Here is a 54,892-nt window from a genome sequence, read left to right on the forward strand (position 1 = left end):
AACAGCGCTGAATGCCGTTCATTTGTCGATCAACCGCACAGTTTGCCGCTGTGCTTCGGGGCTTTCCGATTGCATAGCGCACGAAATCACGGAAGAATGGCATCTTATTTGCTGGGAGCGCCGCAAGCGCCCGCCGGTATTCCGATTTTGGGTGAGAATAGAGTCCGTTATGAAGGTATTGGTCACCGGTGCCACCAGTGGGTTAGGCCGTAACGCCGTTGAATATCTGCGCCGCCAGGGCATCAAAGTGCGCGCCACCGGCCGCAACCAGGCGATGGGCGGCCTGCTGGAAAAAATGGGCGCGGAGTTCATTCATGCCGATCTCACCAACCTGATCTCTTCGCAGGCCAAGGCGATGCTGGCGGACGTCGATGTGCTGTGGCACTGCTCCAGCTTTACCTCGCCCTGGGGCACCGAAGAAGCCTTCGAACTGGCCAACGTCCGCGCTACCCGCCGCCTCGGCGAATGGGCGGCGGCCTATGGCGTGGCGCAGTTCATTCACATCTCTTCCCCGGCGATCTATTTCGACTACCACCATCACCGCAACGTGACCGAAGACTTTCGCCCGCAGCGCTACGCCAACGAGTTCGCGCGCAGCAAGGCCGCCGGCGAGCAGGTGATCCAGCAATTGGCACTGTCCAATCCGCAGACCCATTTCACCATTTTGCGCCCGCAGGGCCTGTTCGGGCCGCACGACAAGGTGATGTTGCCGCGGTTGCTGCAGATGATCAAACGCTACGGCAACCTGCTGCTGCCGCGCGGCGGCGCGGCGATGGTGGACATGACCTATCTGGAGAATGCGGTGCACGCCATGTGGCTGGCGACGCTAAAAGAAGACACGCCGTCCGGCCGCGCCTACAACATCACCAACCAGCAGCCGCGCCCGCTGCGCACCGTGGTGCAGCAGCTGATCGACGATTTGGGCATGAAGTGCCGCATCCGTTCCGTCCCCTATCCGATGCTCGACATGATGGCGCGCGGCATGGAGCGCCTGGGCAGCAAAAGCGAAAAGGAGCCGGTGCTGACCCATTACGGCGTCGCCAAACTCAACTTCGATCTCACGCTCGATACCACCCGCGCGCAGCAAGAGCTGGGCTATCAGCCGATCGTCTCGCTGGAAGAAGGCATCGCGCGCACCGCCCGCTGGCTGAAAGATCACGGCAAACTGCATGGCCTGTAATCAACGCCACGCGCCGTACTTCACCAGCAGCGCATCGATAATCGCTTCACTCTCTGCATCCGGCTCGCCGCGAACATCGTCGGGCCGGAAATGCATCTGAAACGCCGCCAGCACATTGCGCTGCTGCCGCGCATCCCACGACGGGTCGATCGCGTAGCCGTAACGCGCCAGCTTTTCGAGCAGCGGCGCCAGCGGCACCGGCGCCTGTCTGTCGCGCCCCGCCAGCAGTCGCTGCACGTCTGCCTCGTCCGGCCAGGCGCCGATGCCGGCCTGCGCCAGTTGCCGCCAGGGGAACAGCGGGCCGGGATCCTGTTTGCGCTGCGGCGCGATGTCGCTGTGCCCCACCACGTCCTGCGGCTGGATGCCATAGCGTTGGATGATGTCGCGGCTCAGCGGGATCAGCACGGCGATCTGTTCCGTCGTATAAGGCTGCCAATGGGTGAACAGCATGCTGCGGGTGAACCCCTTGTTGACGATTTCGATGCCGATCGAGGTGTCGTTGAGGTTGCTGCGGCCGCGCCAGGCGCTGGCGCCGGCATGCCAGGCGCGCATCGCCTCCGGCACCAACCGGTACACCGTCGGTTTGCCGTGTTCGCGCTGCGGGTGCGCCGGCAACAGGTAGTGCGCGCTGACGTGTTCGTCGGTCAGCGTTTTCAGCGATGAATGGAAATCTTCCGCCGTATAGTGCATCACCAGAAAGCGAATGCGCTGATCGGCGCCCTGCGCCTGATGCAAGGTTTCGAGCTGGTAAGCGCCGCGATCGACGAGCGTGTCCTGCTGCGGATTTTGGCATCCCGCCAACAGCGCGGCGGCGATGATCCCTGGCCAAATTTTCACTTATCCTCCCTGTGGTTTGATGATTTGGTCTAGCGTTAACGTTAAGCAATAGTCGCCACGGAAGCCACCCGCCGACAAAGTAAAAACGCCCCGGCGTGAGCCAGGGCGTTAAGGCATGGGATTAGCGGCCGACTTTCACCGCGGTGCCGCTGACGGTCACCATCAGCATGCTGCCGTCTTTACCAACGGTTTCATAATCGATATCAATGCCGACCACCGCGTTGGCGCCCAGCTCTTTCGCCTGATCTTCCAGCTCTTCGAACGCGATCAGGCGCGCCTTGCGCAGCTCTTTCTCGTAAGCGCCCGAACGGCCGCCGACGATATCGCGCACGCCGGCGAAGAAATCACGAAAAATGTTGGCGCCGAGAATCGCTTCGCCGGTGACGACGCCGCAGTATTCGGTGATGGTAAACCCTTCCAGGGTCGGGGTAGTTGAAAGCTGCATCAGAACTCCTTGTTTGATTAATTCAACGTATCTATGACCAGAAGATTGACATTATGTTCGCTTAATCAATGGCACGCAGTACGAATGCAAGGCCAAAAAACGCATTTATACTGTAAGCTATCGGTCTTCATGGTAGAGACTTTCACATAAGGTAATAAGATGAAAACAAAAACGATTGCGGCTGTTTTACCCTTAGCGCTGTTGCTGAGTGCCTGTACCACGGTGGAACCGGCATACAAGGATATCGGCACCCGCAGCGGCAGCTGTGTGGAAGGCGGCCCGGATACGGTCGCGCAAAAGTTCTATGACCTGCGCATCCAGCAGGGCGCCGGCCTGCCGGACAGCAACCGTCTGGCGCAGCTGCAGCCTTATCTGAGCAAAGTGCTGTATCAGGATCTGGTCAGCACCGCTCAAAACCCGGGCAAGCATCAGATTACCGGCGATCTGTTCTCCGGCAATGCGCAGGGGCCAAGCAGCGCATCCGTCGCCAGCGCCTCGACCATTCCTAACACCGATGCGAAGAACATCCCGCTGCGCGTTGACCTGAGCTACCAGAAAGACGCCAACAGCACCGTGAACTGGCAGGACGAAGTGTTGATGGTGCGCGAAGGCACCTGCTGGGTGGTTGATGATATTCGCTACCTGAATGTTCCAGCGCACGCCACCAACGGCAGCGTACGCCAGGTGCTGGAAAACCAGTAACCCGCTTCCCCCGGCCGACGCGGGCTTGCCGCGTCGGTCATCCCGCCGCCCGTCTACCGCTCGAATTTCGTCCAATAGAAAAAATTTCGCTACCGATCTCACAGCCTGCGCCACAAATCCCCTCCCTCGGCTTGAGTCGCGGTATCTTGTGCTAATCTTTTACTGTCCCGCCGCACACTCATAAATTTTAACGCACAAAGATTGCATAAGTATTCTGTGGAAGTTAACATTTGCGGCATCAATGTCTATTCAATTCTGGCGCATGAGTATTCAACTTAACGGTATCAATTGCTATTACGGCGCTCACCAGGCGCTGTTTGACATCACGCTGGAATGTCCAGCCGGGGAAACCCTGGTGCTGCTTGGCCCAAGCGGCGCCGGGAAAAGTTCATTGCTGCGGGTGCTGAACCTGCTGGAAATGCCGCGTTCGGGCCAACTGCAGATCGCCGGCAACCAATTCGACTTCAGGCAGGCGCCGGGCGAGAAAGCCATTCGCGAACTGCGCCAAAACGTCGGCATGGTGTTCCAGCAATACAACCTGTGGCCTCACCTCACCGTGGTTCAGAACCTGATCGAGGCACCTTGCCGCGTGCTGGGTCTGACCAAGGCTCAGGCGATGGAGCGCGCCGACAAGCTGCTCAAGCGTCTGCGCCTGACCGACTTCGCCGATCGCTTCCCGCTGCACCTTTCCGGTGGCCAGCAGCAGCGCGTGGCGATCGCCCGCGCCCTGATGATGGAGCCGCAGGTGTTGCTGTTCGATGAACCGACCGCAGCGCTGGATCCGGAAATCACCGCCCAGATCGTCAGCATCATTCGCGAACTGGCCGGCACCGGCATCACGCAGGTGATCGTCACCCACGAAGTGGAAGTGGCGCGCAAAACCGCCAGCCGCGTGGTGTACATGGAAAACGGCCACGTAGTGGAGCAAGGCGACAGCAGCCACTTCACGCAGCCGCGGACCACCGAGTTTGCTAATTACTTATCACACTAACAATTAACTTGCTGTAATTTGGGGAGTTTGCGATGAAAAAACTAATAATCGCCGCCATTCTGGCCGGCATCAGCGTTTCCGCCTCCGCAGCCGAAACCATCCGTTTCGCTACCGAAGCCTCCTATCCTCCGTTTGAATTTATTGACGCCGGCAACAAGATTCAGGGTTTTGATGTCGATCTGGCCAACGCGCTGTGCAAAGAAATGCAGGCCGAGTGTACCTTCACCAACCAGGCGTTCGACAGCCTGATCCCGAGCCTGAAGTTCAAGCGCTTCGATGCGGTGATGGCCGGTATGGACATTACGCCGGAGCGTGAGAAGCAGGTGCTGTTCACCAAGCCTTACTACGATAACTCGGCGCTGTTCATCGCGCAGAAAGGCAAAATCGCCGACGTGGCGGCGCTGAAAGGCAAGAAAGTCGGCGTGCAAAACGGCACCACCCACCAGAAATACCTGACCGACAAGCACCCGGAAATCACCACCGTGCCTTACGACAGCTACCAGAACGCCATTTTGGATCTGAAGAACGGCCGCGTTGATGCGGTGTTCGGCGATACCGCGGTGGTCAACGAGTGGCTGAAGCAGAATGACGCGCTGGCGGCAGTGGGCGCCAAAGTGACCGACAAAGACTACTTCGGCACCGGCCTTGGCATCGCGGTGCGCCAGAAGAACACCGATCTGCAGGGCAAGTTCAACGCCGCTCTGGACAAGATCAAGCAGGATGGGACCTATGAAACCATCTACAAAAAATGGTTCCAGCAGTAATACGCCCAAATGAATGAATTACAACCTTTAGCAAGCGCCGCCGGCATGACCGTCGGCCTTGCCGTTTGCGCCCTGATCCTCGGGCTGATTCTGGCGATGCTGTCCGCCGTATGGGAATCGTCCCGCTGGAAAGCGGTCAGCTGGCTCGGCACCGCCTGGGTGACCGTGTTGCGCGGCCTGCCGGAAATCCTGGTGGTGCTGTTTATCTATTTCGGCTCGTCGCAGCTGCTGCTGATGCTCTCCGACGGCTTTACCCTCAACCTCGGTCTGTTCCAGCTGCCGATTCAGTTGGCGATCGACAATTTCGAAGTCAGCCCGTTCCTGTGCGGGGTGATCGCTCTGGCCCTGCTCTATTCCGCCTACGCCTCGCAGACGCTGCGCGGCGCGCTCAAAGCGGTGCCGCAGGGGCAGTGGGAATCCGGTCAGGCGCTTGGACTGAGTAAGGCGGCGATCTTCTTTCGCCTGATCATGCCGCAGATGTGGCGCCACGCCCTGCCCGGCCTCGGCAATCAGTGGCTGGTGCTGTTGAAAGACACCGCGCTGGTGTCGCTGATCAGCGTGAACGATCTGATGCTGCAAACCAAGAGCATCGCCACCCGCACCCAGGAACCCTTTACCTGGTACGTGATCGCGGCGGCCATCTACCTGCTGGTGACGCTGTTCAGCCAATACGTCATCAAACGCATTGAGCTGCGCGCTACGCGCTTTGAGCGGGGGCCGGCCTGATGATTGAATATTTACCGGAAATCCTCAAAGGGCTGCACACCAGCCTGACGCTGACCATCGCCGCGCTGCTGGTCGCACTGGTGCTGTCGCTGCTGCTGACGGTGATCCTGACGCTGAAAACGCCGGTGCTGACGCCGCTGGTCAAGGCCTATGTGACGCTGTTCACCGGCACGCCGCTGCTGGTGCAGATCTTCCTGATCTACTACGGCCCCGGCCAGTTCCCGGCGATCCGCGACTACCCGTGGCTGTGGAACCTGCTGTCGCAGCCCTGGCTGTGCGCGATGATTGCCCTGGCGCTGAACAGCGCGGCCTATACCACGCAGCTGTTCTACGGCGCGGTGCGCGCCATCCCCGCCGGACAATGGCAGTCGTGCGAAGCGCTTGGCATGTCGCGCCGGCAGACGCTGCGCATTCTGCTGCCATTCGCCTTCAAGCGCGCGCTGTCGTCTTACTCCAACGAAGTGGTGCTGGTGTTCAAAAGCACGTCGCTGGCCTACACCATCACGCTGATGGAAGTGATGGGCTACAGCCAGCTGATGTACGGCCGCACCTACGACGTGATGGTGTTCGGCGCCGCAGGTCTGGTGTACCTGTGCGTCAACGGCCTGCTGACGCTGCTGATGCGGTTGGTGGAGCGCCACGCGCTGGCGTTTGAGCGCCGCAACTGAAGCCATCCCCCTCTCCAGCCCCGCCATTGCGCGGGGCTTTTTTTATCCCTATTGCAATATTTAATCATTTATATTGCATTTTAATTCACTCAATGGCAGGGTTATCAGCAGGTGTCCTCGCAAAAACCTCTGGCGATTACCAGTAAAAACAAACGATAGCGAATAATCACTTTCAGGATCCAGACAGGAGCTCTACGCATGAAAAAACTGCTGCTTGCCGCGACGATGTTGGCCGGAATGACCTTTAACGCCACCGCGGCCGAAACCATCCGCTTCGCCGCCTCCGCCACCTACCCGCCGTTCGAATCGCTCGACGCCAACAACCAGATCGTCGGCTTCGATATCGATCTGGCCAACGCGCTGTGCAAGCAGATGCAGGCGCAATGCACCTTCACCAACCAGGCGTTCGACAGCCTGATCGCCGCGCTGAAATTCAAGAAATACGATGCGGTGATTTCCGGTATGGACATCACGCCGGAGCGCAGCAAACAGGTCGCTTTCACCCAGCCTTACTACGCCAACTCGGCGATCGTGATCGCGCAAAAAGGCAAGTTCAGCTCGCTGGCGGATCTGAAAGGCAAAAAGCTCGGCATGGAAAACGGCACCACCCACCAGAAATACATGCAGGACAAGCACCCGGAGATTAACACCGTTTCTTACGACAGCTACCAGAACGCCATTCTGGAGCTGAAAAACGGCCGTATCGACGGCGTGTTCGGCGACACCGCCGTGGTGAACGAATGGCTGAAAACCAACCCGCAGCTGGCACCGGTGGGCGAGCACATCACCGATGCGCAATACTTCGGCACCGGCCTCGGCATCGCGGTGCGCCCCGACAACCAGGCGCTGCTGGCCAAGCTGAACGCCGCGCTGGACGCCATCAAGGCCGACGGCACCTACAAGGCCATCAACGACAAGTGGTTCCCGCAGTAAGTCCGCGTGTGGAGTCGCCCTCCTTCGGCGGCTCCATCCGATTGCCACCCCATCCGGTTAGTGCTAAATTTGATACTGAATTTAGCATCAAGGATAACATCATGACGGTTCAACCCATTCTTGCCGACTCGGCAGTCAGCATCAGCGATTTTAAGAAATCGCCCAACGCCGCCCTTAAAGAGGCACAAGGGCAACCGGTCGCCGTCCTGACCAACGGTAAGATTTCGGGATATTACGTCTCTCCGGAAACCTGGGAGGCGATCGCGGAGTACCTGGAAGATATCGAACTCGCTGAAATCGTTCGTTCACGGATGAACGGCAAGCGCATTAAGGTCAATTTGGATGACTTATAAGCTTGAATTCGAAGAACATGCGCTGAAGGAATTTAAAAAACTGTCCCCGGTGATCCGGGAACAGTTCAAAAAAAAGCTGGCATCGGTGCTGGTTAATCCCCACATCCCCGCCAACAAACTCGCCGGTTTGCCTGATTGCTACAAAATCAAACTCAGAGCCTCAGGCTTTCGTTTGGTATATCGCGTCATGGAAACGGAGATCGTGGTTCTGGTCCTGTCTGTGGGCAAACGCGAACGTTCAGCGGCTTACACGGCTGCCAAAAAGCGCCTTTAACGCCGCACCAGCAGCGTCAGCACTTCGTAGTGCGAGGTATGCGGGAACATGTCGAACAGCTGCACCCGTTCGATGCGATACCCCGGCAACATCTCGATATCTTTCGCCATGCTCTCGGCGTTGCAGCTCGAATACAGAATATAGTCCGGCGCCATCCTGCTCAAATAGTCGCACAGCGCCTGGCCGATGCCGCGCCGCGGCGGATTGACCAGCACCAGCTGCGGCACCTGGCCTTCGGCGGTGGCGAAGCGGGTGGAGTCGAGCGCCTGAAAATCTACCTGCAACAACCCTAACCGCTGCGCCGACTGGCGCGCGCAGGCGATCGCTTCCGCGCTGATTTCGATGCCGGTCAACCGCGTTTGCGGCTGCGCGCAGTGCAGGCCGAAACCGCCGACGCCGCAGAACAGATCCCACATGCTGTCGATACCCAGCGCGCGCACCCAGTCGCGGGCGGTGGCATACAATTCGGCGGCCACCTGCGGGTTGGTCTGGAAGAAGCTTTGCGGGCGGATGAACAGCGGCACCTGATTGAACTGTTCCTCCAGCGCCTGCTGTTCGGTCAGCGCGATCTCGCGCTCCCCTTCCATGATCGCCATATGCACCGGCTGAATATTGGCGGAGATCACCTTGAGCTGCGGCAGCTGCTGCTGCAGCCACGGCAGCGCGGCGCGCAGCTGCGCCAGCTTGGTTTCCGAGCGCAGCACGAAGCGCAGCATCACGCCGCCGTCGAGCGTGCTTTCGGTCAGCAGCAGGTATTTCAGCTCGCCGCGTTTGCGCGCCACGTTATACGGCGTCAGGCCGGCGCGGGCGATGAAGCTTTTCAGCACCGCAAACATCGGCGCAAAGCCGGCGGGATACAGCGGGCAATCGCTCAGGTCGACCGGCGTGCCGTCGCGGTGCAGCATGCCGAGCAGCGGACGCTCCACGCTGCCGCTGACCACCATCTTGGCTTTATTGCGAAATGCGCTCAGTTCCCCCGCCGCCGGCTGCAGCCACTGTGCGACGTCGCGCCCGGCCAGCAGCGAGTGCAGGTGATGCTGTTTGTCGGCCAGTTGCTGCGGATAGGGCTTTTCCAGCCACTGACAGGAACGGCAGGTGCCCGCCGTATACAAAGCGCAATGCATGAAGATTACCGTGAAGTTCAGGATGAAGAATTAAGGGCGCAGAGTTTACCACTCCGCGCGCCTAAAATCTCACTTGCGCGCGGTGAAGAAGCGGCGGCTGGCGGCAGGAACGAACAGCAACGCCAGGATCACCGCGTCGGGGATCTTTTGCAGGATCAGAACGTGCAGGATTTGGCCGCTGGTTTCCCCCTCCACGGTGAACACCTCGGGGAAGACGCTGCCGATGGTGGCCAACAGCAGGTAAAGCACCACGATGCACTGGCAGGCCACATAGCCCCAGCGCCCCCAATTGCGGCCGCGCATCACCGCAAAGCCGCAGCTGATTTGCAGGCACAGCAGCATCAGGCCGGCCAGAAAGATAAAGGTGGAATCCCACGCCTGCGCGCTGGTGTTGACGAACTCCTGCGCGCCGTCGACGCCCAGCTCGCCCAGCAGCAGCACCACGCTGATACACTTGATCGCCACCATGGCGGTGCCCGCCACCATCACCGGCACCGGCGCATCCGAAGTCGATCCCATTCCCTGCCCGCTTTTCAGCATGTCTGACATATCCGTGTTCCGCTACGACGCGCCACCTATACAGGTGGCGCATGTAAAGTCAGGTAGTTAGTTGCAATACTTATTGATTGCAAAAATAGCAGGTTTGTTACGATTCAGCTACGGGCCGCCCGCTGCAATTCACGCGATCGTTGTTTTTCCGAGCGCGCCATAAACCACCAGGCGATCAGGCCGAGGATGCCTACCACCAGCAGGATCAGACTGGCCAGCGCATTGATTTCCGGATTCACCCCCATGCGCACGCTGGAGAACACCAGCATCGGCAACGTGGTGGCGCCCGGGCCGGAGACGAAACTGGCGATCACCAGATCGTCCAGCGACAGGGTAAACGCCAGCATCCAGCCGGAGATCAGCGCCGGCGCAATCATCGGCAAGGTGATGACGAAGAACACCTTCAGCGGCGGCGCCCCCAGATCCATTGCCGCCTCTTCAATCGAGCGATCCACCTCGCGCAGACGCGAGCTGATGACCACCGCCACATAAGCGGTACAGAAGGTGACATGCGCCAGCCAGATGGTAAACATGCCGCGCTCTGACGGCCAGCCGAAGGCATGCCCCATCGCCACGAACAGCAGCAGCAGCGACAGGCCGGTGATCACGTCCGGCATCACCAGCGGCGCGGTCAGCATAAACGCGAAGCCGGTCGAACCGCGAAAGCGGCCGAATCGCACCATCACCACGGCGGCGATGGCCCCCAGTACCACCGCGGCGGTGGCGGAGGCGGCAGCGATGGTCAGGCTGAGCCCCACCGCGCTGATCATCGCCGAATCGTGGAACAATTCGGTATACCAGCGCGTGGACCAGCCGGCCCACACCGTCACCAGCTTGGAGCTGTTGAAGGAGTAGATCACCAGCATCAGCATCGGCGCATACAGGAAGGTAAAACCGATCGTCAGGATGGCGATGCGCCACGGTGAACGCACTACCGGCAAGTTGTTCATTCCTGCCCCCCTATTTCCTTGTTCTGGTGTTTGTGGAACCACAAAATTGGCACGATCAGCAACAGCAGCATGATGGTGGCGACCGCCGAGGCCACCGGCCAGTCGCGGTTATTGAAGAACTCCTGCCACAGCACGCGGCCGATCATGATGCTGTCCGGCCCACCGAGCAGTTCCGGGATCACGAACTCCCCCACCGCCGGAATGAATACCAGCATCGAACCGGCGATGATGCCGCCCCGCGTCAGCGGCACGATCACGCTGAAGAAGGTTTTCAGCGGCCGCGCCCCCAGATCCAGCGACGCCTCCACCAGCGAGTAATCCAGCCGGATCAGCGCCGTGTAAATCGGCAGCACCATAAACGGCAGATAGGAATAAACGATGCCGATATACACCGCCAGGTTGGTGTGCAGGATCACCAACGGTTGATCGATCACCCCTAGCCACATCAGAAAGTTATTCAGCGTGCCGTTGTTTTTCAGGATCCCCATCCAGGCGTAGACGCGGATCAGGAACGAAGTCCAGGAAGGCAGGATCACCAGCAACAGCAGAATGTTGCGGGTCGACGCCTTGCTGTGCGCCACCGCCCAGGCCAACGGATAGCCGATGATCAGGCAACACAGCGTCGAGACCGCCGCCACGCGCAGCGACTGCAGGTAGGCATCGATATACAACGGATCGTCGGTCAGCTGCAGATAGTTGGCGAAGTTGAGTGCAATGTTCAGCTTGCCGTCCACCCAGCTCATCAGCTCGGTGTAGGGCGGCACCGCCAACGCCAGCTCCGCCAGGCTGATCTTGAACACGATCAGGAACGGCAGCATAAACAGCAGCGTCAGCCATAAATACGGCAATGCGATCACCAGCTTGCGGCCGTGAGCCATCAGCAGGCGATGGAACAGGGCCTTGAGGGTGGAGGGCGTTTTGGCCGGCGGTTCCGGCGTACGTTCAGAAAGCAGGATCATACGGGTTACTCCTCACCGGCTCCACTACACTGTCAACACGACGCAGCTGTCGGTTTCCCAGCACAGACGCACTTCATCGCCCCAGGTGGGCATCCCCTTGCGGAAACGATGGCCGTTTTGCAGCTGGGCGCTGATGATCTGCCCGCTGTGCAGCTTCACGTGGTAGATGGACAGATCGCCCAGGTAGGAAATGTGCGCCACTTCCCCCACCGCAAAGTTGCAGCCGTCTTCCGGCACTTGTTCGCACAGCAGGATCTTTTCCGGCCGCAGCGCCACCTGGATCGGCACGCCATCCACCACCGAGGCATCCGGATCCACCTTGATCGCATGGCGCAACCCGGGGCTTTGCAGGATCAGCGCATCGTCGTGGCGCTCTTGCAGCACGCAGTCGAAGACGTTGACCGAACCGATAAACTCTGCGCTGAAGCGGCTGTTCGGATGCTCGTAGATCTCTTCCGGCTCGCCGATCTGCACGAACTTGCCGCGGTTCATGATGGCGATACGCCCCGCCATGGTCATCGCCTCCTCCTGATCGTGCGTCACCATCACGCAGGTCACGCCGACGCGCTCGAGAATGTCGGTCACTTCCAGCTGCATGCGATCGCGCAGCTTCTTGTCCAGCGCACCCATCGGTTCATCCAGCAGCAGCAACTTCGGCCGCTTGGCCAAGCTGCGTGCCAATGCCACCCGCTGCCGCTGGCCGCCGGAAAGCTGGTGCGGTTTGCGTTTGGCGTACTCCTGCATGTGCACCAGCGCCAGCATTTCCGCCACCCGTTCGGCGATCTCCGCCCGCGGCATTTTGTCCTGCTTCAGGCCGAACGCGATGTTTTGCTCCACGGTCATGTGCGGGAACAGCGCGTACGACTGAAACATCATGTTGATCGGCCGCTGGTACGGCGGCACGTGCGACATATCCTGCCCGTCGAGCACGATCTGCCCTTCCGTCGGCTGTTCAAAGCCGGCCAGCATGCGCAGCAAGGTGGACTTGCCGCAGCCGGACGGGCCAAGCAGCGCAAAGATCTCGCCCTTGTAGATGGTGAGGCTGACGTCTTCGACCGCATTCTGCCCGTCGAAGGTTTTGGTGAGGTTACGGATTTCCAGCAGAGGGGTGAAGACCTTCTGCGACTTGGCTTGAGGACGAGGGATGGCGTCGTTCAATCGGGGTGCTCTCCGGCGTAAAGCGGCACAAAACCACGGCGAGCGCCGTGGCCCAAAACGGCAATGCAGGCGGGGAGCGCCCGCCTGCCGGTTTACCGACGATGGGGGGATCCCCCCATCATCACTTCCCGCTTTTAACTTTAGTCCATGCGCGGGTAATGACACGGTCCAGCTTCGGCGACTGCACGTTGAGCGTAAACAGCTTGGCGCGCAGATCGGCCGGCGGATAGACGTTCGGGTTCTCGCGCACTTCGGCGTTCACCAGCGGCGTGGAGTCTTTCACCGCATTGGCGTAATAGACATAGTTGCTGATGCCCGCCATCACGTCAGGTTTCATCAGGAAGTTCAGGAACTGGTACGCGGCGTCTTTGTTCTTGGCGTCCGCCGGCATGGCGAACATGTCAAAGTAGGTCAGCGCTCCCTCTTTCGGGATCGCGTAGGCTACGTTCACGCCGTTCTTCGCCTCTTTGGCGCGGTTGGCCGCCTGCATCACGTCGCCGGACCAGCCGATCGCCACGCAGATATCACCGTTAGCCAGGTCGTTGATGTACTGAGAAGAGTGGAAGTAACGAATGTTCGGCCGCAGTTTCAGCAGCAGATCGTTGGCCGCGCCGGTGTAGTCCGCCGCATTGGTGCTGTTGGGATCCTTGCCCAGGTAGTGCAGCACGGTGGCATAAACCTCGCTCGGCGCATCGAGGAAGGAGACGCCGCAGCTTTTCAGCTTCTCGAGGTTTTCCGGCTTGAGGATCAGATCCCAACTGTCGACAGGCGCGTCTTTGCCCAATGCCGCCTTCACCTTGTCGACGTTATAGCCGATGCCGGTGGTCACCATCAGGTATGGGATGCCGTATTTGTTGTCTTTATCGTTGTGTGCAACCAGCTTCAGCATCTCGGGATCGAGATTCTTGTAGTTGGGCATTTTGCTCTTGTCGAGCGGTTCGAAGATGCCGGCCTGCGACTGGCGTTCGAGGAAGTTGGATGAAGGAACCACCAGATCATAACCGGTGCTGCCCGCCATCAGTTTGCCTTCCAACACTTCGTTGGAGTCAAAGACGTCGTACACCACTTTGATGCCGGTTTCTTTCTGGAAATTAGCCAAAGTGTCCGGCGCGATATAATCGGACCAGTTATACACGTGCAGCGTTTTCTCTTCGGCTGACGCATTGACGGACGCGGCCATCAACAGGCCGGCAACCACACCCGATAACCACTTTTTACGTTGGGTGACCATCCGTAACTTCCTCCAAAACAGGGTGAATCATAGAATTGAACTTGTATCTGCAGCGATACAAAACCTTTCCTGATTGAGCGCAATCGTTGCAACCGCGAACTGAATGGCTATGCATATGATTGCATGCGCATTTTTCACTGCCCTGCTCGCGTGGTCACAAGGGAAATCGCAAGCCCTTTGCAGAATCAGCAGCATAGCCGCTGCCATCGCAACCCGCCAGCCCCCAGGGTAAAAAACGCCTTTTATCGATTTTTTATGCAGTTTTCTCTATGTGATACGCCATTAACGGCACAAAAGGCGAGAAAGATCGGGCGACAAAGGCCAAAGTGCAGAATATTTTATTGCGGAGGGGAGTCACGGCAGCATGCCGCCGGAGCGACGGCATGCTTAAGGTACAGCGAGGATCAGTGCAGCATCGGCTGACGCACGGCGCCAGCGGGGATCTCTTCTTCGTCACCCATAAACAGCAGATCGTTCGCCCGCGCCTCGAGGATCACCATCGAGACCTGCTCTTCGCCCTGCTGCATGAAGTGGGTGAACTGCTCGTAGGTGATGCCGACCGCCACGCTCAGCGACTGGCAGACGATCAGCTTCGGCAGGTTGTCGTCCTGAATGTCGACAAAGGCCTTGATGGTCAGCGAGCTGGCGTTGATCTGGCTCAGGTCCGCCACCAGCGGGATCAGCGCGGTCGGCTTCACTTCGGCCAGCGCGGAGAACAGAATGACGTTGTCCACCAGATCTATCTTGGCGTCGAACACGCCGTCGAAGTTCTGCATGTGCGGCAGGTGCAGCGCCTGGCAGGAATCGCACTCAAAGAAAGAAATGCCCGACTGATCCAGCCAGCGCCGCAACAGCGCCAAATCGGGGACAATGAGTGAATCCATAATAACCAGCCTCACAATATTCAATACGCGAAAAGGCGCATAGCTTACGGAATATTCACCCGATACGCCACGATCAATGCGGCTTAATTCACTAATTCAGATATTGCACGGCGGGAAAAGCGCACCGCCCGCCCCGTCAACCGCCGGATTTCAGGCGGAAGCCCGGCCGGCCGCGCTGCTCAATGTATTCAATCATCATGCCGGCGATGTCCAGCCCGGTGGTGGTTTCCACCCCTTCCAGCCCCGGCGACGCGTTGACCTCCATCACCAGCGGGCCGCGCTGGGCGCGCAGGATATCCACCCCGGCGACGTCCAGCCCCAGCGTGCTCGCCGCTTTCACCGCGATCGCCCGCTCCCTGGCGGTGATGGTCACCTTGCGGGCGGTGCCGCCGCGATGCAGGTTGGAGCGAAACTCGCCGGGCTTGGCCTGCCGTTCGATGGCGGCCACCACCCGGCCACCCACCACCAGACAGCGCACGTCGCACCCCTGCGCCTCGCGCACGTACTCCTGCACCAGGATGTGGGCATTCAGCCCGCGAAAGGCGTCGATCACGCTTTCCGCCGCCTGCCGGGTTTCCGCCAGCACCACGCCGATGCCCTGCGTGCCTTCCACCAGTTTGACCACCAGCGGCGCGCCGCCGACCAGCTCGATCAGATCGCCAGTGTCGTCCGGCGAATGGGCAAAACCGGTGATCGGCAGATCGATGCCCTGCCGCGCCAGCAGCTGCAGCGAACGCAGCTTGTCGCGGGCGCGGGTAATGGCCACGGATTCGTTTAGCGGGTAGCTGCCGAGCAGCTCGAACTGGCGCAGCACCGCCGTGCCGTAAAAGGTGATGGCAGAGCCGATGCGCGGGATCACCGCATCGTAACGTTCCAGCTGACGGCCGCGATAGTGAATGGTCGGCGCCGCCGGATTGATGTTCATATAGCAGGAGAGCGGATCGATGATATCGATACTGTGCCCGCGATCTTCCGCCGCTTCACGCAGCCGCTTACATGAATAGAGCGATCCGTCGCGAGAAAGAATGGCAATTTTCACTCGTCACCCCAAAAGCCAACGCCTGCCTGGCAGGCGAGTTAGCGGCCGCGGCGCTCAGGCGCGCGGATCGCGATCCTGATTATCTTTCGATGCGTCTGCATCTTGCGGTTTGCGGCGATCGTTTTCCGGCGGCAAGCCGCCGCGCATCAGCGGCCCGAAGCCCTGCACCACGCGCCATACCAGAAACGCCGCCGCCGGCACCATCAGCGCCACGCCGAGGAAAATCATGCCGACCGCCGCCTGCTGCGACGCCAGCCAGCCCGGCAGCTGCAGGTGGCCGTGAATACTGAGGTAGGCCAATACCAGCATCACGATACCCAGCCCTTCCAACACCAGCACCGGGCGCGGTAAGTCACCGAATGAACGCATATTTTTCTTCTCCAGAAGGTCTGCCCCCAGTGTAGTGAATTCCCGCCGACGGCGACAGCCCCGGCAGACTAATTGGTTACATGAATCAGATTAACAGGTAATTCCTGCTTTTTTTTCACCGCCTCAACGGGCATAGTAGGCGCCATCTGACGCAGGTAATGACTTTTTCGGTGACGGGATGTCGTTGCAATCGCGAATAATTTATCGAAAATCCAATTAAGGAGCGTTGCATGTTTGCAGTAATCTTCGGGCGTCCTGGCTGTCCTTATTGTGTCCGCGCTAAAGAACTGGCGGAAAAACTGACTGAAGAACGCGACGATTTCAACTTCCGTTATGTTGACATCCACGCGGAAGGCATCACCAAGGCCGATCTGGAAAAAACCGTCGGCAAACCGGTTGAAACCGTGCCGCAGATCTTCCTGGATGAGAAGCACATCGGCGGCTGCACCGATTTCGAAGCTTACGCTAAAGAACACCTGAACCTGTTCCAGTAAGTTTTTGAACGGCAAAAAGGCGCTTAATGCGCCTTTTTTTATTGCCGCTGCCGCCGGTGCAACTGCTGAAGCGTGTGCAACAAACCGAGGGCGAACAGCATCAGCATCGCGCCGAACACGCACCAGAACACCGCGCTGGTGGCGTAAGCCAGTTCCTGCCAAAACGACGAGGACGGCGTCAGCCAGAAGTGGCGGATCAGCAGGCACAGCGGCAATGCATACAGCGCGCCAAGCAACGGGCAAAGCAGCCGCTTGCGGCTCGACAAATAGCTGGCGATCGCGCCGGGGATCACAAACAGCAGCAGGCCGGTTTCACCGTGGTGCTCATGATCCGTGCTGCCGAACAGGCCGGTTTGCTGGCCGAGAAACACCAGGCTGAACAACAGAAAACAGCTGAGAATGCCCAGCCAATATCTATAACTCGTCATGCGAATTCTCCCCCGCCCAATTACCGCATCAATAGAAATCGGCCCGGTCACCCGTGCGGTGACGCTGAACCGAATTTTTTCCTTGGTCAAAAGAGAGTTAAATGCGCACGGCGGCGCAGGAAATCAGCTTTCTGTGCTGGCTGTCATCGGTCATAGCGTCTAGAATGAACGCCGCCGAACGATGGTTCGCTTCGCCTTACGCTGGTGGTGATTTATGATGTCGTTTTAAGGCTGAATTTATCTCTTATAGTTATCTATATCAAGCACTTACTGGTAAACAATAAGTTATCCTCCGTGAACATAAACGTCGCTAGTTTGTTAAACGGTAACTACATTCTGTTACTGTTCGTGGTACTCGCACTGGGGCTGTGCCTCGGTAAACTCCGTCTGGGCTCCGTCCAACTCGGTAATTCCATTGGCGTTTTAGTGGTTTCTCTGCTGCTCGGCCAGCAACACTTCGCCATTAACACCGAGGCGCTGAATCTCGGCTTCATGCTGTTTATTTTCTGCGTCGGGGTGGAAGCCGGGCCTAACTTTTTCTCGATTTTCTTCCGCGACGGCAAGAATTACCTGATGCTGGCGCTGGTGATGGTCGGTTCGGCCATGGTGATCGCCATCGGCCTCGGCAAGCTGTTCCACTGGGACATCGGCCTGACCGCCGGCATGCTGGCCGGTTCGATGACCTCGACGCCGGTGCTGGTTGGGGCCGGCGATACGCTGCGCAACACCATCGTCAACGGCCCGGCGCTGCTGGCGGCGCAGGATCATCTGAGCCTCGGTTACGCCCTCACCTACCTGATCGGTCTGGTCAGCCTGATTTTCGGCGCGCGCTACCTGCCAAAACTGCAGCACCAGGATCTGTCCACCTCCGCCCAGCAAATCGCTCGCGAACGCGGCCTGGACACCGACAGCCAGCGCAAGGTCTACCTGCCGGTGATCCGCGCCTACCGCGTCGGCCCCGAGCTGGTGGCCTGGGCCGACGGCAAGAACCTGCGCGAACTGGGCATCTACCGCCAGACCGGCTGCTACATCGAACGCATCCGCCGCAACGGCATTCTGGCCAACCCGGACGGTGACGCGGTGCTGCAGGTGGGCGACGAGATCTCGCTGGTCGGTTATCCGGACGCCCACGCGCGGCTGGATCCGAGCTTCCGCAACGGTAAGGAAGTGTTCGACCGCGATCTGCTCGACATGCGCATCGTGACCGAAGAGATCGTAGTGAAGAACAGCAACGCGGTGAACAAACGCCTGAGCCAACTGAAGCTGACCGACCACGGTTGCTTCCTCAACCGCGTGATCCGCAGCCAGATCGAAATGCCGATCGACGACAGCATCGTGCTCAACAAGGGCGACGTACTGCAGGTAAGCGGCGACGCGCGCCGGGTGAAGAGCGTGGCGGAGAAGATTGGCTTTATCTCGATCCACAGCCAGGTGACCGATCTGCTGGCGTTCTGCGCCTTCTTCATCATCGGCCTGCTGATCGGCCAGATCACCATTCAGTTCAGCAACTTCTCGTTCGGCATCGGTAACGCCGCCGGTCTGCTGATGTCCGGCATCATGCTCGGCTTCCTGCGCGCCAACCACCCGACCTTCGGCTACATTCCGCAGGGCGCGCTGAACATGGTGAAAGAGTTCGGCCTGATGGTGTTTATGGCGGGCGTGGGCCTGAGCGCCGGCGCCGGCATCGGCCACAGCCTGGGCGCAGTCGGCGGCCAGATGTTGATCGCCGGGCTGATCGTCAGCCTGGTGCCGGTGATTATCTGCTTCCTGTTCGGCGCCTACGTGCTGCGCATGAACCGCGCCCTGCTGTTTGGCGCCATCATGGGCGCCCGCACCTGCGCGCCGGCGATGGAGATCATCAGCGACACCGCGCGCAGCAACATCCCGGCGCTGGGCTACGCCGGCACCTACGCCATCGCTAACGTGCTGTTAACGCTGGCGGGTTCGCTCATCGTGGTGCTATGGCCGGGCATACTCGGTTGATCGATTAGCGGCAGAGATGGATCGGCGATAAAAATATTTTGATTTTTTTGTCGCCGGCCAGAACTTTCGTTGGGGGCCGCAGTCTGAATTAGTGCCACTGCTTTTCTTTGATGTCCCCATTTTGTGGAGCCCGATAATCCCGCCTTTTAGGTTCAAGATTATCGGGTTTTTTGTTGCCCGCACTCCACCGCCCGCGGGACCACCATCAGATGGCAGCAACACCTCAACTGACGACGTACAGCGCCGCGTCCGCTCCTTCCTGAAACATCGTTTCTCTTAACGTTTAGTGTCGGGCGGTCGGCTATCAAACAATGCATTTCCCAAGGTTTGATTTCAGAAGGAGTGAGAGCGGAGTAACTGTATTAATTAGCAAGTGGGGCTGAACTCAACAACGGCCTTATCAATATCTTAATATCAAAAAAAGCAAGACACCTACGGTGCCTTGCTTTTCTTTTTACATTAACAAGCGCCAAAAAGAACGACAGAGAACAGAACGGAACCGTTCAGATAAATAGTGGCCTTCAATCCCGTAGGAATAAAGGAACCACAGGTCTCTGCGCACACTTTAAGCTGCCCACCAATGGGAATTGGAATCGGCGAAGAAACGCAAAAGTCACCGTAGATAGGAATGGTAAAACAAATTTGGTTGTTTGCAGGGTTATAACTGGCCCCAACGCAAACCGAAAGTTTAAGCGCCAACACGCCCTGCTGCTTAAGGTCTACAGGTACCGGCGCCGGTGTTTTTTGCGAAAATCCAACCGCAGTAAAATCAGCAACATGTTCATTTTGAGCATGCGGATCTTGTTCATTGCATTTACAATCAGCCATTGGAATATCCTCGTAAGTTTTTTTAGATATTAATTAGCGAACGATGTAATTGCCGTGGAGCTAATTACATTGATGAATCTAGCAGCACAATAATTAATTTCCATTCCTTTGCCATTAAATAAAATCAATAAAACAACAATAAAATGATTAATAAGAATATTTTTATTTATGTAACCGAAACGGTTTGTTATCACCGAAATAATTGCAATTCAAAATAATATAATCAGAGATGAAGGGAGATAAAAAATGAGGATATTGCGAGTGAGAATTAAAAAAATGCCCTTAAACCAAGGATGTTAACCTTGTTAGCTTGAGTCACTTTCCATTTTCCCTCTGTAGGTTGAAAAAATTTGGCTAAGCACCTGGCTTTCCTGCCTGAAAATAAAAAACCGCCTGAAGAGCCGCATATCATCGCAAAATGCTCTTCAAACGGTTTTGTACAAGATCATGTATTCACAGCGCTAATCGCGGATTACTTTGATTCAGCCTGGCTTACGGTATCTTCGGCTTTCCAGATGCGGTATTTCACTTCCGCGTCTTTCGGCGCATACACCACGATCGGCAGGCGGCTGTTGTAACGCTGCATCGCGGCGTCGCCCAGGTTGGCGGCGATGAATTTCTTGGTCTTGGTGTTATCCGGGCAGGCCATCATGGTCGAGGCCGGTTCGGACAGCTTCTCCAGCACCAGGTAGTCGTAGCCCCAGCCAGACAACGTTTTGGTCTCCAGGATGCCGCCAATCATATGACGGTTGCAGTCCACTTCCAGCGTCTTGCCGATCAGCAGCTCTACCTTGTAGTTCTCTTCGTGCTCTTGCTTCGGCAGGTAGATCACCTGGCGGTTCATGCCCTTCTCGGCTTTCGGGTAAGGTGCGACCTTTTCCAGCGGCTGTTTGCTGATATCCGCGTCATCGCCAGAGGTAGCCGCCATGGCGCTGGCGGAAACGGCCATCAGCAGGCCGGAAAATACAACGGATGCCTTGTTCATGTTTATCCCTACACTTTTTTTCAAATAATCCGTCTATAAACTAATACACTACCGCCAAGCTCGCCACAGGTTTAATCTTCTTTACAATAGGCGATAAATAGTGACAATCGCCTGGTATCGTCGATTATCTGGAGCAATGGCTCAGTGTGTCTTCAGTTGGGCGATATAGGCCTTCACCACCTGATAGACGTAATCCTGGCACGCCAGCCCGGTTTGCGGATCGTATTTGCCCTGATTGGTGATGTTGTTGGACAACACGCGAATGCCGACGAACGGCACCTTGAACTCGGCGGCAATCTGCGCAGCGGAGGCGGTCTCCATCTCTTCGACCGACGTCCGGTAGCTGTCGTGGAAATAGCGAATGCGATCCAGCTCGCTGTTCCACACGTCGGCCGAACCGATCACCCCTTCCACTACTTTGCCCTGTCGGTAATCGCTCTTAACGCTTTGCGCAATCGCCAGCAGTTTGGGGTCGGCGGGAAACTGACGCAGGCTGTGCGCCTTTTGGTCCTCACCAGCGCTGCCCTTGGAAGCCAACAGATCCATCGGCTGCCACTGCCGCGAGTCGCTGCCTTCCCCCAACGCCTTGACCGGCGTTTTGAACGCCCCAAGATTGACCGAATATTTGCCCAGCACGATGTCATACACCTTAAGGGCCGGATCGTGACCGCCGGCAGTGCCCTGGTTGATGATCGCCACCGGATGGAACTGCGTGGCGGAGATCGCCGTGGCCGCCGCCGCATTGGACATGCCCTTCAGAGTCTCCGACACCACCACCGGGTAGCCGTCTACGGTACCGTGCCAAAAGCGCCAGCCGCCGATCTGCTCCTCACGCGGGTTCTCCAGCCGCTGGGCGAAACGTTCCGCTTCCACCGGCATTGCGCCCTGCACCACGATCGGCCCAGTGGCCGCAGGTTGGCCAAAGCTCAGCGGAGAAAAGACCGCACCGGCGGCCGCCAACAGTAAGACACGCGCTTTATTCTTCATCACCACACTCTCACCCCGAAAAAAGCAAACGATCACCTTAGCCGAAGGCGGTAGCGTCGGATAGAGTTTTCTTGCCGGCGGACTAAGGTTTTCTTAAGACAGAATTATTACAGTGGCGCTATTCAATACTGTCACCGAGCCTGCGCGTGAATCCACAATCGTCATTAAATCAATCCTCAACGGCACAGCAAATTAAGACAACTGCCCTTTACTCCCTGCCGACATCCTTTTACCGTTGGCAAGTTTTTGGCCTGCTGATCAGCGGTTTGGTGTTCCTGTGGCTCTCCCGCAACGAACAGCTGGACTGGGCGATCAGCAACTATTGGTACGATGCCGCCAGCGGGCATTTCCCGTGGCAAAACAATTACTGGCTGGATCTGATCAATCACCGTCTGTTGAAGCAGATAGTGATCGTGGGAGCGGTGCTTACGCTGTTTTGGGGCATCTATCGCCGCAGCGCGCGCCTGATTGTCAGCATGCTGCTTCTCGGCATCGGCCCGCTGGTGGTGGGCATTCTCAAGGCCACCAGCGCGCACTCCTGTCCGTGGGATCTGATCGAGTACGGCGGCAAGGCGATGTCCTTCCCGTTGTTCGGCGCGGTACCGGCGCTGCCGGGCCCCGGTCGCTGTTTCCCCGGCGGGCACGCCTCGAGCGGTTTCGCGGTCATGGCGTTGTTTTTCCTGTTTTATCCGCAGCGCCCGCGCCTGGCCTGGTGCTGCTGGTGCGGCGGTATTGCGCTCGGCATGTTGATGGGCTTTGGTCAGATCATGCGCGGCGCACATTTTCTTACCCATAACCTGTGGGCAGGTTGGTGGGTTTGGTTAAGCCAGTTGGCGATTTATTGGATAGTTAGCGGCTATTGGCGCCGCAAGATGAGGTAACGGTTATGGAGCAGTTAAACCATGTTCTTTTCGCCTGGATCAATGCGACCCCGGCATCTCCCGAATGGATGATCGATTTCGCCACCTTTCTGGCGCGCGATCTTATCATTATCGTGCCGCTGCTGATCGTCGGCCTGTGGCTGTGGGGGCCGCGCAGCCAGCTGGTTTCGCAGCGCGAAGTGGTGGCGAAAACCACGATCGCGCTGCTGTTCGCCATGCTTGCCGCCTCCGCTATCGGCGCGCTGCTGCCGCATGAGCGCCCGTTCGTCGCCGGCGTGGGTTATACCTTCCTGGCGCACGTGCCGGACAGTTCGTTCCCCAGCGATCACGGCACCGCCATCTTTACCTTTGCGCTGGCGTTCCTGTTCTGGCACCGGGTCTGGTCCGGCGCGCTGCTGATGATTGTCGCCGTCGGCATCGCCTGGTCACGCGTTTACCTCGGCGTGCACTGGCCGCTGGATATGGTCGGCGGTTTCCTGCTCGGCCTGGTCGGCTGCCTGTTCGCTCAGCTGGTATGGAATCTGTTCGGCGATGTCCTCGCCGACAGGCTGTCGCGCCTGTATCGCTTTCTGTTTGCCTTCGCCATTCGCCGCGGCTGGGTGAAAGAATAACCGCATAACATGACAGGGGCGTTACCGCCCCTGCTTTCACACCACGCCGGTGGTCACGCAAAATGCCCGCGTTTTTCCCGCTCCCAGCATCACTCCCGCCTCCCCTTCCGGCGCGTTCGGCCGGCAGTTTGCCGGCTGGATAAAAGCAAGCAGCCGCCTGTTGCCCTGGACAACGATGCGCCGCAGGCCATAGTTGAATTGCCCGGTGGCAAAACGCGTCACATAGCGGCGGCCTTGCGGCGCCAGCATAAAGAACTCGGCCTGATCCACGTAGCGCGTCAGATCGTCGGAGCACAGCAGTTCCTGCCCGAGCGCCTCTCCCAACAGCGCCGGCGTCGGCAAGTTTTGGCGGAACACCGCGTCGGGAATGCAATCGTAGTTGAGGCGGCACACATAGCGCAGCGGCTGCGGCCGATCGGCCAGGTTGGTAACCTTCATCTCTATGGCGAACTGCGCGCTCTGGGCCGCCAGACGCAGCGCCGGGCCGATGCGCCAACGCCCGCCCAACCGCTCGCCTTCACCGTGCAACGTCAGCTCATCGCCCGCCAGCTGCAGCCACACGCGTTGCATCTGGAGCGGCGCGCCGTCGTGACTCGGCCAGGCGGGACAGAACGCGGCGTCGTCAGCGCGCTTTCTTCCGGCGCCCCGCACGCTGCGGCGGCCCGATTTCAGCGAATGACCGTCAAATTCGGCGTCCCAGATCGCGAGGCCCTGATACGGCAAAACCGTCAGCGCGCCACGGCAGTTCGCCAGCGTCAGCATCGGCCCGCGTTCTGCGCAGCGATGCGCGCTCACCGCGAAACCCGCGTTACGGAACAGTTCCTGCCGATACGTCCCGAAAGCTTCAGGAGCCAGGTCGATGTTGATCTTCATCTTTTTCCCCTCGACGTTTCGCCCGCGCAGGCCGCGAGCGGCCGCTGAAAATGTTATTTAAATAACAAACAACCCTCCTCTAAGTTATACATATAACAGTGAAGTAACTATGATCTCGTCGACATTTTTCAAATCCCGCTAGGTTTATCGACATTGAAATGTTATTATTTTCACATTAGCTATCCATGCTCTTTTCTCAACTTCACTAAGGAACCGCGATGACCACCGAAAACATCGATTACGCCAGCTATGTTGACCACACCCTGCTGGCCATGGACGCCACCGAAATGCAGATCGCCAAACTGTGCGAAGAAGCGCAGCAGCACAACTTCTATGCGGTATGCGTCAACTCCGGCTACGTGCCGCTGGCGGCCCAGCTGCTGCAGGAAAGCACGGTGAAAGTCTGCTCGGTAATCGGTTTCCCGCTGGGCGCCGGCCTGACCGTCGCCAAAGCCTTTGAAGCCAAAGCGGCGATCGCCGCCGGCGCGCAAGAGATCGACATGGTGATCAACGTCGGCTGGCTGAAGAGCGGCCTGCTGGACGAAGTGAAAGCCGACATCGCCGCCGTGCGCGAGGTTTGCGCGGCGATCCCGTTGAAGGTAATATTGGAAACCTGCCTGCTCAGCGATGCGCAGATCGTCCAGGTTTGTGAAATGTGTCGCGAACTCGATGTCGCCTTCGTGAAAACCTCCACCGGCTTCAGCACCGGCGGCGCTCGGGAAGAGCACGTCAAACTGATGCGCGAGACCGTGGGCAGCGAAATGGGCGTGAAAGCTTCCGGCGCCGTGCGCGATCGCGCCACCGCCGAGAAGATGATCAAAGCCGGCGCCACGCGTATCGGCACCAGCTCCGGCGTCGCCATCGTCTCCGGCGCTCAGGCGGCAGCGGGCAGCTACTGATCGTCGGTATGCCCTGAGGGGCATAGCCAATACACTCCGATGCGGGACAATACGGGCGGTTGATGCGGCCCGATATTGCCCCGCATCGTTCTGTTTAGCGCCGGAAATGCCGGCTCGCCTTTTATCTCTACTACCTGTGGGAAGACGGATCTATGGAAACGCGGCGCGAAGAACGTATCAACCGGTTAGTTCAGGCGTTAAAACGCGCTGACAAGATCCACCTGAAAGAAGCCGCCGTGCTGCTGGGGGTCTCGGAGATGACCATTCGCCGCGATCTGAGCGCCGAACCGGCGGCCGTGGTGTTACTCGGCGGCTACGTGGTGACCGATCCGCGCAGCAACGGCGTGACCAACTACTTCGTTTCCGATCAAAAAGCCAAACAGGTCACGGAGAAACGGCGCATCGGCCTGCTGGCGGCGCCGCTGATCAATGAAAACGACACGGTGTTTTTCGACTGCGGCACCACCACGCCGGCGATCATCGACGCCATCGCCGACGAGCTGGCTTTCACCGCCGTGTGTCATTCGCTGAACACCTTCCTGGCGCTGCAGGACAAACCGAACTGCAAGGTGGTGCTGTGCGGCGGCGAGTTCAAGCCGAACAACTACATCTTTTCCAGCGTCGGCGGCCGCAACGAGCTCGATCACATCTGCCCGAACATCGCCTTTATCTCCGCCGCCGGCCTCAGCCTGCAGCACGGCGCCACCTGCTTCAACTTCGACGAGCTGGAGATGAAGCATCGCGCCATGGCGATGGCGCAGCAAAAGATCCTGGTGGCAGACCACAGCAAGTTCGGCAAAACCAAACCGGCCTGCATCGGCCCGCTGACGCAGTTCGATCGGGTGATCACCGATCGCCAGCCGGACGCCGGCTTCATGGCGTTCTTCAACGATAACGCCATCGCTATCCGCTATTAGTCCGCCTTCAGCGCCGTCATAACCGACGGCGCACCGCTTCGATATCCCTCTTTCCCCGCCGAAAAATGAACAAATAATGCGCAATCAATTCGCGTTTTTCGCTTATCCGCACGCAACATCAGGTTAATAAAATGCAACAGCTCACCCGCGTGATTATTTTTTCGCAGGCTAACCACGCGGTCGGTTGGGTGAATTAACGGCTATTTATGGCTTTTATATGATAAATCGAGCCAAAGGCCAGGAAGTTTAAATAAATGGCGGTTTACGCGATTGCAGCAAATCTCGCCAATACCTGTTAGGTATCTGTTATTTATATGATGAATGGTTACGCATTTTTATCCGCTAACCACGTAAGTAATTTCCCTTCGTTACTAGCGGTGCTTTTCAACAAAAACAAAATAAAAACAAAGATATAAAATTTATTTACCTTAAAAACATAATGTGATCTACATCACTAAAACTGCTTAATCCGGGTTTTTCGCTAGATCCAAAACCACGCATAAAATATATTGCTCGGCTTGCTGCTGAGCACAGCGCTTTATCCGGCTAATTATTGTACAAGCCGCATAATCGCAGAAACTTTCATGAGAGCGTTCTCAGCACAAAATCTTACACAAATGTGCAACAAATGCGCGAAAAATCGATAAAAAAGCTGATAACTACACATATTGCGCATTTGAGAGCAGGATCACGGTTGTTTCTACTGTAAATCGTTATCTTGCCGCCAACAAAAATCGACAGGCAAAGACCTGTCGGCAGCGGTAACGACTTTTATCGCCCGCAACGGTGAAAAGTCTTTAGCGAATTACCCGGTGCTGTGCCTTGGTAATGAACGCAATAAACAACCAGGGGGACGCCAAAACATCCCCGCAAGCAACACCTGATTCTTACCGCAAGCGTTGCCTGAATAGGACGTTTGACGGTTTAACCTTAAGTTTTGCCTTTTAATTTTAAATTCGTGTTCACTTCGGAGATATTTATGGACACTACACAGACCGGCACAATTGCCTCTGCGGCCTCGGGCTCCAGCAGTACCTGGCGTAAAACGGATACCATGTGGATGTTGGGCCTGTACGGCACCGCCATCGGCGCAGGCGTCCTGTTCTTGCCCATCAACGCCGGCATCGGCGGTTTGATTCCTCTGATCATCATGGCCATCATCGCTTTCCCGATGACCTTCTTTGCCCACCGCGGTCTGTGCCGTTTCGTTCTGTCCGGCAAAAATCCCGGTGAAGACATCACCGCCGTGGTGGAAGAGCACTTCGGCATCACCGCCGGTAAACTGATTACCCTGCTGTACTTCTTCGCCATCTACCCGATTCTGTTGGTTTACAGCGTGGCGATCACCAACACCGTCGACAGCTTCATCACCCACCAGTTGGGCATGACATCGCCACCGCGCGCCATTCTGTCGCTGATCCTGATCGTCGGCCTGATGACCATCGTGCGCTTCGGTGAGCAGGCCATCGTGAAAACCATGAGCATCCTGGTGTTCCCGTTCGTCGCAGTGCTGATGCTGCTGGCGGTGTATCTGATCCCTAACTGGACCGGCGCCATCTTCGAAAACGTGTCGCTGTCCGGCAGCGGTACCGGCATGGGTCACGGCCTGATCATGACCCTGTGGCTGGCGATCCCGGTGATGGTGTTCTCCTTCAACCACTCGCCGATCATCTCCGCCTTCGCCGTCGCCAAACGCGAAGAGTACGGCGCAGACGCCGAGAAGAAATGCTCCCGCATTCTGGCTTACGCACACATCATGATGGTGCTGACCGTGATGTTCTTCGTGTTCAGCTGCGTGCTGAGCCTGACGCCGGAAAACCTGGCGGAAGCCAAGGCGCAGAACATCTCGATTCTGTCTTACCTGGCTAACCACTTTAACAACCCGATGATCGAGTACATCGCGCCGGTTATCGCCTTCGTCGCCATCACCAAATCGTTCCTGGGCCACTACCTGGGCGCCCGTGAAGGCTTCAACGGCCTGGTCGCCAAGTCGATGAAGAGCCGCGGCAAAACCGTCAGCACCGCCAAGCTGAACCGCATGACCGCTATCTTCATGCTGGTGACCACCTGGATCGTCGCCACCCTGAACCCGAGCATCCTGGGCATGATCGAAACCCTGGGTGGCCCAATCATCGCCATGCTGCTGTTCCTGATGCCGATGTACGCCATCCGTAAAGTGCCTGCCATGCGCAAGTACAGCGGCCACATCAGCAACGTGTTTGTGGTTGTGATGGGTCTGATCGCCATCTCTGCTATCGTGTTCAGCCTGCTCGGCTAATCACGTCCGGCCGGCGCCGCTGCGCGCCGGCCCTCCCGCACTCCCCCATTTCCCGTATTCACCGCCTGAAACCTGAAGAAGGAGGCGAGACCATGGTCAGCGTTTTCGATATTTTCAAAATTGGCATCGGCCCATCCAGTTCCCACACCGTTGGCCCGATGAAAGCCGGCAAACAGTTCGTCGACGATCTGATCGCCCACCAGCAGCTGCAAGACACTACCCGCGTGGTGGTCGACGTGTACGGTTCGCTGTCGTTGACCGGTAAAGGCCACCACACCGACATCGCCATCATCATGGGCCTGGCCGGCAACCTGCCGCACGACGTGGACATCGACAGCATTCCGGGCTTTATCCGCGACGTCGAACAGCGCGGCCGCCTACCGCTGGCCAACGGCCATCACGAGGTGGATTTCCCGCTGCACGGCGGCATGAACTTCCACAGCGACAACCTGCCGCTGCACGAAAACGGCATGCGCATCCGCGCCTTCGCCGGTGAGCGCCTGCTGCACAGCAAAACCTATTACTCGATCGGCGGCGGTTTCATCGTCGACGAAGAGCACTTCGGCCAGCCCGCCGAGGGCGCCACGCCGGTGCCCTACCCGTTCAAATCGGCGCACGATCTGCAGCAGCATTGCAAAGAGACCGGGCTGTCGTTGTCCGGCCTGGTGATGCAGAACGAACTGGCGCTGCGCAGCAAAGCGGATATCGACGCGCACTTCGCCGACGTCTGGCAGGTGATGAGCGCCGGTATTGAGCGCGGCATCAACACCGAAGGCTTGCTGCCCGGCCCGATGAAAGTGCCGCGCCGCGCCGCCGCGCTGCGCCGCATTCTGGTGACCGGAGACAAGAACAATATCGACCCGATGAACGTGGTCGATTGGATCAACATGTTCGCGCTGGCGGTCAACGAAGAGAACGCCGCTGGTGGCCGCGTGGTTACCGCCCCGACCAACGGCGCCTGCGGCATCATCCCTGCGGTGCTGGCCTACTACGACAAGTTCATCCGCCCGGTAAACGCCAATTCCTACACCCGCTACTTCCTGGCGTCCGGCGTGATTGGAGCGCTGTACAAGATGAACGCCTCGATCTCCGGCGCCGAAGTGGGCTGTCAGGGGGAAGTGGGCGTCGCCTGTTCGATGGCGGCGGCCGGGTTGACCGAGCTGCTGGGCGGCAGCCCGGCGCAGGTGTGCATCGCGGCAGAGATCGCCATGGAGCACCATTTGGGGCTGACCTGCGATCCGCTCGCCGGCCAGGTACAGGTGCCTTGCATCGAACGCAACGCCATTTCCGCCGTCAAGGCAGTCAATGCCGCGCGCATGGCGATGCGCCGCACCAGCGAGCCGCGGGTTTGTCTGGATAAGGTGATCGAAACCATGTACGAAACCGGCAAAGACATGAACGCCAAATACCGCGAAACCTCACAGGGCGGGCTGGCGATCAAGGTCGTGGCCTGTAACTGATCGCCACGGCGAGGCACTAAAGGCGCCGGCCGGTCTGACTTGGCCGGCGCCGTTTCAATAGCGATTCTTTCCTGCCGCAACGCCCACCTGAATGCCCGCGCGAGGCCCCACAGCCCCAGGACGAGCGCTGTGCCGCAGCCAACCGTAAAGTTCGGCATTACGCCGGAATCCCATTTTGCGCATCACGCTCATCTTGTGGTTGCTGACGGTTTTCACGCTGATGTCCAGCATCCGGGCGATTTGCGTCACCCCCATCTCGCGCGTCATACAGCGCATGATCTCCTGTTCGCGCAGCGTCAGGCCGCGGTGCTGGCATATGCAGTTCCTGCCACAACCCGGCCAGTTCGGCCATTTGCTGCGCCGCTCCAGCTCGGCGCTCACCTGATACAGCGCCGAGACCAACGGCATATCGTGGTAGATGACGCCGGCCTCCAGCGCGCAGCGGTTTCCGACGGTGCGTTTATGCCGCCCCTCCGGCATTCGCAACGAGAAATACAGCGTTTTACGCCCCACGGGCTGCGTCTCAAAGAAGTGACAAAAACAGCTTTGCACGCCGGGGGGAAAATAGCAGAACACCAGATCGGCTTCGTGAACCTGCTGCGCATCCAGTAACAGCGTACGCTTGCCGTAAGTGCTGAAATGCAGCGCCAGGGCCTCCTGCCAACCGGCGCTGAAGTAACGGTTTTCATCAAATAGCGCGATTTTTATCATCGTGTTCATCCCTGCCTCCCCGCCGTTCCGGCTTCCCGTTTAACCGCCTGGGCACCCTTTGCCGGCGCCTGGCTGTTGTCGATGCGTAATTCATAAATCATGGTGGCGTTGGGTGGCACTTTCGGCGGATAGCCGGTTTCGCCGTAGGCCAGCGCTGGCGGCACGACCATCGTCAGCGATCCGTGGTTGTGCAGGTGGCTTATCGCCTCCCGAAACAGCGGCGGATACTCGGACAACGGTTGCGACAGCACCTTGCCGCTCAGTTCCATATCCTGGATCACCGTACCGTCGGTCAATTTCTCCTTCACGACCACATCAACCACCGTCGTTGGCGCCAGCGCGCCCTCCCCGGCGTAATCAACCCGATACCAGAAGCCCATCGCCGATTGCTTTACGTCCTTTTGTTGACTGAACTGCGTCAGGTAATCTTCATCACGCCGCCGCTGTTCGTTAACGCGTTTCTCACGCGCGGCCACGGCGGCGGCATCCGCTTGCGCCGTCAGCGCATTCAGTTCATCCGGCGGCAACCGCAAACGCCCCGAGACGCTATCGATGACGCCCGCCAACAGGCTGTCGCGATCCACCGGCACGCCCCAACTTTGACGCTCCGCCACTACCCCCTGAATGTCCCGCCCCAGCGCACTGCCCGCCGCATAGGACAGACGCTTGCGATCATCCTTCAACTGCTCCGGCGTCATCTCCCATTGCAGCCGCTTACGCAACGCCAGCAGGTCTTCGCGCGCCTGCTGAGTCGCCTTCTGCTCACCGGCCCGCTTCTGCTCGCTTTCTTCCAACGCGGCGCGCAGAGCGTTCAACGCCTCCTGGTGCTCGCGTTGGCGTTGTGCAAGCGTCTGTGCCGATGCCTGCGCGGCAGACTCAAGTTCGGTGACGCGCCGTTCGGCCTGCGCCGCCGTCGCTCTGCTTTGGGCGGTTTCCTGCGTCGCCTGACGCAGCAGCGCCTCGGCGCGCTGCGCGTCGGGCGAGCCGCGCCAGGCGGTGCCCAACCCGGCGATCCACTTTTGCAGCGTTGACGAATCGGGCAACGTCGCGACGGATGGCGTCGCTTTCTCCGCCCGCAACGCGGCGAGTTCCTGGCGCAACATCGTCAGTTCCATTCGCTGGCGCGCCAGCTGTTGGTCACGCGCCAATAATTCCTGGGTCAGCGTAAAAGCTTTGGCCGGTGAGGCTGGCTTATTGTTGTCCGACGGGCGCTTCGCGGGTTCACGCTTTTTTTGCCCCGACTCGCGTTCGACTGGCGCCGCTTTTTCGTTCGTCGGCACGATGTTTTGCCGTTGATACTGCTCGGCAAACTGCAGCAGCGCCGGCACGCCGTCGTCCGCCAGCGCGACGCCGGAGAACAGCAGAGCGACGCAGCCCAGCAGGCGCAGCCTCATTTAATCTGCTCCCCACGATCCGCCAAGCCGGTCAACACCGCCTGATTCACCCCGGCGCACAGATAGTTGACCTTGTAGCGATACAGCGCATCCACCGTCTCCTGCGTGTCACCGTTTACCCTGGCGCGCAGGCTGGCGTACTGCGAGGCGCCGCTCATCAGGCTGTCGAAGGCCTGCTTATAGCGCTGATACTGTTTCTCGTCGATCGCGCGCAATGCGCCCAGTTGCTGCTGGCACTGCTGCAGCTGTTCGGCCTCACGCTGCTTGCGCAAAGCCTCTTCTGACGGAGGTTGCACAACCTGATTTTTAGTGTTCACGGCGGGCTTGCCCGACTTTTGGCTTTGGCAAGCGGCGGCGCTCAACGCCAACAGGCACAGCAGCCCCATGCGCAGGGCGTGATTGACGTGCTTTCTCATCATTGCGTTTCTTGTCCTTGTAGACGCTTATTCGTATTCCAACGTAAAAGTGGCCACCGCGCTGAAGGTGCCGCGGCCGATGGACTTCGTCTGGATAGCCTCCGGTTCCCCTTGCACATAGGCCTGCAGCGTAAGCGTGGTGTTGCCGGCACTCAGGCGGAATTTATCGCTGGCGCGATTGAGCGGCAGCGCCTTGCCGCTGCTGTCTTCCAGCCCGATGCCGATCCCCGACGCCAGGCTGCCGGCATCCAATGCCAACAGGCCGGGCAGTTTGGCGTTTTCGGTGCCGGTAAACGTGATAGCCACCGTATTGCCCAGGCTGAGATCGCACTCGGTCAGGTGCAATGCGAAGGTTTGACTGTGGGAGCGGGTGTTCAGATACAGGTATTTGTCGACGATGGTGCCGAAATCCAGCGGAATGTCCTCATCCCCTGGCTGAATGACGCACGGCTCGGCCACCAGCGTGCCGTGAAAGCGCATGTTTTCCGCCGCAGTCGCCGACTGCGCCATTATGCCGGCCGCCATGACCATGCCAGCCCCCAACAGCGCGCTCCGGCGCCGGTTCGTCTCTGTCGCGCGCATGACGCCACTCCCTTTGGTTGTGCTTGCGCCGACCGGGCGCAAGCGGCGTATTAGTCGTAGTAAAGCCGGAAATCGATCGCCGCACGGTAAGCGCCGGCGCTCAGCGTCGCCGGGGTGCGCACCGGCGTCACCGTATACGTCAGGGTGTTTTGTCCCGGCGTCAGCAATACCGGTTTGTTACGCGCGCCGAGGCGCACAGGCAGGCCGCTGGCATCCGCCAGCTGCAACCCCAACCCGGTGACGCCGGCAACCCTGACCAACCCCGGCGCGTCGTCATCCGTCGGCGCGGCAAACGCCACGGACACCGCAGGCTGGCTGCCGCTCCAGGCCAGCACCCCAGTCCAGGCGTCGCGGCTGCTCGCCGGCGCCCGCAGGCAGTCTTTCAGCGTCAGCTCGAACACCACCGGCGTGCCGCGATCGCCCGGGCGCTGGAAGTGCGCCGTTCCCGTCTCACCCAACCACACTTCCTGACGAGCGGTGGTCATTTCCAGGCTGCAGGCGCTTTCCGTCAACGCGCCGTAGACGTGGAGCGTGCCGTTCGCCCCCTCCACGTCCCAGTTGTCCACCGCGCGGGCCGGCGGCATCAGCATCAGCATCGTGCCCGCCGTCAGCGGCACCATCAGCGCGGCCAACACCGTCAGGCCGATAGTGCGTCGCTGATGACGTTCATAGGCCTTTCCCAACAGCATGGGGATCTTTCGTTGCATGATTCGTTCACTCCGCTGTGTTCATGACTCGGTCTTCCCTGCTTGCGCGCGGCTCGTCATTTGGCGACCGGCACGACCTGGCAGGCACTGCCGGCGCAGCGGAAGTTCAACTGCGGCCGCCCGCCGTAATCGTTGATGTACGCCAGCGACGGTGCGTTGCCGAGGCTCGCGGCGGAAACGTTCAGCGGGGCGCTGGCCTTCGGCGCCACCATCAACGGTTCAAAGCCGACCGCCCCTTTGCCGCCCTTGCCGGCACTCGCCTCAACGATCGTCACGTAATAAGGGGTCGGGTTGTTCACCACATATTTGTCACCCTGCCGGGTCAGCGTCAGCTGCTCCTGCCACGGCGCCGCGTTCTTCTTCGGGGCGAGCGCCGCCGGGCGATAAAACATTTTGATGCGGGTCTGCAACGCTATCTGCAGCGTGTTCGGCTTATTGCTGCGCGGCGGTATTTCCCGCAGGTTGAAGTAATACAGCGTCTCCCGGTCCTGCGGCAGCTGACGCGCCGCCGGCAGCGACTGGATCTTCACCTGGCTCGGTTTGCCCGGCTCCACCCGCTGCACCGGCGGCAGCACGGTGAAGGGGCTTTGGATCTTGTTGCCGCGATCGTCTTCGATCCATCCCTGCGCCAAATACGGCAACTGTTTGTTCTGGTTACTGATGTTGAGACTGACCGTTTTCAGGTCGCCGTCGAAAATCACGCGCGTGCGATCCAGCGCGATAGCCGCATGAGCGGGCAGGCCGACCGCGCCGAGCGTCAATGCGGCGGCGAGCGGGCCCACAAGGGAAACGGTCTTTCTGGTCATAGTCAGATTCATCATGTCTTCACGGTTCCAGTCGGCCGAAGGCGGGCAATCCCGCCCCGGCGGTTTAGCGGCGGAGCGCACTCCGCCGGGTGTAAGTCAGTTGGCGTCAGCCGCCGGCTTGTTGCCGGCCAGAGGACGGCAAGGCAGCAGCAGCGTGTTCATCAGCATTTCGGCCGGCAGCGGCGCCGGCAACTGGATTTCACACTGCGCCGCGCCGTTCCAATGCACGCGCATGCGCTCGCCGGGGTTGAGGCCGGACAGGTAAACGCTGCCGCCGTCATTGATGATGCCGGTCTCCTGTTTGCGGGCATTCAGCACCGTGGCGCCGAACGGCGGCTCGCTGCCGTCCGCCAGTTTGACGATCGCCATCGCCTTCTCGCCGGCTATCACCTCAAACTTGCGGTAGCCGATGGCCCCCTCGGTCAACGTGGCCTGCACCACGGAACGCGTCGCCTCGACGTTGTCGCTCAGGCTATTGAGATCGATGCTGGCCTTATTGCGGTAGTAGCTGTTTACATCCGCCACCACCGCTTTGCCGTAACGGTTGGTCAGCACCGTACTGCCGTAGCCGCGCACCGGCACGCCGGCGACGCCTTCGGTATCCAGCAGCAAGCGCGTGCCGCCCGGCGTATTGACCCGGTGCAGCACCGCCCCTTCCGCCGCCATCGTCAGGCCGCCCTGCGCGCCGATGCCGACGGCGCTGTAACGGCCGGCCTGGTAGCTGGCATTGGCGTTGATCTGCGCCATATCGCCCTGATGGCTGTAATAGCCGCTGGCCGTCGCCCCGCTGCGTGCGGCGCCGGCGCTGATCTGATAGTTGTTGTGTTCATCGACCCGGTTGTAGTAACCGACCCGATGGGCGTTCTCTTCGCGATCGAGCGTCATGTTGTAACTGAGCGTCCCGGCGCTGCCCCAGGGCAGCGACAGCGACAGGTACATCCCGTCGTCATTGCGCTCGTTGTAACGGTTGCGATAGGCCGACAGCGATACGCTGACGTTCTTGAAATCGCCGATATCGAAGTAGCGCGATACCATCAGGTTGTAACGATCGTTCGGCGCCCGATCCCAATAGGTTTGGTGGCTGTAGTTGAGATAGGTGCTGAGCCCCAGATCGCGGAACTGTTTGTTGAAGGTGATGGTGTACATCTCCTTGCTCTTGCCGCTGCGTCCCCCTTCGTAACGCGCATCGAGGTAGTCCCCCATGCTCATGAAGTCCTCCTGGGAGAAGCGGTAGCCGGCGAAGGTGATCTGGCTGTCGTACTGGTCGAAGTTCTTCGAATAGCTCAACCGGTACGAACCACCGGTCAGAGCGCCCTCCTGCGGCAAGCGCGCACGCGACTGCGTGGCATCGAACGACAACGCCCCCAGCGCCATCAGATCGCGCCCGATCCCCAGCGACAGCGCGTTGTAATCGCCGCCGGCGATGCCCCCGCCGTACAGCGACCAGCCGTTGCTGATGCCCCAGGAGAACTCACCTGTGCCGAACATCGGCCCGCGCAGGTGATGCCCCCACTCCGACGGCTTGCCCGTCGCCAGCTTGTAACGCACCGTACCCGGTCGCGTCAGATAAGGGATGTTGGCGGTATTCATCTTGAACGCCTGCACGCTGCCGTCTTGCTCTTCGACGCGTACGTCCAGCTCGCCGGAAACCGCGTCGTTGATGTCCTGAATGCGGAATGGCCCCGCCGCCACCTGCGTCTCATACAGCACGCGCCCCTGTTGGCTGACCACCACCTTGGCGTTGGTTTTCGCCACGCCCGTCACTTCCGGCGCATAGCCGCGCAGGTTGGGCGGCAACATGCTGTCGTCGGATCGCAGACTGACGCCGGTAAAGCGCAGGCTGTCGAAAATGTCGGAGTTCAGATAATCCTCACCCATCGTCAGCCGCGAGCGCAGCGCCGGAATAGCCCGGTAGGCGTAATAGCGGCTCCAGTCGAACTGTTTGTCGCTCGACTGAGAAGAACCGGTCTGATGGCTGAGATTAGCCTGCCAGTCGGCGCGTAGACGCCAGGCGCCCAGATTGGCGCCGCCGGTGCCGTTGCCGCTCAGGCTGTAACTGCTGCCGCCTTTCTGATGTTTTTGCGTTTGAGCATTGACGTTATAGTCAAACAGCAGCCCGGGAATACCGTCATCCCAGCGCGAAGGCGGGTCCCAGTTTTCCGAGCTGTATTCCAGATAGGCCTGAGGAATGTTGAGGTACAGCGAGGAGCTGGCAAGATCGCCGCGGGCTTCCATCCCTGCCAGGCTGGAGGCGTCAAGGCAACGGCCGCCGTGCGTCCAGTTCAGCGTACTTAACAGCTTTTCTTTCAGCCCCAGTTGGTTGACCAACTCCGGCGAAAGACAGGCTTCGCTGCCTTTAGGATCGTTCTCGGGCGCCATAAACGTCACCGGCTGTTCCGCCAGATCGTTCTTATTGACGTGCACCACCATGGTATAAACGCCCGGCATGATGTAGCCGCTGCGCGTAAATTGGCTCAGATCGATATTTTTACGATCGTTGATGTCCAAGACGTCAGTATTGAATTGAATAACGTCGGCGGCATAAACCAACGCGATCGGATTTCCCAGAGAAAGGGCGACACAGAGCCCCAAGGCCTGAAGACGAAATAACTTCCCTGCCGGTGAAAGCATAATAAAGTCCTTTCAATAACGAATTAACCGTCAGTACGAAAAAAAATCAAAAATAATCCAGCTTAAAACGCACTGTGGAAAAATACGCTCCCACCTTCAACGGCTGGTGATTCGGCATTAACGTCATGGAATAATTCAGCACTCGGTTGCCCGGTATTATTCCCTCCATCGGCAACGGCTCCCCTGGAATAACCGGCCTGCCGCGGCTGTCTTTTATCTTCAATGCGATGCCGCGCGCATCGCCCTGTACGCCAAACAAAGCGCCTTCCGCCAAACCATCAAACGTGACCTGAAAGAATTTCCAATCAGGCTTGTTTTCCGGACGTTCCAAAATGCAATTAACCAATTCAATACTGAAAGGTTTAGTCATTCCCTGGCCGTCACGAATGATCTGTCCGATAGGAAGCGTGTCCATATCGATTGTCTGATCGCGGCTGCCGGCGGCAATGGCGCAGGCAGTGTCGATAATGGCGCCGTGCATACTGACTTTGCCCCACCCCTGTGCGGCGGAAATTGCACTGCCGGGCGCAAACGCCAACGACGCCAAAAGAACGGCACTCGCCCGATTCCTTGAAAAAAACATCGCGACATTCCTTTGACACAGAGAGTCACCAGGCATGCGGCGTGCCCCATGCCTGGTTGATTAAGCCAGCGGTCTCACTTACTGATAAGCCAGAGTGAAGTCGGCTACGGCGGTGAAATCGCCCGGGACGATGGCTGCGGAAGCGCCTTCACCCTGCAGGTAAGCGGAGAAGTTCAGGCTGTTGTTGCCAGTATTCAGCGTCTGTGCCGCAGTCGCCTGACCCAGTTTGATCGGCTGGCCGCCATAAGTGATTGCTACGCCGGCGCCGCTGGCGGTCCCCGCGATACCCAACAGATCTTTGTTGGTTGACGACGCAATGCCGCTGAAGGTGGTTTTAACGGTTTTCAGCGTAGTGGTATCACACTGCTCCAGCTTGATTTCAAACGGACGCGGGTTGGATTTGCCGCCGTTTTTCAACGCCACGTTAGAAACCTGGCCCAGATCTACGGTCTGATCGATCGACTCGGGTGCAATAGAGCATGGCGCATCAATAATAGAACCCGTGAAGGTCACTTTACCGTGTCCCTGATCGGCTGCCTGTGCAAAAGAACTTGCGCCAAATGCAATCACTGCAGCCATCATGATTTTGTTAAGTTTCATAGAACCTATATTCCTTATAAGAAAAAATGCATATTCCAATCAAGAAAAAGAGCAACAGGAAATCTGCTCGCGCTTATATATGCGCAGCCCTGATTCTTTAGCATCTTGCTGGTTGGTTAACTGCCAAAACCAAAGAAACCGACAATAGATACGTCGATAACGGCAAGTCTGCAGCGGTCTACCCATTAATGAATCCGTCATATGAAAAATAAACGAAATCACAACAAGCAGAGACCAATACTTTCTAATCCGCCCTTCTTGTCTGGCGGTGAATATTCTGGCAAATGCCCACCAGCAAAAAAAGTCTTTTTTTGATCAAGACGAACATTCGCAATTTATTTCCTAATTAAAGTTAATTTAGTGTTATTTTTAGGCTCATAGATCGTAAAAAATACTTTTATAGTGCAATATCCTGTTTTTCTCTGTTTCACAATTAATCAGATCGCAAAGCCGCTCTTTGTGAATATAATAAACCAAAACTTTAGGTTTCTGCGTGACACTCCCCCAGCCTGCAAACAGGTAGAAACGGAGTGGGAACCCCCTTTTTTTCAATCCTGATAAATAGATAGGATTTTTCTTGATTCGCGATTTACCTCGTTATTGGTAGGCAGTGAAACTTTGTTTTTTCTTAGGAATACAGCAATCGAAATACAGAGGAAGTGCTATGGAAGCGTTATCTCCAAAACAAAAGGAAATACGGCAATTGCAGCACGATCTGCTGCAAACATTATTCGCGCAGTCGCCCCGTCAATGTCCCGACACCGGACTGCCACCTCAGCATCTGTGGTTGTCTACCCGACAACTGGCCAACGCCGTCAACGTCGGCGTTTACCGCGCCCGGCTACTGCTGTTGGAACTCGTCGCCAAACAAGAAGTGCTCGTAACGGACGGTTCCATCAACAACTCGTTGAGGTGGTACCCCACCGCCCTACTGCCAGCTGACAACAAGGAAATACCAGGAATAGATGCGCCTTATTCTCATTTAACGGAATAACGCTGGCACAGCCAGCCTAATTAGCCCTATTTCGTGGCGGCACCTAGCCAAATGACACTATATAATCGGGATATTATTGTGAGAAAAACAACCATCCTATTTTTACAACACTGCCTGGCATTATCTTTTTTCGTCCTCATTGGTAACGCCAATGCATTTACCTGTAAAACCTCCGACGGCGGGAGCATTGGTCAGGGTGGTTCAATGACGCCGGTCGACGTCAGGGTAAAGATAGGCCCTGAATTGTCCATCGGGAAAAATGAAATCGTCAACGTCAGCCAGGTGACCTGTAAAAACGACGTCGCCAACTGGAAAGATATTTTACTCACCGGCAGCCCGGCGTTGACGATGAACACCGCCATTTTCGGTACGCTTGCCAACGGTATGACAATCAACGGCACCGACTACTTATCCCCGATCCAATCAGGTATCCAGGTGATGACGATTACCGGCCTAAACAGTGCCAGCATTTCCATCAGGGTTTACATCGTGCTCAACCGTTCGCCGACGCAGGATATCAAGGTGAACAAGGGCGACGTCATCGGCCAAATCAACTTTGAACAAAAAAATGACCAGTCAGGTTGCCCAAAATGTGGGCCTTACCGGTGGCGCCTGATCGCCGACAACGACGCCTACTTCGTCACCACCAGTTGCACTATCAACAACGGCCAGCAGATTAACGTCGACTTCGGTCAGATCCGCCAGGACTTTCTCACGCAGGGCGCCAGCGACGCCCAAATCAAACAGGACAAGGCGCTCAGCTACCGGTGTGACGATCAGAGCGCGACACAAGACATTTTGGTTCGCATGGTCAGCGATGCCAGCGGCTTCTCCAGCGATTTCATCAAGACCTCCAATCCTAATGTCGGCGTAGCCATGGTGCACAATGGCGCGGTGGTGAAACCCAACAATACGTTCAGAACGCGCATCGTCAACGGACTGGGCAACGACACCGTCACCTTTGTGCCTGTGAAGAACAATGTGCCTTACACCAGCATCGCCACCGGTCCGATGTCAGGCTCGGCCACGCTGATCTTCAGCGCACCTTGAGACGGGAGCCAGAATGAACATGACGAGGAAAACGCGTTGCGCTCTGCTGTTTACGCTGGGTGTGATCAGCGCCGCCCCCCAGGCCGCCGACCAGGGCACCAAGGTCAGTATCACCGCCACCGTGGTGGCGCCTCCGCCTTGCGTGATCAACGACGGGCGCACTATCGATATCGACTTTGGCAAGGTCGGCATCAAACGTATCGATGGTAATCGCTATATGCAACGCATCGATTACAGCATCAAGTGTGAGTTTCTGGATAACAGCCGCCAGCTGAAAATGAAGATCATGGGCAGCGCGGCGGCCTTTGACAGCAGCGTGTTGAACAGCAGCGTCAATGGGCTGGGCATCAAACTGCTGGCCAACGGCAAGGCTTTCGCCATCAATACGCCGCTGAACATCGATTACGCCAATCCGCCGACGCTTGATGCGGTGCCGGTGAAAAACAGCGCCGTCCCCCTGGCGGAAGGTGACTTCTCCAGCGGCGCCACCATGCTGGTGGACTATTTCTAAAACGCCACGGATGCTGAAAATGAAAAAGCCGCAACGGAAGGTTGCGGCTTTTTCAGGAACCGCACGCGACGATGCGGCAGCGGTGTCAGGGCATTCAGCCGAAGATCCCGCCGAACCACTGGCTCAGCTTCATCATCACCATATCCCAGATGCGGCTGAAGAAGTTGCCCTCTTTCACCTCTTGCATCGCCACCAGCGGGTGCTGCTCGATGGTTTTGCCGTCCAGCTGGAAATCGATGGTGCCGACCACCTGGTTTTTCGCCAGCGGCGCTTCCAGCGTCGGTTGGGTCAGCTTGTAGCTGGCCTTCAGGTTTTTCATCTGCCCTTTCGGAATGGTGACCGAGGCGTCTTTCGCCACGCCGAGCGGCACTTCGCTGACGTCGCCGAACCACACTTTCTGGGTGACGAACGGCTTATCGGCCTTGATCGGCGTCGCGGTTTCATAGAAGCGGAAGCCCCAGGTCAGCAGCTTTTCGCTTTCGCTAAAGCGCACGCGATCGCTCGGCGCGCCTAAAACCACCGAGATCAGACGCATCGGGCCGTCGGTGGCGGACGCCACCAGGTTGTGGCCGGCGCCGCTGGTGTAACCGGTCTTGATGCCGTCGACGTTCAGGTTGCTGCTCCACAGCAGACGGTTGCGGTTAATCTGGCGGATCTTGTTAAAGGTGAACTCTTTCTCTTTATGCAGCGCGTATTCGTCCGGCACGTCGCGGATCAGCGCCTGGCTCAGCAGCGCCATGTCGCGCGCGGTGCTGTACTGCCCTTCCGCATCCAGACCGTGCACCGTCAGGAAGTGGGTATTCTGCAGCCCCAGAGACTTGGCGTAGTTGTTCATCAGGCCGACGAACGAATCCTGGCTGCCCGCCACGTAGTCCGCCAGCGCGATGCTGGCGTCGTTGCCGGACTGGATCACGATGCCCTTATTCAGTTCCAGCACCGGCACCTGATCGCCCGGCTTGATGAACATCAGCGAAGAGCCGCGCAGCGCCGGGTTACCGGGCGCCCAGGCGTCTTTGCCGACGGTGACCATGTCTTCCGGCTTGATCTTGCCGGCCTTGATCGCCTGGCCGATCACGTAGCTGGACATGATCTTGGTCAGGCTGGCGGGATCGAGACGCGTATCGGCATTGCCTTCGGTCAGCACCTTACCGCTGTTGTAATCCATCAGAATGAAGGCCTTGGCGTCTACCTGCGGCGGCGCCGGCGGCTCGGCCGCGTGCACGGCCGGGGCGGCCAGCAACAGGATGCCTACGCTGAAGGTCAGTTTTTTCAGGGAAGTGGATAAGTTTTTTTTCATCATGACGTCGCCAGAGTGTCCATTCAAAACCATTGAAATAGCGTTAACTTTCAAACATGTTCACGTTTTAAGCCAACCAGCGAGAGTGGCCCGGTGCGCGCGTGCCGGCCGCAACCCCCTGCGGCGCCCGTAATGGGTAACGCAACGCACCGAAAATGCCCTTGCTGTGAGTTTATGTGATTTATCTTATTTTTGCAGGGTTTAGCGTGAATTTTCAGCATTTTTACATAACTGTACGCAGGCACGCACTTATCGTTCAAAAAAGCATCGCGACGCGCATTTTCGCATCTACCCACGGCTACACGGCCAAGCATCTGCACCGCTAAACATCTGCGCATCCATACGTCCAAAAAAGATTAATATATTCCATAATGGCATATAGAACCGATATTTGTTCTTTTTAAAGCGCTTATCCTCAGCGCTATCATCCGCACAAAGACTTTTATACCGAATAATCCTGGAGATGAGTCATGGCGATCCCCCATTCCGTCATCGAGATGATTGGCAATACCCCGATGCTGGAACTGACCCAGTTCGATACCGGCCCATGCCGGCTGTTCGTCAAGCTGGAGAACCAAAATCCCGGCGGTTCGATCAAAGACCGCGTGGCGCTGTCGATGATCGAACAGGCCGAGCGCGACGGCAAACTGCAGCCGGGCGGCACCATCATCGAAGCCACCGCCGGCAATACCGGCCTGGGATTGGCGCTGGTGGCGGCGCTGAAAGGCTATAAGCTGCTGCTGGTAGTGCCGGACAAGATGAGCCGCGAGAAGATCTTCCACCTGCGCGCGCTGGGGGTGGAAGTGCTGCTGACCCGTTCGGACGTCGGCAAAGGGCATCCAGCTTACTACCAGGATTACGCCAAACGCCTGGCGGAAGAGATCCCCGGTGCCTTTTATATCGATCAGTTCAACAACCCGGCCAACCCGGCGGCCCATACCACCACTACCGCGCCCGAACTGTGGCGGCAGATGGAGCATGACGTGGACGCCATCGTGGTCGGCGTCGGTTCCGGCGGCACGCTGGGCGGGCTGAGCCGCTATTTCGCCGAGGTTTCGCCGCAGACGGAATTCGTGCTGGCCGACCCTGCGGGTTCAATACTGGCGGACTATCTCGACAACGGCCATATCGGCGAAGCCGGCAGTTGGCTGGTGGAAGGCATCGGCGAAGACTTCGTCCCGCCGCTCAGCGACTTTGACCAGGTGCGCAACGCTTACCGCATCGGCGACGCCGAAGCCTTCACCACCGCGCGCGAGTTGCTGCGCAAGGAAGGCGTGCTGGCGGGATCGTCCACCGGCACCCTGCTGGCCGCCGCCCTGCGTTATTGCCGCGCACAGACCGAACCCAAGCGGGTAGTGACCTTCGTCTGCGACAGCGGCAACAAATACCTGTCTAAAATGTATAACGATCACTGGATGCTGGAACAGGGCCTGCTGAGCAAGCCACAGCACGGCGATCTGCGCGATCTGATCGCCTACCGCCACGACGAGGGCGCCGCCGTTTCCGCCGCGCCGGACGACACGTTGGCGATCGTGCACGCCCGCATGCGGCTGTACGACATCTCGCAGCTACCGGTGCTGGAAGGCGATCGGGTGGTCGGTCTGATCGATGAGTGGGATCTGCTGAACGCCGTTCAGGCCGACGCCGCCCACTTCAGCCTGACGGCCGGCAGCGCGATGACCAAACAGGTTCATACGCTGCAAAAGGAAGCCGGCTACGAGGAATTACAGGCCACCTTCAACCATGGCCACGTCGCGGTGGTGCTCGACGGCGAGCGCTTCCTCGGCCTGATTACCCGCACAGACGTGCTTAACGCCTGGCGCCAAAAATTACGTTAATAAGGACTCATTATGGCCAAGTTTGATACGTTGACCGTTCACGCCGGTTACACCCCGGACGCGACCGGCGCAGTGATGCCGGCGATTTACGCCACCTCTACCTACGCCCAACCGGCGCCGGGCGAGCATACCGGCTATGAGTATTCCCGCAGCGCCAACCCGACGCGCACCGCGCTGGAAAGCGCCATCGCCGAACTGGAAGGCGGCAGCCGCGGTTACGCCTTCGCCTCCGGCCTGGCGGCCTGCTCCACGGTGCTGGAGCTGCTCGATAAAGACAGCCACCTGATCGCGGTAGACGACCTGTACGGCGGCACCTATCGCCTGCTGGAAAAAGTGCGCAGCCACACCGCCGGCCTGCGCGTCACCTACGTGGCGCCGGCGGATCTCGCCGGGCTGGAACAGGCGATCGAGCCGGACACCAAAATGATCTGGGTGGAAACGCCGACCAACCCGCTGCTCAAGCTGGCGGATCTGAGCGCCATCGCCGCGATCGCCAAAAAGCACCAGCTCATCAGCGTGGCGGACAACACCTTCGCCTCGCCGTATCTGCAACGCCCGCTGGATCTGGGCTTTGACGTGGTGGTGCACTCCGCCACCAAATACCTCAACGGCCACTCCGACGTGGTGGCCGGCGTCGCGGCGGTGGGCGATAACCCGGCGCTGGCGGAACAGCTCGGTTTCCTGCAAAACGCGGTCGGCGGCATTCTCGATCCGTTCAGCAGCTTCCTGACGCTGCGCGGCATCCGCACCCTGGCGCTGCGCATGCAGCGTCACAGCGACAGCGCGCTGCGCATCGCCCAGTGGCTGGAGAGCCAGCCGCAGGTGGAAAACGTCTACTATCCCGGCCTGCCGAGCCACCCGCAGCACGAACTGGCGGCGCGCCAGATGACGCGCTTCGGCGGCATGATCTCGGTACGGCTGAAAGGCGACGACGCCTATGCGCGCCGGGTCATCCAGCGTTCGCGCCTGTTCACCCTGGCGGAAAGCCTGGGCGGCGTGGAAAGCCTGATCAGCCAGCCGTTCAGCATGACGCACGCCTCCATTCCGCTGGAACAGCGCCTGGCAACCGGCATCACGCCGCAGCTGGTGCGCCTGTCGGTGGGGATTGAGGATGTGGAAGATCTGATCGCCGATCTGCAGCAGGCGCTGGCGGAATAATCGCCGCATCAGCGCTCGATCAGCCCGGCCGACGCGCCGGGCTTTTTTACGCCCGGCGTTCAGAGGCCGATGACGTCCTGATAAAAACGGTGCGCCACATCGGGATGGGAGCGGATGCGGCCTTTCAGGTAGTTATACCCCACGTCGCGCAGCAGCGGATTGAGCGGATCGCTGGCCGGGCCGCGCGCCTGCGCCGCCAGCTGCGGCGGCAGTTGATACAGAGGCACCACCGCGTCCAGACGCGCGCCGAGGAAGAACGCGATCGATAATCTGTCACTCCCCGCCGGCGGCGTTTCCACCCGGTGCACCGTGGCGCGCAGATAGCCGTTGGTCGCCAGCTCCAGCAGCTCGCCGATGTTCACTACGAAGGTATCTTCACGCGGCTGTGCGTCTATCCACTGCCCCTCGCTGACCTCCACCTGCAGCCCTTTTTGCGCGTCCTGCAGCAGGAAGCTGAGGAAACCGGAGTCCTTGTGCGCGCCGACGCCCTGTGCGCTGGCGGTGGCCTCCCGCCCCGGGTAGCGGATCAGTTTGATGTGCTCGTTGGGCTTCTCGCCGTATAAGCGATCGAAAGCCTGCTCCGGCAGCGACAGCGCCAGCGCGAAAGCGCGCAGCAGCCGCAGCGACATGGCGGTCATCGCCTGTTGCCACTCCAGCAGCAGCGGTTTCAGCGCCGGCAGCGCCGCCGGCCACTGGTTTGGCCCCTGCAGACGCGCCCAGCGCGGCGTGTCGTCAGCCAGCGTCAGCGCCGGGCGTTCGGCGCCGATATCGAACTGCTCGCGCCAGTCAGGCTGCCCGCGCGTGAGTTCCGCCGCCGCCCGGTTGTAACCGCGAAAGTGCGGCGAATGCACCATCTGCACCGCCAGCTTGTCGGCTTCCGGCAGGGCGAAAAATTGTCGCGCGGCGTGCTGCAACCGCGCATTCAACGCGCCGTCCACGCCGTGACCGCGCAGATAGAAGAAACCGACGTCGCGCGCCGCCGCGCGCAAATCGTCAAGAAAAGCGCGCCGCCGGCGCGCATCACCGTCAAGCTGCGAAAGATCCAGCAGCGGCAACGTCTTCAGCGTCGTCAGGTGCGTCATCATGCGGTTCCTCTTCTTCCCCGATTACGATCGGGCTGCCGTACAGGCGAATAATCAACATTGACCCTCCCCAGCGGGTGGCTGCATTTGCCCCATAGTTACCACCGCGCTCGCCGGGGCGGCCAATATTGTTGCGTTCTAAGATATGCAAACGTTCAACAAACTGTCGCAAAACCGTCATCAATGTTTCTTATGCTCTGCGCAATTTCGCCGACGCCGCTGGCTGGCGACGTGCGCTATCCGCTATCCTGTAAACGACCTCATACCCTGCTTGCCGGAGAAATACTGATGGATTTAGCCTTATTCGACCTGGATGAAACCCTGATTGACGATGACAGCGCCAGCCTGTGGATCCGCTGGCTGGTCGGCCAGGGGTTCGCGCCGGCGGAGCTGGAACTGCAGGAGCAGCAACTGATGCAGCTCTATTATCAGGGCAAGCTGTCGATGGAGGACTACATGCAGGCCACGCTGGCGCCGCTGACCGGCCTGAGCGTGCAAACCGTGGCCGGCTGGGTGCAACGCTACATCCGGCGCGACATCCTGCCGCGCGTCTATCCCGCCGCCCGTGAACGCCTGCAGTGGCACCGCGAACGCGGCGACTGCATCCTGGTGGTCTCCGCCACCGGCGAACACCTGGTGGCGCCGATCGCCGAACAGCTCGGCGCCGACGATGCGCTGGCGATCGGCGTGGAAATCAGCGACGGCCGCTTCACCGGCAACACCTACGGCACCATGACCTATCAACAGGGCAAGGTGATCCGCCTGCAGCACTGGCTGGCGCAGCACCCGCATCTGAAGTTCGAGCACAGCCACGGCTACAGCGACTCTCTCAACGACAAGGCGATGCTGCAATTCGTCGACAGCGCCACGGTGATCAATCCCGACAGCGAACTGAGCGCGCTGGCGGCGGAGCACGGCTGGGAAGTGTGCCGCTGGGAGCGTTGAGCGGCAGACAAAAAATGCCCTGCGGTGTGACAAAAAGCGCATTGTGGCGTAGGTATTAAGGGTCTTTAATCCGCTAACGGAGTTATCCCATGCTGACCATTTGGGGTCGTGAGAATTCGAACAACGTCAGGAAGGTGCTGTGGTGCGCCGCCGAACTGGGGCTGAGCTATACCCACATCAACGCCGGCGGGGCGTTTGGCAAGGTCAACGAAGAGAGTTACCGCGCGCTGAACCCGAACGGCCTGGTGCCGTTACTGCAGGACGATGACTTCGTGCTGTGGGAGTCCAACACCATCGTGCGCTACCTGGCGGCGAAATTCGGCGACGCGACGTTCTATCCGCAAGATCTGCAGGCGCGCGCCGCCGCCGAGAAATGGATGGACTGGACCACCTCGACCATCGCTCCGGCCTTCACCATCGTCTTTTGGGGCCTGATCCGCACTGCGCCAGAGTTGCGCGACATGGCGAAAATCGAAGCGGCGATCGCCACGCTGGAAAAACACTTCGCCGTCATTGAACAGACGCTGGCGCACCAGCCTTACCTCTCCGGCGACGCGTTCGGCTTCGGCGATATCCCGCTCGGCAGCTTCGCCTACGCCTGGTTCGAAATGCCGATCGCCCGCCGCCCGCGGCCGAACATGGAGCGCTGGTATCAGCAACTGCGCGCACGCCCGGCCTATCAGCGCGGCGTGATGAGCGAGCTCACCTGACGCGTGCGGGGCGTTACGACGCCCCGACCTTCAGCAGCTTGCCGTCCCGTTCGTCCGTCAGCAGATACAGGTAGCCGTCCGGCCCGCTGCGCACCTCGCGAATGCGTTCGCCGCGATCGCCCAGCAGCCGCTCTTCCGCCACCACTTTGTCCCCCTCCAGCGTCAGGCGAATCAGTGCCTTTTGCGCCAGTGCGCCGATGAACAGCGAATGCCGCCAGGCGGGGAAACGCTGTCCGTCATAAAACGCCATGCCGCTGAGGCCGGGCGAAACCCGCCAATAGTGCAGCGGCTGTTCGGTGCCGGGCACCCGTTCTCCTTTGGCCTCCGGGATCGGCTGGCCGGAATAGTTGATGCCATAGGTGGCCAGCGGCCAGCCGTAGTTTTTACCCGGCAGCGGGATATTGAGCTCATCGCCGCCGCGCGGACCGTGCTCATGCTCCCAGATCGCGCCGCTCCACGGGTTCAGCGCCAACCCTTGCGGATTGCGGTGGCCGTAAGACCAAACCTCCGGGCGTTTACCTGCCTGGCCGACCCAGGGGTTGTCCGGCGGTACCGCGCCTTCGGCGGTCAGCCGCACCAGCTTGCCCTGCAGTTTGTCAGTCTCCTGCGCCGTCGGCCGCTGGTTGTTTTCGCCCAGCGCGATAAACAGGTAGCCCTGCCGATCGAACGCCAGCTTGCCGCCAAAGTGATTGCCGACCGACAGCTTGGGTTGCTGACGGAAGATCACCTTAAAGTTTTCCAGCCGCGCGCCGTCGTCGCTCAGGCGGCCATAGCCGACCGCCGTGCCGGCTTTGCCGCCCTCGCCCGGTTCGGCGAAACTCAGGTACACCCGGCGGCTGGCGGCGAAGTCGGGAGCCGGCAACACCTCCAGCAGGCCGCCCTGCCCCTCGGCGTAGACCTGCGGCACGCCGGCGATCGGCGGCGACAGGCCCTTGCCCTGCAGCCACAGCCGCAGCCGGCCGGGCCGTTCGGTGATAAGCAGGCCTTGTTCCGCCGGCAAGAAGGCCAGCGACCATGGGTGTTCCAGGCCGTCCTGCAATTGGCTGACCGTCGGCGCGGCGTGCAGCAGGCCGCTGCACAGCAGCAAACCGGCCAGCAGAGTCAATCGGGGCATGGCGTCCTCCTGAAGATGAAATGACCCGTTTAGTGTAGCCCAGCCCGTCGCAATGGGTGTTTACATTACATTTCAACGGGTTGCCTTTTAGCCGCAGTGTGCTTAAGTTAATCCATAACCCAGGAGGAAAAATGGACATTACCGTTACCGACGCGATTGACGAACATACCCTCGATGCGATCAGGCAAGGCCTGCGCGCTTACAACCTGCCGCATATCGACGCCAGCCACCGCAAGCCGCTCAGCGTCTATGCGCGCGACGAGGCCGGCACGGTGATCGGCGGGCTGACCGCCGAAACCTGGGGCAACTGGCTGAGCATCGAGTGGCTGTGGGTGGCGGATACCCAGCGCGGCAGCGGCCTCGGCGGCCGGCTGATGCGCGCCGCCGAGCACGAGGCGCAGGCGCGCGGCTGCCGCTACGCCCGTCTCGACACCTTCAGCTTCCAGGCGCGACCGTTCTACGAAAAGCTCGGCTATCAGCTGCAAATGACGCTGAAAGAGTATCCGGTGGAACATGAGTGCTATTTTCTTACCAAAACCCTGACTGATTGATGGATGGACAGATGGACAGCAAAAGCATGGTGGTGAACTGTGTGGCGTACAAAGCCGGCCAACGGCTGGGCGAAGTGACCATCGACGATATCAGCGAGGTGGTCAAACAACCGGACACCTTCGTCTGGCTGGGGTTGCGGCAGCCGGAACCGGCGTTTATGCGCAAGGTGCAGGAGGAGTTCGGCCTGCACGATTTGGCGATCGAAGACGCGCTGTGTGCGCACCAGCGGCCGAAGCTGGAGACCTACGGCGACTCGCTGTTCATCGTGGTGAAAACCGCGCAGTGGGGCGAGCACGACGAAATCGAATACGGCGAAACCCACTTCTTCGTCGGCAAAAACTTTCTGGTGACGGTGCGCCACGGCGCCTCACCCAGCTATGCGCCGATCCGCGCCAAGGCGGAAGAGAACCACAAGCAGATGTGCCGCGGGCCGGGCTTCGCCCTCTATTCGGTGTTGGACTTCGTGGTGGATAACTACCGCAGCGTGGTAACGCGCTTCGAGAGCACCATCGAGAACATCGAAGCCAACATGTTTCAGTCGGAGTTCGATCAGGCGGCGATCGAGAACGTCTATACCCTGCGCCGCCACCTGCTGGCGCTGCGCAACGCCGCGCTGCCGATGGATGAAATCTGCAACCAGCTGATCCGTCTGCACGAAGAAGTGATCCCGAAAGAGCTGCGCGCCTACGTGCGCGACGTGCAGGATCACGCGCATCAGGTGGTCAGCAACATCGACGACATGCGCGAAATGCTGACCAACGCCATGCACGTCAATCTGGCGCTGGTGACGGTCAAACAAAACGAAGTGGTGAAACGGCTGGCGGGGTGGGGGGCGATTTTGGCTATCCCGACGGTGATCTTCAGCCTGTACGGCATGAACTTCGCCGACATGCCGGAGTTGAAATTCCCGTGGGCCTATCACGCCACGCTGGGGGCGACCGCCGTCGGCTGTATTTTCCTGTATCAGAAGCTGAAGAAATCAGGCTGGCTGTAAGCGCCAAAACGGCGGATTTTCCCGCCGGAGAAACGATCGGCGGGGCAGCCGGATCCGCCGACTGCCCCGCAGCTTCAATACAGCATCGGCCGCCGATCGCGATGCACATGATTGTAGCGGCCGATGCGCTTGTCATCGGCCGTACTGATATCCATTTCCGCCAGCGCCATGCCTTCGCCAGCCAGGCTCTGCGTCAACGGGTAGCCATCGGCATCGACGATCACCGAACCGCCGATCCACGCAACGCCGCGCTCCGTTTCGCAGCGATCGCACACCGCGATGAACAGCCGATTGACGGCGGCGTTGGCCTGCGCCTTCACCATCTCCGCCGGCCGTTCGCCCTGCGGACGCGGCGCCTGCGGCCAGTTGACCGGCGCGCACAGCAGCTGAGCGCCGGCCAGCGCCGGCAGCCGCACCCACTCCGGGAATTCAAGATCGTAGCAGATCATCACCGCCAACCGGCCAAAGCGGGTCTCGACGACCGGTGGCGGCCGATCGCCGGGGGTAAAGATCGTGCTCTCCTCATGCCACAGGTGGGCCTTGCGATAAATCGCCCTGACCCCCTGCGCATCGATCAATGCCGCGCTGTTGGCCACCCCGCCATCGGGCAGCCGCTCGCAGAAACCGGCGACGATCGCCACATCCAACTCACGCGCCAGGGCCCCCCACAGGCTGAGGCTGGGCCCGTCTTCGCTCTCGGCCAACGCCCGCGCCTCCGCCTTATCGCGCAACACATAGCCGCTGTTCACCAACTCCGGCAACACGATGACGTTGGCGCCGCGCTGCGCCGCATGACGGATCGCCTGAGCGGACTGCGCCCGATTATGCTCTGCTTCCCCTACCCGCAGCGCTAACTGGCAGCATGCGACGCTGATTTTACCCATGGCTCACCTTCTCCTTACCCTCACCGTTAAACCGACAGGGCGGCGATGCGCCCTGCTCCTCAGTAAATCAGTAAAGGCGCCGTGATAAAAGCCCGGATCGCGCCTCAGCGTTCAGTTTGAGCCTGCAGCTGCGGCGTCGGGCGGCTCAGCAGGCTGCCCAGCACGAAGGCGACGCCGCCGCCCAGCAGACCGCCGTAGATCGGGCTGTTGGCGTCGATGCCGTGCCAGATCATCAGCCCCACCACGCACAGGCTGCCGGTCAGCATGCTGGCGATGGCCCCAACGCTGGTGGCGCGCGGCCAGAAGATCGCCCCCACCAGCGGGATCAGCATGCCGCCCACCAACAGGTTGTAAGCCAGCGTCAGCGCCGCCAGTACGTCGCGCACCACAAACGCCAGCCCCAGCATGACCGCGCCCATGAAAAGCGTGGTGAAGCGCCCGGCGGCCAGCCCGCCGGAAGGTTTACGGCGGATGGCCGGCAGCACGTCCTCCAGCGCGATGGTCGAAGACGCCAACAGGCAGGCGCTGGCAGTGGACATCAGCGCCGCCAAGGCCGCGGCGGCCACCAGCCCGCTGACGCCAACCGGCAACACCGCCTGCGCGATGGCGGCGAAGGCGCCGTCGGTGTTGCTGAGCGACGGCAGCACGATCTTGCTGGCCATGCCGATCAGCGCGCCGGTCACGCCGTACAGCACGCAATAGACGCCCGCCCCCAGCCCGGCGAAGCGCGCCACATTGGCGCTGCGGGCGGTGAACACCCGCTGCCAGATGTCCTGGCCGATCAGAATGCCGAAGAAGTAGATCAGGAAGAACACCAGAATGGTGTCCAGCCCGATCGACGACAGCTGGTAGTAACCGGCGGGCAGCAGGCTGGTGAACGCCTCCCAGCCGCCGGCCTTGACGATGCTCATCGGCATCAGCACCAGCATCATGCCGACGGTCATGATGATGAACTGAATGATGTCGGTCAGCGTCAGCGACCACATGCCCCCCAGCGTCGAATACAGCACCACCAGCCCGCCGCCGAGCAGGATAGACGCGCTGAACGACAGGCCGAACATCACCTGCATCACGCTGCCGATGGCGATGATCGAGGTCACCGCCACCATAAGGTCATACGCCAGCATGATCGCGCCGCTGGTGACCCGCGCCGCCGGGTGATAGCGCCGCGACAGCACCTGGCTGACGGTATACAGCTTCAGTTTGAGCAGCGGCTTGGCCAGCACCAGACTCAGCACCACAATGCCCAGCCCCAGCGCGCCGCACAGCCAGACGCCGGAGATGCCGTAGGTGTAGCCGAGCTTGACGCTGCCGATGGTCGACGCGCCGCCGAGCACCACCGCCGACAGCGTGCCCAGATACAGCCCCGGCCCCAGGTTGCGCCCGGCCACCAGATACGCCTCTTTGGAATTGGCGCGGCGAATGCCCATCCACCCCACCGCGCCTATCACCAGAAAGTAAAACACCACGACCAGCAGATCGAGATTCATGGGTACCTCCACTCCGTAGTTATTGTTATCAGGGGCCCCGACGCAACCGCTCCGCCGGTAGAGTCAGTGCGCCGGCCTCAGCGGGCCGGCAGCACGCACAGCATTTCAAACAGCAGGTTGGCCGCCAGCAGCGCGGTGTTACCGGAGCGATCGTAAGGCGGCGACACCTCCACCACGTCGCCGCCGACCAGGTTCAGTCCATGACAGCCGCGCACGATCTCCAGCCCTTGCCAGACCGACAGCCCGCCGACCTCCGGCGTGCCGGTGCCCGGTGCGAAGGCCGGATCCAGCCCGTCGATATCGAAGCTGAGATAAACCGGCGCTTCGCCCATCTGTTCGCGGATCTCCGCCATCAGCGGTGTCAGCGACCGGTGCCAGCAGGCCTCGGCCGGCACCACACGAAAGCCCTGGCGGCGTGACCAGTCGAAGTCGTCCGCCGCATAGCCACTGCCGCGCAGGCCAATCTGCACCACCTTTTCCGGCGCCAGCAGCCCTTCCTCAAACGCGCGGCGGAAGGTGGTGCCGTGCGCCAGCTGTTCGCCGAACATCTCCTCGTTGGTATCGGAATGCGCATCGACGTGGATCAGCCCGACCGGGCCATGACGACGGGCGACGGCGCGCAGCACCGGCAGCGTCAGGGTGTGATCGCCGCCGAGCGTCAACGGCGTGCAGCCGTGCGCCAGGATCTCGTGGTAAGCCGCCTCGATGCGCTGCACGCTGTCCGCCAGGCTGTAGGGGTTGATGGCGACATCCCCCAGATCGGCCACCTGCAGCCGTTCAAACGGCGCAGAGCCGGTGCCCATGTTGTAAGGACGGATCATCACCGATTCCTGGCGGATCTGGCGCGGGCCATAGCGAGTGCCGCTGCGGTTGGAGGTGCCGATATCGAGCGGAATGCCGACAAAGGCGGCGTCCAGACCGCGCGCCTGTTCTGCCGCGGGCAGGCGCATCATGGTGGGGAGGCCGGCAAAGCGCGGCATATCGTTACCGCTTTGGGGTTGGTTCAGCATGGCGTTTCCTTGTCGTTATCTGCGATGGATTGAAACATTTGAGCAACATTCGCAGGCTACCCTGTTGGCCACCTCGGCTACCATTCCCGCTTTTGCATGTAAACATCGGAAAACGCGATGCAACTAACCCATTGAAGTATTGATTTTTATTTCAACTTCATGCCATAAGAAAGGCCATATCTTCAGCGCCGCACCTATTTCTTCGATGTTAAAAATAGGTTAACCGGCCGACGTTCTGCGGAGGGGGAATGCTCACCAACCTAAGCGATATCGATCTGAAACTGCTGCGGGTGTTCGTCGCGGTAGCGGAAGCCCAGGGCGTCAGCGCCGCGCAGGAAGCGCTGCTGATGAACCAATCCACCATCAGCACCCATCTGGCCTCGTTGGAAACCCGACTGGGTTTTCGCCTGTGCCAACGCGGGCGCTCCGGCTTCCGGCTGACGCCCAAGGGCGAACGCATGCTGATCGCCTGCCGTTCGCTGTTCAACGCCGCCCGCGACTTCACCCGGGTCAGCCAGTCGCTGAACGGCCTGCTGACCGGCGATCTGCAAATCGGTCTGGTGGACAATCTGGTTTCGCTGCCGGGCAATCCGTTCAGCCAGGCCATCAAGCACTTTCAGCGGCGCCATCAGGACGTGCAATTGCAGTGCCGCATCTGTTCGCCGAACGAGATTGAGCAAGGGCTGCTGCACCAGCAGCTCGATCTGGGCATCGGCTACTTCGGCCAACAGCTGGAGGAGTTACGTTATCAGCCGTGGCTGGAGGAAATACAGGCAATCTACTGCAGCACGGATCACCCACTGTTCGCGGTGGAAGAACCCGAGCGCGAGCAGATTGAAAACGCGCGCTGGGTCAAGCGCGGCTACCTGCTGGCGCAGCAGCTGTGCCCGATCGCGCCGCCTCACTTGGCGGCGGTGGCTCACCATATGGAAAGCGTCGCCCATCTGGTGCTGAGCGGTACCTGTCTTGGCTATCTGCCCACCCACTACGCGGCGCGCTGGGTGGAACAGGGGCTGCTGCGGCAGTTGGGCGGCACGGCGCTCTCTTATCGCGCCACGCTTAGCCTGGTCAGC

At 59.5% G+C, this 54,892-nt stretch carries 60 protein-coding genes (2 of these 60 only partly in view); 28 read left to right on the forward strand and 32 right to left on the reverse strand.

What is annotated here, in order from left to right; translation table 11 throughout:
• On the forward strand, positions 1-11 hold the end of the coding sequence (locus ACMGF7_RS23835) for a DUF2867 domain-containing protein (RefSeq protein WP_273889953.1). The gene continues 1,429 nt to the left of window position 1, outside the view; the window shows 11 of its 1,440 coding nt (coding positions 1,430-1,440); its start codon lies off the left edge, out of view; it ends in the stop codon at positions 9-11.
• 158 nt (positions 12-169) lie between these two features.
• The gene (locus ACMGF7_RS23840; protein ID WP_004928393.1) at positions 170-1,180 is read left to right on the forward strand and encodes an NAD-dependent epimerase/dehydratase family protein; all 1,011 of its coding nucleotides are present in this window, start codon (positions 170-172) and stop codon (positions 1,178-1,180) included.
• On the opposite strand, the gene ACMGF7_RS23845 is transcribed toward ACMGF7_RS23840, so the two are convergent.
• Complete coding sequence (locus ACMGF7_RS23845; protein WP_049241113.1) at positions 1,181-2,017, reverse strand: N-acetylmuramoyl-L-alanine amidase; 837 nt, start codon at positions 2,015-2,017, stop codon at positions 1,181-1,183.
• Positions 2,018-2,138: 121 nt separating this feature from the next.
• On the reverse strand, positions 2,139-2,462 hold the full coding sequence (locus tag ACMGF7_RS23850; RefSeq protein WP_044031552.1) for a heavy metal-binding domain-containing protein: 324 nt from the start codon (positions 2,460-2,462) through the stop codon (positions 2,139-2,141).
• Positions 2,463-2,621: 159 nt separating this feature from the next.
• On the opposite strand from ACMGF7_RS23850, the gene ACMGF7_RS23855 reads away from it, so the two are divergent.
• The 8 genes from ACMGF7_RS23855 (at position 2,622) to ACMGF7_RS23890 (ending at position 7,873) form a co-directional block, all read left to right on the forward strand.
• Positions 2,622-3,164 (forward strand): lipoprotein, encoded by a 543-nt coding sequence (locus ACMGF7_RS23855; RefSeq protein WP_015377301.1) that lies wholly within the window; start codon positions 2,622-2,624, stop codon positions 3,162-3,164.
• 262 nt (positions 3,165-3,426) lie between these two features.
• Complete coding sequence (artP, locus tag ACMGF7_RS23860) at positions 3,427-4,155, forward strand: arginine ABC transporter ATP-binding protein ArtP (RefSeq protein WP_004928406.1); 729 nt, start codon at positions 3,427-3,429, stop codon at positions 4,153-4,155.
• Between the two features lie 32 nt (positions 4,156-4,187).
• The gene (gene artJ / locus ACMGF7_RS23865; RefSeq protein WP_049241111.1) at positions 4,188-4,919 is read left to right on the forward strand and encodes an arginine ABC transporter substrate-binding protein; all 732 of its coding nucleotides are present in this window, start codon (positions 4,188-4,190) and stop codon (positions 4,917-4,919) included.
• Between the two features lie 9 nt (positions 4,920-4,928).
• Positions 4,929-5,645 (forward strand): arginine ABC transporter permease ArtQ, encoded by a 717-nt coding sequence (gene artQ / locus ACMGF7_RS23870; RefSeq protein ID WP_420286739.1) that lies wholly within the window; start codon positions 4,929-4,931, stop codon positions 5,643-5,645.
• The gene (gene artM, locus ACMGF7_RS23875) at positions 5,645-6,313 is read left to right on the forward strand and encodes an arginine ABC transporter permease ArtM (RefSeq protein ID WP_164095258.1); all 669 of its coding nucleotides are present in this window, start codon (positions 5,645-5,647) and stop codon (positions 6,311-6,313) included. Before artQ ends, artM begins: the two co-directional genes overlap by 1 nt.
• Positions 6,314-6,511: 198 nt before the next feature.
• A complete protein-coding gene (artJ, locus tag ACMGF7_RS23880) occupies positions 6,512-7,246 on the forward strand; it encodes an arginine ABC transporter substrate-binding protein (RefSeq protein ID WP_015377297.1) in 735 nt (244 codons plus the stop codon).
• 101 nt (positions 7,247-7,347) lie between these two features.
• Positions 7,348-7,599 carry a type II toxin-antitoxin system Phd/YefM family antitoxin gene (locus tag ACMGF7_RS23885; protein ID WP_004928423.1) on the forward strand — a complete coding sequence of 84 codons (252 nt, stop codon included), beginning with the start codon at positions 7,348-7,350 and terminating at the stop codon, positions 7,597-7,599.
• Positions 7,589-7,873: a type II toxin-antitoxin system RelE family toxin gene (locus ACMGF7_RS23890; RefSeq protein WP_015377296.1), complete on the forward strand. Its 285-nt coding sequence runs from the start codon at positions 7,589-7,591 to the stop codon at positions 7,871-7,873. The genes ACMGF7_RS23885 and ACMGF7_RS23890 overlap by 11 nt, the downstream gene beginning before the upstream one ends.
• Here ACMGF7_RS23890 and rlmC read toward each other — a convergent pair.
• From rlmC to ACMGF7_RS23935, 9 genes are all read right to left on the reverse strand, one after another.
• Complete coding sequence (rlmC, locus tag ACMGF7_RS23895) at positions 7,870-8,997, reverse strand: 23S rRNA (uracil(747)-C(5))-methyltransferase RlmC (protein WP_420286741.1); 1,128 nt, start codon at positions 8,995-8,997, stop codon at positions 7,870-7,872. The genes ACMGF7_RS23890 and rlmC overlap by 4 nt on opposite strands.
• Before the next feature lie 69 nt (positions 8,998-9,066).
• A complete protein-coding gene (locus tag ACMGF7_RS23900) occupies positions 9,067-9,546 on the reverse strand; it encodes a YbjO family protein (RefSeq protein ID WP_028127974.1) in 480 nt (159 codons plus the stop codon).
• Between the two features lie 104 nt (positions 9,547-9,650).
• Entirely contained in the window at positions 9,651-10,496 is an 846-nt protein-coding gene (gene potI, locus ACMGF7_RS23905; protein WP_016928360.1) for a putrescine ABC transporter permease PotI, read from the reverse strand.
• A complete protein-coding gene (gene potH / locus ACMGF7_RS23910) occupies positions 10,493-11,455 on the reverse strand; it encodes a putrescine ABC transporter permease PotH (RefSeq protein ID WP_197800752.1) in 963 nt (320 codons plus the stop codon). The genes potI and potH overlap by 4 nt, the downstream gene beginning before the upstream one ends.
• A 24-nt stretch (positions 11,456-11,479) precedes the next feature.
• Positions 11,480-12,613, reverse strand: a complete 1,134-nt coding sequence (potG, locus tag ACMGF7_RS23915; RefSeq protein ID WP_004938650.1) for a putrescine ABC transporter ATP-binding subunit PotG — start codon at positions 12,611-12,613, stop codon at positions 11,480-11,482.
• 121 nt (positions 12,614-12,734) lie between these two features.
• Positions 12,735-13,844 carry a spermidine/putrescine ABC transporter substrate-binding protein PotF gene (gene potF / locus ACMGF7_RS23920; RefSeq protein ID WP_015377292.1) on the reverse strand — a complete coding sequence of 370 codons (1,110 nt, stop codon included), beginning with the start codon at positions 13,842-13,844 and terminating at the stop codon, positions 12,735-12,737.
• A 404-nt stretch (positions 13,845-14,248) separates the two neighbouring features.
• Positions 14,249-14,728: a YbjN domain-containing protein gene (locus ACMGF7_RS23925; RefSeq protein WP_004938666.1), complete on the reverse strand. Its 480-nt coding sequence runs from the start codon at positions 14,726-14,728 to the stop codon at positions 14,249-14,251.
• A gap of 136 nt (positions 14,729-14,864) precedes the next feature.
• Positions 14,865-15,767 carry a 30S ribosomal protein S6--L-glutamate ligase gene (gene rimK, locus ACMGF7_RS23930; RefSeq protein WP_041922205.1) on the reverse strand — a complete coding sequence of 301 codons (903 nt, stop codon included), beginning with the start codon at positions 15,765-15,767 and terminating at the stop codon, positions 14,865-14,867.
• 54 nt (positions 15,768-15,821) lie between these two features.
• Positions 15,822-16,136, reverse strand: coding sequence for a YbjC family protein (locus ACMGF7_RS23935; RefSeq protein ID WP_015377290.1), 315 nt, complete (start codon positions 16,134-16,136; stop codon positions 15,822-15,824).
• Positions 16,137-16,366: 230 nt separating this feature from the next.
• Here ACMGF7_RS23935 and ACMGF7_RS23940 point away from each other — a divergent pair, with 230 nt between their 5' ends.
• Positions 16,367-16,630 (forward strand): GrxA family glutaredoxin, encoded by a 264-nt coding sequence (locus tag ACMGF7_RS23940; protein WP_004938676.1) that lies wholly within the window; start codon positions 16,367-16,369, stop codon positions 16,628-16,630.
• Between the two features lie 38 nt (positions 16,631-16,668).
• On the opposite strand, the gene ACMGF7_RS23945 is transcribed toward ACMGF7_RS23940, so the two are convergent.
• The gene (locus tag ACMGF7_RS23945; protein ID WP_015377289.1) at positions 16,669-17,058 is read right to left on the reverse strand and encodes an inner membrane protein YbjM; all 390 of its coding nucleotides are present in this window, start codon (positions 17,056-17,058) and stop codon (positions 16,669-16,671) included.
• 294 nt (positions 17,059-17,352) lie between these two features.
• Here ACMGF7_RS23945 and ACMGF7_RS23950 point away from each other — a divergent pair, with 294 nt between their 5' ends.
• On the forward strand, positions 17,353-19,041 hold the full coding sequence (locus tag ACMGF7_RS23950) for an aspartate:alanine antiporter (protein ID WP_004938680.1): 1,689 nt from the start codon (positions 17,353-17,355) through the stop codon (positions 19,039-19,041).
• 459 nt (positions 19,042-19,500) lie between these two features.
• Here the strand turns inward: ACMGF7_RS23950 and ACMGF7_RS23955 are convergent, their stop codons facing one another.
• From ACMGF7_RS23955 to ACMGF7_RS23965, 3 genes are all read right to left on the reverse strand, one after another.
• Positions 19,501-19,869 (reverse strand): hypothetical protein, encoded by a 369-nt coding sequence (locus tag ACMGF7_RS23955; protein ID WP_071796762.1) that lies wholly within the window; start codon positions 19,867-19,869, stop codon positions 19,501-19,503.
• Between the two features lie 472 nt (positions 19,870-20,341).
• The gene (eco, locus tag ACMGF7_RS23960) at positions 20,342-20,854 is read right to left on the reverse strand and encodes a serine protease inhibitor ecotin (protein WP_420286742.1); all 513 of its coding nucleotides are present in this window, start codon (positions 20,852-20,854) and stop codon (positions 20,342-20,344) included.
• 141 nt (positions 20,855-20,995) lie between these two features.
• Positions 20,996-21,841, reverse strand: coding sequence for a 5'-methylthioadenosine/S-adenosylhomocysteine nucleosidase (locus tag ACMGF7_RS23965; protein WP_021504362.1), 846 nt, complete (start codon positions 21,839-21,841; stop codon positions 20,996-20,998).
• A gap of 146 nt (positions 21,842-21,987) precedes the next feature.
• Between ACMGF7_RS23965 and ACMGF7_RS23970 the strand changes: the two genes are divergently transcribed.
• Positions 21,988-22,722, forward strand: coding sequence for a phosphatase PAP2 family protein (locus tag ACMGF7_RS23970; RefSeq protein WP_049241101.1), 735 nt, complete (start codon positions 21,988-21,990; stop codon positions 22,720-22,722).
• Between the two features lie 5 nt (positions 22,723-22,727).
• A complete protein-coding gene (gene ybjG / locus ACMGF7_RS23975; RefSeq protein WP_015377285.1) occupies positions 22,728-23,333 on the forward strand; it encodes an undecaprenyl-diphosphate phosphatase in 606 nt (201 codons plus the stop codon).
• Between the two features lie 36 nt (positions 23,334-23,369).
• On the opposite strand, the gene ACMGF7_RS23980 is transcribed toward ybjG, so the two are convergent.
• Positions 23,370-24,206 carry a hypothetical protein gene (locus tag ACMGF7_RS23980; protein WP_049241099.1) on the reverse strand — a complete coding sequence of 279 codons (837 nt, stop codon included), beginning with the start codon at positions 24,204-24,206 and terminating at the stop codon, positions 23,370-23,372.
• Between the two features lie 218 nt (positions 24,207-24,424).
• On the opposite strand from ACMGF7_RS23980, the gene deoC reads away from it, so the two are divergent.
• The 4 genes from deoC (at position 24,425) to ACMGF7_RS24000 (ending at position 29,760) form a co-directional block, all read left to right on the forward strand.
• Positions 24,425-25,105: a deoxyribose-phosphate aldolase gene (gene deoC / locus ACMGF7_RS23985; RefSeq protein ID WP_021504366.1), complete on the forward strand. Its 681-nt coding sequence runs from the start codon at positions 24,425-24,427 to the stop codon at positions 25,103-25,105.
• A 152-nt stretch (positions 25,106-25,257) separates the two neighbouring features.
• Complete coding sequence (gene deoR, locus ACMGF7_RS23990; protein WP_049241098.1) at positions 25,258-26,022, forward strand: DNA-binding transcriptional repressor DeoR; 765 nt, start codon at positions 25,258-25,260, stop codon at positions 26,020-26,022.
• A 979-nt stretch (positions 26,023-27,001) separates the two neighbouring features.
• Positions 27,002-28,300: an HAAAP family serine/threonine permease gene (locus ACMGF7_RS23995; protein WP_004938697.1), complete on the forward strand. Its 1,299-nt coding sequence runs from the start codon at positions 27,002-27,004 to the stop codon at positions 28,298-28,300.
• Between the two features lie 92 nt (positions 28,301-28,392).
• A complete protein-coding gene (locus tag ACMGF7_RS24000) occupies positions 28,393-29,760 on the forward strand; it encodes an L-serine ammonia-lyase (protein ID WP_197763618.1) in 1,368 nt (455 codons plus the stop codon).
• Between the two features lie 54 nt (positions 29,761-29,814).
• Here the strand turns inward: ACMGF7_RS24000 and ACMGF7_RS24005 are convergent, their stop codons facing one another.
• The 9 genes from ACMGF7_RS24005 to ACMGF7_RS24045 all read right to left on the reverse strand — a co-directional run bounded on the left by ACMGF7_RS24005 (position 29,815) and on the right by ACMGF7_RS24045 (position 38,190).
• Positions 29,815-30,480, reverse strand: coding sequence for a helix-turn-helix domain-containing protein (locus ACMGF7_RS24005; protein ID WP_420286743.1), 666 nt, complete (start codon positions 30,478-30,480; stop codon positions 29,815-29,817).
• Positions 30,477-31,865, reverse strand: coding sequence for an FKBP-type peptidyl-prolyl cis-trans isomerase N-terminal domain-containing protein (locus ACMGF7_RS24010; protein WP_135637984.1), 1,389 nt, complete (start codon positions 31,863-31,865; stop codon positions 30,477-30,479). The genes ACMGF7_RS24005 and ACMGF7_RS24010 overlap by 4 nt, the downstream gene beginning before the upstream one ends.
• Complete coding sequence (locus ACMGF7_RS24015; protein ID WP_033645816.1) at positions 31,862-32,284, reverse strand: hypothetical protein; 423 nt, start codon at positions 32,282-32,284, stop codon at positions 31,862-31,864. Before ACMGF7_RS24015 ends, ACMGF7_RS24010 begins: the two co-directional genes overlap by 4 nt.
• 24 nt (positions 32,285-32,308) lie before the next feature.
• Entirely contained in the window at positions 32,309-32,863 is a 555-nt protein-coding gene (locus ACMGF7_RS24020) for a fimbrial protein (RefSeq protein ID WP_004938719.1), read from the reverse strand.
• A 50-nt stretch (positions 32,864-32,913) separates the two neighbouring features.
• A complete protein-coding gene (locus ACMGF7_RS24025) occupies positions 32,914-33,552 on the reverse strand; it encodes a fimbrial protein (RefSeq protein WP_420286780.1) in 639 nt (212 codons plus the stop codon).
• Positions 33,553-33,626: 74 nt separating this feature from the next.
• Positions 33,627-34,391: a fimbria/pilus periplasmic chaperone gene (locus tag ACMGF7_RS24030; RefSeq protein ID WP_049241091.1), complete on the reverse strand. Its 765-nt coding sequence runs from the start codon at positions 34,389-34,391 to the stop codon at positions 33,627-33,629.
• 81 nt (positions 34,392-34,472) lie between these two features.
• Positions 34,473-37,007, reverse strand: a complete 2,535-nt coding sequence (locus ACMGF7_RS24035; protein ID WP_273874592.1) for an outer membrane usher protein — start codon at positions 37,005-37,007, stop codon at positions 34,473-34,475.
• A 46-nt stretch (positions 37,008-37,053) separates the two neighbouring features.
• Positions 37,054-37,590: a fimbrial protein gene (locus tag ACMGF7_RS24040; protein ID WP_015377273.1), complete on the reverse strand. Its 537-nt coding sequence runs from the start codon at positions 37,588-37,590 to the stop codon at positions 37,054-37,056.
• 78 nt (positions 37,591-37,668) lie between these two features.
• Positions 37,669-38,190: a fimbrial protein gene (locus tag ACMGF7_RS24045; protein ID WP_049241088.1), complete on the reverse strand. Its 522-nt coding sequence runs from the start codon at positions 38,188-38,190 to the stop codon at positions 37,669-37,671.
• A gap of 664 nt (positions 38,191-38,854) precedes the next feature.
• Here ACMGF7_RS24045 and ACMGF7_RS24050 point away from each other — a divergent pair.
• The 3 genes from ACMGF7_RS24050 (at position 38,855) to ACMGF7_RS24060 (ending at position 40,745) form a co-directional block, all read left to right on the forward strand.
• Complete coding sequence (locus ACMGF7_RS24050) at positions 38,855-39,184, forward strand: hypothetical protein (RefSeq protein WP_004938734.1); 330 nt, start codon at positions 38,855-38,857, stop codon at positions 39,182-39,184.
• Between the two features lie 243 nt (positions 39,185-39,427).
• Positions 39,428-40,234 (forward strand): fimbrial protein, encoded by an 807-nt coding sequence (locus ACMGF7_RS24055; RefSeq protein ID WP_049241086.1) that lies wholly within the window; start codon positions 39,428-39,430, stop codon positions 40,232-40,234.
• A 19-nt stretch (positions 40,235-40,253) separates the two neighbouring features.
• Entirely contained in the window at positions 40,254-40,745 is a 492-nt protein-coding gene (locus tag ACMGF7_RS24060; RefSeq protein ID WP_274851953.1) for a fimbrial protein, read from the forward strand.
• A gap of 94 nt (positions 40,746-40,839) precedes the next feature.
• Here the strand turns inward: ACMGF7_RS24060 and ACMGF7_RS24065 are convergent, their stop codons facing one another.
• Positions 40,840-42,045, reverse strand: a complete 1,206-nt coding sequence (locus tag ACMGF7_RS24065; protein ID WP_015377270.1) for a serine hydrolase — start codon at positions 42,043-42,045, stop codon at positions 40,840-40,842.
• A gap of 467 nt (positions 42,046-42,512) precedes the next feature.
• Between ACMGF7_RS24065 and ACMGF7_RS24070 the strand changes: the two genes are divergently transcribed.
• Complete coding sequence (locus ACMGF7_RS24070; protein WP_048322651.1) at positions 42,513-43,880, forward strand: pyridoxal-phosphate dependent enzyme; 1,368 nt, start codon at positions 42,513-42,515, stop codon at positions 43,878-43,880.
• A 12-nt stretch (positions 43,881-43,892) separates the two neighbouring features.
• Positions 43,893-45,038, forward strand: a complete 1,146-nt coding sequence (locus tag ACMGF7_RS24075) for a trans-sulfuration enzyme family protein (RefSeq protein WP_420286745.1) — start codon at positions 43,893-43,895, stop codon at positions 45,036-45,038.
• A gap of 59 nt (positions 45,039-45,097) precedes the next feature.
• On the opposite strand, the gene ACMGF7_RS24080 is transcribed toward ACMGF7_RS24075, so the two are convergent.
• On the reverse strand, positions 45,098-46,120 hold the full coding sequence (locus ACMGF7_RS24080) for an isopenicillin N synthase family dioxygenase (protein ID WP_033633490.1): 1,023 nt from the start codon (positions 46,118-46,120) through the stop codon (positions 45,098-45,100).
• On the reverse strand, positions 46,065-46,301 hold the full coding sequence (locus ACMGF7_RS24085) for a hypothetical protein (protein WP_156865407.1): 237 nt from the start codon (positions 46,299-46,301) through the stop codon (positions 46,065-46,067). The genes ACMGF7_RS24080 and ACMGF7_RS24085 overlap by 56 nt, the downstream gene beginning before the upstream one ends.
• 107 nt (positions 46,302-46,408) lie before the next feature.
• Here ACMGF7_RS24085 and ACMGF7_RS24090 point away from each other — a divergent pair, with 107 nt between their 5' ends.
• Together ACMGF7_RS24090 and ACMGF7_RS24095 are read left to right on the forward strand one after the other, a co-directional pair.
• Positions 46,409-47,065, forward strand: a complete 657-nt coding sequence (locus ACMGF7_RS24090) for an HAD family hydrolase (RefSeq protein ID WP_197800779.1) — start codon at positions 46,409-46,411, stop codon at positions 47,063-47,065.
• An 89-nt stretch (positions 47,066-47,154) separates the two neighbouring features.
• Complete coding sequence (locus tag ACMGF7_RS24095; protein WP_197800778.1) at positions 47,155-47,775, forward strand: glutathione S-transferase family protein; 621 nt, start codon at positions 47,155-47,157, stop codon at positions 47,773-47,775.
• Positions 47,776-47,788: 13 nt separating this feature from the next.
• Here the strand turns inward: ACMGF7_RS24095 and ACMGF7_RS24100 are convergent, their stop codons facing one another.
• Positions 47,789-48,889 (reverse strand): PQQ-dependent sugar dehydrogenase, encoded by a 1,101-nt coding sequence (locus tag ACMGF7_RS24100; RefSeq protein WP_004938764.1) that lies wholly within the window; start codon positions 48,887-48,889, stop codon positions 47,789-47,791.
• Positions 48,890-49,020: 131 nt separating this feature from the next.
• Between ACMGF7_RS24100 and ACMGF7_RS24105 the strand changes: the two genes are divergently transcribed.
• Together ACMGF7_RS24105 and ACMGF7_RS24110 are read left to right on the forward strand one after the other, a co-directional pair.
• Positions 49,021-49,440 (forward strand): GNAT family N-acetyltransferase, encoded by a 420-nt coding sequence (locus ACMGF7_RS24105; RefSeq protein ID WP_049241084.1) that lies wholly within the window; start codon positions 49,021-49,023, stop codon positions 49,438-49,440.
• An 11-nt stretch (positions 49,441-49,451) separates the two neighbouring features.
• Positions 49,452-50,435 (forward strand): magnesium and cobalt transport protein CorA, encoded by a 984-nt coding sequence (locus ACMGF7_RS24110; protein WP_015377262.1) that lies wholly within the window; start codon positions 49,452-49,454, stop codon positions 50,433-50,435.
• A 74-nt stretch (positions 50,436-50,509) separates the two neighbouring features.
• Here the strand turns inward: ACMGF7_RS24110 and ACMGF7_RS24115 are convergent, their stop codons facing one another.
• The 3 genes from ACMGF7_RS24115 to speB all read right to left on the reverse strand — a co-directional run bounded on the left by ACMGF7_RS24115 (position 50,510) and on the right by speB (position 53,819).
• Positions 50,510-51,319, reverse strand: a complete 810-nt coding sequence (locus ACMGF7_RS24115) for a nitrilase family protein (protein WP_099982694.1) — start codon at positions 51,317-51,319, stop codon at positions 50,510-50,512.
• Between the two features lie 104 nt (positions 51,320-51,423).
• Positions 51,424-52,809, reverse strand: a complete 1,386-nt coding sequence (locus tag ACMGF7_RS24120) for a sodium:solute symporter (protein ID WP_420286746.1) — start codon at positions 52,807-52,809, stop codon at positions 51,424-51,426.
• 77 nt (positions 52,810-52,886) lie between these two features.
• Entirely contained in the window at positions 52,887-53,819 is a 933-nt protein-coding gene (gene speB, locus ACMGF7_RS24125; protein ID WP_015377259.1) for an agmatinase, read from the reverse strand.
• Positions 53,820-54,067: 248 nt separating this feature from the next.
• Between speB and ACMGF7_RS24130 the strand changes: the two genes are divergently transcribed.
• Positions 54,068-54,892 carry the 5' portion of a LysR family transcriptional regulator gene (locus ACMGF7_RS24130; RefSeq protein WP_049187404.1) on the forward strand. 90 nt of this gene lie beyond the right edge of the window, so the window shows 825 of its 915 coding nt (coding positions 1-825); it begins with the start codon at positions 54,068-54,070; the stop codon falls past the right edge of the window.

Source organism: Serratia sp. BNK-17 (assembly GCF_048684935.1).
GTDB classification, from domain to species: domain Bacteria; phylum Pseudomonadota; class Gammaproteobacteria; order Enterobacterales; family Enterobacteriaceae; genus Serratia; species Serratia nematodiphila.

Coding starts and splice junctions, on each gene's coding strand:
- ACMGF7_RS23840 (WP_004928393.1), top strand. CDS start 170: ATGAAGGTATTGGTCACCGGTGCCACCAGTGGGTTAGGCCGTAACGCC.
- ACMGF7_RS23850 (WP_044031552.1), bottom strand. CDS start 2,462: ATGCAGCTTTCAACTACCCCGACCCTGGAAGGGTTTACCATCACCGAA.
- ACMGF7_RS23855 (WP_015377301.1), top strand. CDS start 2,622: ATGAAAACAAAAACGATTGCGGCTGTTTTACCCTTAGCGCTGTTGCTG.
- artP (WP_004928406.1), top strand. CDS start 3,427: ATGAGTATTCAACTTAACGGTATCAATTGCTATTACGGCGCTCACCAG.
- artJ (WP_049241111.1), top strand. CDS start 4,188: ATGAAAAAACTAATAATCGCCGCCATTCTGGCCGGCATCAGCGTTTCC.
- artQ (WP_420286739.1), top strand. CDS start 4,929: ATGAATGAATTACAACCTTTAGCAAGCGCCGCCGGCATGACCGTCGGC.
- artM (WP_164095258.1), top strand. CDS start 5,645: ATGATTGAATATTTACCGGAAATCCTCAAAGGGCTGCACACCAGCCTG.
- artJ (WP_015377297.1), top strand. CDS start 6,512: ATGAAAAAACTGCTGCTTGCCGCGACGATGTTGGCCGGAATGACCTTT.
- ACMGF7_RS23885 (WP_004928423.1), top strand. CDS start 7,348: ATGACGGTTCAACCCATTCTTGCCGACTCGGCAGTCAGCATCAGCGAT.
- ACMGF7_RS23890 (WP_015377296.1), top strand. CDS start 7,589: ATGACTTATAAGCTTGAATTCGAAGAACATGCGCTGAAGGAATTTAAA.
- rlmC (WP_420286741.1), bottom strand. CDS start 8,997: ATGCATTGCGCTTTGTATACGGCGGGCACCTGCCGTTCCTGTCAGTGG.
- ACMGF7_RS23900 (WP_028127974.1), bottom strand. CDS start 9,546: ATGTCAGACATGCTGAAAAGCGGGCAGGGAATGGGATCGACTTCGGAT.
- potI (WP_016928360.1), bottom strand. CDS start 10,496: ATGAACAACTTGCCGGTAGTGCGTTCACCGTGGCGCATCGCCATCCTG.
- potH (WP_197800752.1), bottom strand. CDS start 11,455: ATGATCCTGCTTTCTGAACGTACGCCGGAACCGCCGGCCAAAACGCCC.
- potF (WP_015377292.1), bottom strand. CDS start 13,844: ATGGTCACCCAACGTAAAAAGTGGTTATCGGGTGTGGTTGCCGGCCTG.
- ACMGF7_RS23925 (WP_004938666.1), bottom strand. CDS start 14,728: ATGGATTCACTCATTGTCCCCGATTTGGCGCTGTTGCGGCGCTGGCTG.
- ACMGF7_RS23935 (WP_015377290.1), bottom strand. CDS start 16,136: ATGCGTTCATTCGGTGACTTACCGCGCCCGGTGCTGGTGTTGGAAGGG.
- ACMGF7_RS23940 (WP_004938676.1), top strand. CDS start 16,367: ATGTTTGCAGTAATCTTCGGGCGTCCTGGCTGTCCTTATTGTGTCCGC.
- ACMGF7_RS23945 (WP_015377289.1), bottom strand. CDS start 17,058: ATGACGAGTTATAGATATTGGCTGGGCATTCTCAGCTGTTTTCTGTTG.
- ACMGF7_RS23955 (WP_071796762.1), bottom strand. CDS start 19,869: ATGGCTGATTGTAAATGCAATGAACAAGATCCGCATGCTCAAAATGAA.
- eco (WP_420286742.1), bottom strand. CDS start 20,854: ATGAACAAGGCATCCGTTGTATTTTCCGGCCTGCTGATGGCCGTTTCC.
- ACMGF7_RS23965 (WP_021504362.1), bottom strand. CDS start 21,841: ATGAAGAATAAAGCGCGTGTCTTACTGTTGGCGGCCGCCGGTGCGGTC.
- ybjG (WP_015377285.1), top strand. CDS start 22,728: ATGGAGCAGTTAAACCATGTTCTTTTCGCCTGGATCAATGCGACCCCG.
- ACMGF7_RS23980 (WP_049241099.1), bottom strand. CDS start 24,206: ATGAAGATCAACATCGACCTGGCTCCTGAAGCTTTCGGGACGTATCGG.
- deoC (WP_021504366.1), top strand. CDS start 24,425: ATGACCACCGAAAACATCGATTACGCCAGCTATGTTGACCACACCCTG.
- deoR (WP_049241098.1), top strand. CDS start 25,258: ATGGAAACGCGGCGCGAAGAACGTATCAACCGGTTAGTTCAGGCGTTA.
- ACMGF7_RS23995 (WP_004938697.1), top strand. CDS start 27,002: ATGGACACTACACAGACCGGCACAATTGCCTCTGCGGCCTCGGGCTCC.
- ACMGF7_RS24000 (WP_197763618.1), top strand. CDS start 28,393: ATGGTCAGCGTTTTCGATATTTTCAAAATTGGCATCGGCCCATCCAGT.
- ACMGF7_RS24005 (WP_420286743.1), bottom strand. CDS start 30,480: ATGAACACGATGATAAAAATCGCGCTATTTGATGAAAACCGTTACTTC.
- ACMGF7_RS24010 (WP_135637984.1), bottom strand. CDS start 31,865: ATGAGGCTGCGCCTGCTGGGCTGCGTCGCTCTGCTGTTCTCCGGCGTC.
- ACMGF7_RS24015 (WP_033645816.1), bottom strand. CDS start 32,284: ATGATGAGAAAGCACGTCAATCACGCCCTGCGCATGGGGCTGCTGTGC.
- ACMGF7_RS24020 (WP_004938719.1), bottom strand. CDS start 32,863: ATGCGCGCGACAGAGACGAACCGGCGCCGGAGCGCGCTGTTGGGGGCT.
- ACMGF7_RS24025 (WP_420286780.1), bottom strand. CDS start 33,552: ATGCTGTTGGGAAAGGCCTATGAACGTCATCAGCGACGCACTATCGGC.
- ACMGF7_RS24030 (WP_049241091.1), bottom strand. CDS start 34,391: ATGATGAATCTGACTATGACCAGAAAGACCGTTTCCCTTGTGGGCCCG.
- ACMGF7_RS24035 (WP_273874592.1), bottom strand. CDS start 37,007: ATGCTTTCACCGGCAGGGAAGTTATTTCGTCTTCAGGCCTTGGGGCTC.
- ACMGF7_RS24040 (WP_015377273.1), bottom strand. CDS start 37,590: ATGTTTTTTTCAAGGAATCGGGCGAGTGCCGTTCTTTTGGCGTCGTTG.
- ACMGF7_RS24045 (WP_049241088.1), bottom strand. CDS start 38,190: ATGAAACTTAACAAAATCATGATGGCTGCAGTGATTGCATTTGGCGCA.
- ACMGF7_RS24050 (WP_004938734.1), top strand. CDS start 38,855: ATGGAAGCGTTATCTCCAAAACAAAAGGAAATACGGCAATTGCAGCAC.
- ACMGF7_RS24060 (WP_274851953.1), top strand. CDS start 40,254: ATGACGAGGAAAACGCGTTGCGCTCTGCTGTTTACGCTGGGTGTGATC.
- ACMGF7_RS24065 (WP_015377270.1), bottom strand. CDS start 42,045: ATGATGAAAAAAAACTTATCCACTTCCCTGAAAAAACTGACCTTCAGC.
- ACMGF7_RS24070 (WP_048322651.1), top strand. CDS start 42,513: ATGGCGATCCCCCATTCCGTCATCGAGATGATTGGCAATACCCCGATG.
- ACMGF7_RS24075 (WP_420286745.1), top strand. CDS start 43,893: ATGGCCAAGTTTGATACGTTGACCGTTCACGCCGGTTACACCCCGGAC.
- ACMGF7_RS24080 (WP_033633490.1), bottom strand. CDS start 46,120: ATGACGCACCTGACGACGCTGAAGACGTTGCCGCTGCTGGATCTTTCG.
- ACMGF7_RS24085 (WP_156865407.1), bottom strand. CDS start 46,301: ATGACGGTTTTGCGACAGTTTGTTGAACGTTTGCATATCTTAGAACGC.
- ACMGF7_RS24090 (WP_197800779.1), top strand. CDS start 46,409: ATGGATTTAGCCTTATTCGACCTGGATGAAACCCTGATTGACGATGAC.
- ACMGF7_RS24095 (WP_197800778.1), top strand. CDS start 47,155: ATGCTGACCATTTGGGGTCGTGAGAATTCGAACAACGTCAGGAAGGTG.
- ACMGF7_RS24100 (WP_004938764.1), bottom strand. CDS start 48,889: ATGCCCCGATTGACTCTGCTGGCCGGTTTGCTGCTGTGCAGCGGCCTG.
- ACMGF7_RS24105 (WP_049241084.1), top strand. CDS start 49,021: ATGGACATTACCGTTACCGACGCGATTGACGAACATACCCTCGATGCG.
- ACMGF7_RS24110 (WP_015377262.1), top strand. CDS start 49,452: ATGGACAGCAAAAGCATGGTGGTGAACTGTGTGGCGTACAAAGCCGGC.
- ACMGF7_RS24115 (WP_099982694.1), bottom strand. CDS start 51,319: ATGGGTAAAATCAGCGTCGCATGCTGCCAGTTAGCGCTGCGGGTAGGG.
- ACMGF7_RS24120 (WP_420286746.1), bottom strand. CDS start 52,809: ATGAATCTCGATCTGCTGGTCGTGGTGTTTTACTTTCTGGTGATAGGC.
- speB (WP_015377259.1), bottom strand. CDS start 53,819: ATGCTGAACCAACCCCAAAGCGGTAACGATATGCCGCGCTTTGCCGGC.